51 protein-coding genes (2 of these 51 cut by a window edge) are annotated in these 57,671 nt (G+C 56.1%); 26 read left to right on the top strand and 25 right to left on the bottom strand.

What is annotated here, in order from left to right; translation table 11 throughout:
* Both V8L71_RS11615 and gltA read right to left on the bottom strand, forming a co-directional pair.
* The gene (locus tag V8L71_RS11615) for an IS3 family transposase (RefSeq protein ID WP_336274203.1) occupies positions 1-16 on the bottom strand (it extends 1,204 nt beyond the left edge of the window). Within the gene, positions 1-16 belong to an annotated coding region that runs on past the window's edge; the region does not span the whole gene.
* A gap of 107 nt (positions 17-123) precedes the next feature.
* Entirely contained in the window at positions 124-1,410 is a 1,287-nt protein-coding gene (gene gltA / locus V8L71_RS11610; RefSeq protein ID WP_336274202.1) for a citrate synthase, read from the bottom strand.
* Positions 1,411-1,921: 511 nt separating this feature from the next.
* Here gltA and sdhC point away from each other — a divergent pair.
* The 9 genes from sdhC to sucD all read left to right on the top strand — a co-directional run bounded on the left by sdhC (position 1,922) and on the right by sucD (position 13,762).
* Positions 1,922-2,299 (top strand): succinate dehydrogenase, cytochrome b556 subunit, encoded by a 378-nt coding sequence (sdhC, locus tag V8L71_RS11605; protein ID WP_336274201.1) that lies wholly within the window; start codon positions 1,922-1,924, stop codon positions 2,297-2,299.
* Positions 2,293-2,640, top strand: a complete 348-nt coding sequence (gene sdhD / locus V8L71_RS11600) for a succinate dehydrogenase, hydrophobic membrane anchor protein (RefSeq protein ID WP_336274200.1) — start codon at positions 2,293-2,295, stop codon at positions 2,638-2,640. Before sdhC ends, sdhD begins: the two co-directional genes overlap by 7 nt.
* A 4-nt stretch (positions 2,641-2,644) precedes the next feature.
* Positions 2,645-4,417, top strand: a complete 1,773-nt coding sequence (sdhA, locus tag V8L71_RS11595) for a succinate dehydrogenase flavoprotein subunit (RefSeq protein ID WP_336274199.1) — start codon at positions 2,645-2,647, stop codon at positions 4,415-4,417.
* 27 nt (positions 4,418-4,444) lie between these two features.
* A complete protein-coding gene (locus V8L71_RS11590; protein WP_290696527.1) occupies positions 4,445-5,155 on the top strand; it encodes a succinate dehydrogenase iron-sulfur subunit in 711 nt (236 codons plus the stop codon).
* A 365-nt stretch (positions 5,156-5,520) separates the two neighbouring features.
* Positions 5,521-8,355, top strand: coding sequence for a 2-oxoglutarate dehydrogenase E1 component (locus V8L71_RS11585; protein WP_336274212.1), 2,835 nt, complete (start codon positions 5,521-5,523; stop codon positions 8,353-8,355).
* Positions 8,356-8,393: 38 nt separating this feature from the next.
* Complete coding sequence (gene odhB, locus V8L71_RS11580) at positions 8,394-9,977, top strand: 2-oxoglutarate dehydrogenase complex dihydrolipoyllysine-residue succinyltransferase (protein WP_336274198.1); 1,584 nt, start codon at positions 8,394-8,396, stop codon at positions 9,975-9,977.
* Positions 9,978-10,103: 126 nt separating this feature from the next.
* Complete coding sequence (gene lpdA, locus V8L71_RS11575) at positions 10,104-11,543, top strand: dihydrolipoyl dehydrogenase (protein ID WP_336274197.1); 1,440 nt, start codon at positions 10,104-10,106, stop codon at positions 11,541-11,543.
* 180 nt (positions 11,544-11,723) lie between these two features.
* The gene (sucC, locus tag V8L71_RS11570) at positions 11,724-12,890 is read left to right on the top strand and encodes an ADP-forming succinate--CoA ligase subunit beta (protein ID WP_008958560.1); all 1,167 of its coding nucleotides are present in this window, start codon (positions 11,724-11,726) and stop codon (positions 12,888-12,890) included.
* Complete coding sequence (sucD, locus tag V8L71_RS11565) at positions 12,890-13,762, top strand: succinate--CoA ligase subunit alpha (protein WP_064233850.1); 873 nt, start codon at positions 12,890-12,892, stop codon at positions 13,760-13,762. Before sucC ends, sucD begins: the two co-directional genes overlap by 1 nt.
* 82 nt (positions 13,763-13,844) lie before the next feature.
* Here the strand turns inward: sucD and gpgF are convergent, their stop codons facing one another.
* Together gpgF and gpgS are read right to left on the bottom strand one after the other, a co-directional pair.
* Complete coding sequence (gene gpgF / locus V8L71_RS11560; protein ID WP_336274196.1) at positions 13,845-14,870, bottom strand: glucosaminyl phosphatidylglycerol flippase; 1,026 nt, start codon at positions 14,868-14,870, stop codon at positions 13,845-13,847.
* The gene (gene gpgS, locus V8L71_RS11555) at positions 14,848-15,966 is read right to left on the bottom strand and encodes an N-acetylglucosaminyl phosphatidylglycerol synthase (RefSeq protein WP_336274195.1); all 1,119 of its coding nucleotides are present in this window, start codon (positions 15,964-15,966) and stop codon (positions 14,848-14,850) included. The genes gpgF and gpgS overlap by 23 nt, the downstream gene beginning before the upstream one ends.
* Before the next feature lie 315 nt (positions 15,967-16,281).
* Between gpgS and V8L71_RS11550 the strand changes: the two genes are divergently transcribed.
* The 3 genes from V8L71_RS11550 (at position 16,282) to V8L71_RS11540 (ending at position 19,783) form a co-directional block, all read left to right on the top strand.
* Complete coding sequence (locus tag V8L71_RS11550) at positions 16,282-16,698, top strand: CopG family transcriptional regulator (protein ID WP_336274194.1); 417 nt, start codon at positions 16,282-16,284, stop codon at positions 16,696-16,698.
* A 59-nt stretch (positions 16,699-16,757) separates the two neighbouring features.
* Positions 16,758-17,975 (top strand): extracellular catalytic domain type 1 short-chain-length polyhydroxyalkanoate depolymerase, encoded by a 1,218-nt coding sequence (locus V8L71_RS11545; protein WP_336274193.1) that lies wholly within the window; start codon positions 16,758-16,760, stop codon positions 17,973-17,975.
* Positions 17,976-18,157: 182 nt separating this feature from the next.
* Positions 18,158-19,783 (top strand): methyl-accepting chemotaxis protein, encoded by a 1,626-nt coding sequence (locus V8L71_RS11540; RefSeq protein WP_336274192.1) that lies wholly within the window; start codon positions 18,158-18,160, stop codon positions 19,781-19,783.
* 130 nt (positions 19,784-19,913) lie between these two features.
* Here the strand turns inward: V8L71_RS11540 and V8L71_RS11535 are convergent, their stop codons facing one another.
* The gene (locus V8L71_RS11535; RefSeq protein ID WP_336274191.1) at positions 19,914-21,854 is read right to left on the bottom strand and encodes an exoribonuclease II; all 1,941 of its coding nucleotides are present in this window, start codon (positions 21,852-21,854) and stop codon (positions 19,914-19,916) included.
* Between the two features lie 173 nt (positions 21,855-22,027).
* On the opposite strand from V8L71_RS11535, the gene V8L71_RS11530 reads away from it, so the two are divergent.
* The 7 genes from V8L71_RS11530 (at position 22,028) to V8L71_RS11500 (ending at position 29,783) form a co-directional block, all read left to right on the top strand.
* Positions 22,028-22,825: an HAD family hydrolase gene (locus V8L71_RS11530; protein ID WP_101146073.1), complete on the top strand. Its 798-nt coding sequence runs from the start codon at positions 22,028-22,030 to the stop codon at positions 22,823-22,825.
* Positions 22,826-22,943: 118 nt separating this feature from the next.
* Entirely contained in the window at positions 22,944-23,669 is a 726-nt protein-coding gene (locus V8L71_RS11525) for a response regulator (protein ID WP_336274190.1), read from the top strand.
* Positions 23,666-25,177 carry an ATP-binding protein gene (locus V8L71_RS11520; RefSeq protein WP_336274189.1) on the top strand — a complete coding sequence of 504 codons (1,512 nt, stop codon included), beginning with the start codon at positions 23,666-23,668 and terminating at the stop codon, positions 25,175-25,177. Before V8L71_RS11525 ends, V8L71_RS11520 begins: the two co-directional genes overlap by 4 nt.
* A gap of 111 nt (positions 25,178-25,288) precedes the next feature.
* The gene (locus tag V8L71_RS11515) at positions 25,289-26,548 is read left to right on the top strand and encodes an ABC transporter substrate-binding protein (RefSeq protein ID WP_336274188.1); all 1,260 of its coding nucleotides are present in this window, start codon (positions 25,289-25,291) and stop codon (positions 26,546-26,548) included.
* Positions 26,549-26,682: 134 nt separating this feature from the next.
* Positions 26,683-27,609 carry a carbohydrate ABC transporter permease gene (locus tag V8L71_RS11510; RefSeq protein WP_101146077.1) on the top strand — a complete coding sequence of 309 codons (927 nt, stop codon included), beginning with the start codon at positions 26,683-26,685 and terminating at the stop codon, positions 27,607-27,609.
* Complete coding sequence (locus V8L71_RS11505) at positions 27,602-28,480, top strand: carbohydrate ABC transporter permease (RefSeq protein WP_335597456.1); 879 nt, start codon at positions 27,602-27,604, stop codon at positions 28,478-28,480. The genes V8L71_RS11510 and V8L71_RS11505 overlap by 8 nt, the downstream gene beginning before the upstream one ends.
* Before the next feature lie 181 nt (positions 28,481-28,661).
* Positions 28,662-29,783, top strand: coding sequence for an ABC transporter ATP-binding protein (locus tag V8L71_RS11500; RefSeq protein ID WP_101146079.1), 1,122 nt, complete (start codon positions 28,662-28,664; stop codon positions 29,781-29,783).
* A gap of 97 nt (positions 29,784-29,880) precedes the next feature.
* Here the strand turns inward: V8L71_RS11500 and V8L71_RS11495 are convergent, their stop codons facing one another.
* The 5 genes from V8L71_RS11495 to V8L71_RS11475 form a co-directional block, all read right to left on the bottom strand.
* Entirely contained in the window at positions 29,881-31,521 is a 1,641-nt protein-coding gene (locus V8L71_RS11495) for a BCCT family transporter (protein ID WP_101146080.1), read from the bottom strand.
* A 104-nt stretch (positions 31,522-31,625) separates the two neighbouring features.
* Complete coding sequence (locus tag V8L71_RS11490; protein WP_101146081.1) at positions 31,626-32,666, bottom strand: YcjF family protein; 1,041 nt, start codon at positions 32,664-32,666, stop codon at positions 31,626-31,628.
* Entirely contained in the window at positions 32,663-34,066 is a 1,404-nt protein-coding gene (locus V8L71_RS11485; RefSeq protein WP_101146082.1) for a YcjX family GTP-binding protein, read from the bottom strand. The genes V8L71_RS11490 and V8L71_RS11485 overlap by 4 nt, the downstream gene beginning before the upstream one ends.
* 77 nt (positions 34,067-34,143) lie before the next feature.
* Entirely contained in the window at positions 34,144-34,335 is a 192-nt protein-coding gene (locus tag V8L71_RS11480) for a hypothetical protein (RefSeq protein ID WP_008958538.1), read from the bottom strand.
* A gap of 61 nt (positions 34,336-34,396) precedes the next feature.
* A complete protein-coding gene (locus V8L71_RS11475) occupies positions 34,397-35,266 on the bottom strand; it encodes a D-hexose-6-phosphate mutarotase (protein ID WP_336274187.1) in 870 nt (289 codons plus the stop codon).
* Positions 35,267-35,442: 176 nt separating this feature from the next.
* Here V8L71_RS11475 and V8L71_RS11470 point away from each other — a divergent pair, with 176 nt between their 5' ends.
* From V8L71_RS11470 to V8L71_RS11455, 4 genes are all read left to right on the top strand, one after another.
* Positions 35,443-35,685, top strand: coding sequence for a GlsB/YeaQ/YmgE family stress response membrane protein (locus tag V8L71_RS11470; protein ID WP_101146084.1), 243 nt, complete (start codon positions 35,443-35,445; stop codon positions 35,683-35,685).
* Positions 35,686-35,862: 177 nt separating this feature from the next.
* The gene (locus V8L71_RS11465) at positions 35,863-38,328 is read left to right on the top strand and encodes a DUF1266 domain-containing protein (RefSeq protein WP_336274186.1); all 2,466 of its coding nucleotides are present in this window, start codon (positions 35,863-35,865) and stop codon (positions 38,326-38,328) included.
* Between the two features lie 200 nt (positions 38,329-38,528).
* Positions 38,529-39,053 carry a C40 family peptidase gene (locus V8L71_RS11460; RefSeq protein ID WP_336274185.1) on the top strand — a complete coding sequence of 175 codons (525 nt, stop codon included), beginning with the start codon at positions 38,529-38,531 and terminating at the stop codon, positions 39,051-39,053.
* A gap of 34 nt (positions 39,054-39,087) precedes the next feature.
* Complete coding sequence (locus tag V8L71_RS11455) at positions 39,088-40,278, top strand: MFS transporter (protein WP_336274184.1); 1,191 nt, start codon at positions 39,088-39,090, stop codon at positions 40,276-40,278.
* A gap of 9 nt (positions 40,279-40,287) precedes the next feature.
* Here V8L71_RS11455 and V8L71_RS11450 read toward each other — a convergent pair whose 3' ends face one another.
* Genes V8L71_RS11450 through V8L71_RS11430 form a run of 5 tightly spaced genes read right to left on the bottom strand, consistent with a single transcriptional unit; the run spans position 40,288 to position 45,156 of the window.
* Entirely contained in the window at positions 40,288-40,902 is a 615-nt protein-coding gene (locus tag V8L71_RS11450) for an ABC transporter ATP-binding protein (protein WP_336274183.1), read from the bottom strand.
* Positions 40,895-41,728 (bottom strand): ATP-binding cassette domain-containing protein, encoded by an 834-nt coding sequence (locus tag V8L71_RS11445; protein ID WP_336274182.1) that lies wholly within the window; start codon positions 41,726-41,728, stop codon positions 40,895-40,897. The genes V8L71_RS11450 and V8L71_RS11445 overlap by 8 nt, the downstream gene beginning before the upstream one ends.
* 34 nt (positions 41,729-41,762) lie before the next feature.
* Positions 41,763-42,599: an ABC transporter permease gene (locus V8L71_RS11440; RefSeq protein WP_336274181.1), complete on the bottom strand. Its 837-nt coding sequence runs from the start codon at positions 42,597-42,599 to the stop codon at positions 41,763-41,765.
* Positions 42,596-43,576 carry an ABC transporter permease gene (locus tag V8L71_RS11435; RefSeq protein WP_336274180.1) on the bottom strand — a complete coding sequence of 327 codons (981 nt, stop codon included), beginning with the start codon at positions 43,574-43,576 and terminating at the stop codon, positions 42,596-42,598. The genes V8L71_RS11440 and V8L71_RS11435 overlap by 4 nt, the downstream gene beginning before the upstream one ends.
* A complete protein-coding gene (locus tag V8L71_RS11430; RefSeq protein WP_336274179.1) occupies positions 43,567-45,156 on the bottom strand; it encodes an ABC transporter substrate-binding protein in 1,590 nt (529 codons plus the stop codon). The genes V8L71_RS11435 and V8L71_RS11430 overlap by 10 nt, the downstream gene beginning before the upstream one ends.
* Positions 45,157-45,257: 101 nt before the next feature.
* On the opposite strand from V8L71_RS11430, the gene nikR reads away from it, so the two are divergent.
* A complete protein-coding gene (gene nikR / locus V8L71_RS11425; RefSeq protein ID WP_336274178.1) occupies positions 45,258-45,659 on the top strand; it encodes a nickel-responsive transcriptional regulator NikR in 402 nt (133 codons plus the stop codon).
* Positions 45,660-45,728: 69 nt separating this feature from the next.
* On the opposite strand, the gene V8L71_RS11420 is transcribed toward nikR, so the two are convergent.
* On the bottom strand, positions 45,729-46,211 hold the full coding sequence (locus V8L71_RS11420) for an FKBP-type peptidyl-prolyl cis-trans isomerase (RefSeq protein WP_071695751.1): 483 nt from the start codon (positions 46,209-46,211) through the stop codon (positions 45,729-45,731).
* Between the two features lie 175 nt (positions 46,212-46,386).
* On the opposite strand from V8L71_RS11420, the gene V8L71_RS11415 reads away from it, so the two are divergent.
* Positions 46,387-46,668 (top strand): hypothetical protein, encoded by a 282-nt coding sequence (locus V8L71_RS11415; protein WP_176302688.1) that lies wholly within the window; start codon positions 46,387-46,389, stop codon positions 46,666-46,668.
* A 102-nt stretch (positions 46,669-46,770) separates the two neighbouring features.
* Here V8L71_RS11415 and V8L71_RS11410 read toward each other — a convergent pair whose 3' ends face one another.
* The 9 genes from V8L71_RS11410 to V8L71_RS11370 form a co-directional block, all read right to left on the bottom strand.
* Positions 46,771-47,241, bottom strand: a complete 471-nt coding sequence (locus V8L71_RS11410; protein ID WP_176302689.1) for an outer membrane lipoprotein — start codon at positions 47,239-47,241, stop codon at positions 46,771-46,773.
* A gap of 304 nt (positions 47,242-47,545) precedes the next feature.
* Positions 47,546-49,144, bottom strand: a complete 1,599-nt coding sequence (locus V8L71_RS11405; protein ID WP_101146095.1) for an isocitrate lyase — start codon at positions 49,142-49,144, stop codon at positions 47,546-47,548.
* A 421-nt stretch (positions 49,145-49,565) separates the two neighbouring features.
* Entirely contained in the window at positions 49,566-49,991 is a 426-nt protein-coding gene (locus V8L71_RS11400) for a GNAT family N-acetyltransferase (RefSeq protein ID WP_101146096.1), read from the bottom strand.
* Positions 49,991-51,181, bottom strand: coding sequence for a cupin domain-containing protein (locus V8L71_RS11395; protein WP_101146097.1), 1,191 nt, complete (start codon positions 51,179-51,181; stop codon positions 49,991-49,993). Before V8L71_RS11395 ends, V8L71_RS11400 begins: the two co-directional genes overlap by 1 nt.
* Positions 51,182-51,258: 77 nt before the next feature.
* Positions 51,259-52,644 (bottom strand): adenylosuccinate lyase, encoded by a 1,386-nt coding sequence (gene purB / locus V8L71_RS11390; protein ID WP_101146098.1) that lies wholly within the window; start codon positions 52,642-52,644, stop codon positions 51,259-51,261.
* Between the two features lie 81 nt (positions 52,645-52,725).
* On the bottom strand, positions 52,726-53,367 hold the full coding sequence (gene hflD, locus V8L71_RS11385) for a high frequency lysogenization protein HflD (protein WP_008958438.1): 642 nt from the start codon (positions 53,365-53,367) through the stop codon (positions 52,726-52,728).
* On the bottom strand, positions 53,364-54,530 hold the full coding sequence (gene mnmA / locus V8L71_RS11380) for a tRNA 2-thiouridine(34) synthase MnmA (protein WP_431313178.1): 1,167 nt from the start codon (positions 54,528-54,530) through the stop codon (positions 53,364-53,366). The genes hflD and mnmA overlap by 4 nt, the downstream gene beginning before the upstream one ends.
* An 88-nt stretch (positions 54,531-54,618) precedes the next feature.
* Positions 54,619-55,059 carry an NUDIX domain-containing protein gene (locus V8L71_RS11375; protein ID WP_101146100.1) on the bottom strand — a complete coding sequence of 147 codons (441 nt, stop codon included), beginning with the start codon at positions 55,057-55,059 and terminating at the stop codon, positions 54,619-54,621.
* Positions 55,056-55,691 carry a pseudouridine synthase gene (locus V8L71_RS11370; RefSeq protein ID WP_101146101.1) on the bottom strand — a complete coding sequence of 212 codons (636 nt, stop codon included), beginning with the start codon at positions 55,689-55,691 and terminating at the stop codon, positions 55,056-55,058. Before V8L71_RS11370 ends, V8L71_RS11375 begins: the two co-directional genes overlap by 4 nt.
* 213 nt (positions 55,692-55,904) lie before the next feature.
* On the opposite strand from V8L71_RS11370, the gene V8L71_RS11365 reads away from it, so the two are divergent.
* Positions 55,905-57,671: the 5' portion of an NADP-dependent isocitrate dehydrogenase gene (locus V8L71_RS11365; RefSeq protein ID WP_101146102.1), read on the top strand. Its footprint extends 468 nt past the window's final position; only the first 1,767 of its 2,235 coding nucleotides appear in the window; it begins with the start codon at positions 55,905-55,907; the stop codon falls past the right edge of the window.

Here is a 57,671-nt window from a genome sequence, read left to right as displayed (position 1 = left end):
TAACTCGTTGACTCATCACGCTCTCCCAAAATAAGGACGGGAACGTGTCAACTCTATTCAGGACGGGTCAGTCATACGCAAAAGGCCACCCGAAGGTGGCCTTTGATCAAGCGGGGTGCTGATTTATTTTTTCGGGTAGTCGCGCTGGTCGTGACCAATATAGAGCTGACGCGGACGGCCGATTTTGTAGCTTTCGCTGAGCATTTCGTTCCAATGGGAAATCCAGCCAATGGTACGCGATACTGCAAAAATCACGGTGAACATATTGGTGGGAATGCCCATCGCTTTCAGAATGATGCCTGAATAGAAATCAACGTTCGGGTACAGCTTACGCTCGATGAAGTATTCGTCTTCCAGGGCGATCTGCTCAAGACGCTTGGCAATTTTAAGCTGCGGGTCGTCGGCCATGCCGAGCTCTGCGAGTACTTCGTCGCAGGTCTCTTTCATTACCTTGGCGCGCGGATCAAAGTTGCGATAAACGCGGTGGCCGAAGCCCATCAGCTTGAACGGGTCGTCTTTATCCTTGGCTTTATCAACAAAGCGCTGGATGTTCTCTTCGGAGTCTTCGCCGATTTCGTCAAGCATGGCCAGCACGGCTTCGTTAGCACCGCCGTGAGCGGGGCCCCAAAGTGCCGCGATACCTGCGCTGATACAGGCGAACGGGTTAGCGCCCGTGGAGCCTGCCAGGCGTACCGTAGAGGTAGAAGCGTTCTGCTCATGATCCGCATGTAGCATAAAGATGCGGTCCATGGCTTTCGCGTATACCGGGTTGATTTTGTACTCTTCGCACGGGTTGCTGAACATCATGTAGAGGAAGTTCTCTGCATAGCTCAGGTCGTTGCGCGGATAGTTGAACGGCTGACCCACATTATACTTGTGCGACATTGCTGCCAGCGTCGGCATTTTAGCAATCAAACGGATCGCGCTGATGATGCGATCTTCTTCTTGAGTGATGTCCATATGGTCGTGATAGAAAGCGGCTAGGCCACCTACTACGCCACACAGGATAGACATCGGGTGCGCGTCGCGGCGGAACCCTTTAAAGAAGTTATTGATTTGGTCGTGAACCATGGTGTGGTTACGAATGCGCGACTCAAAATCTGCGTATTGTTCGTCGTTAGGTAATTCACCAAACAGCAGGGTGTAGCACACTTCTACGAAGTTGGACTCTTTGGCCAGTTGGTCAATGGGGTAGCCGCGGTGGAGCAGCACGCCCTTGCCGCCATCAATATAGGTGATGGCAGACTGGCAGGAAGAGGTGGCCATAAAGCCGGGGTCGTAGGTGAACAGGCCTTCAGCGCCTAAGCCGCGTACGTCAATGACGTCGGGGCCAAGTGTGCCGGAATACATGGGTAGTTCGATCGGTTTATCAAGACCGTCTACCGTCAATGTCGCTTTCCTGTCAGCCATGCTGGCCTCCTTTCGAATTCGGGTTGGGACGTAAAGTCGTTGCTGCGCATACCGCGCCGGCGAAAAGGCTTGCCCACTATAGAAGTGTGCGACATTTTGTCAATTAGCCTAAGCGCTAGCTGCATATTGTACGAAAATTGTTATTATGATGAGGTTTGTATAAGAATTAAAAGTCTACAATATGACAAAGCGTTAAAATTCCGGCGATATTTTAACAATAGTTTAACATGAGATGTTAACAGGCTTATCAAATTGCTACTCTATCGTCACTATAGCGATGCTGCAGCGCAAAATCGACTCACAATGATGGCAATTTTCTTGCACCATAGTCGAGTTAAGCTTGAGTTCGGTTTGTAAGCGAGGGCGAAGGTTCTTATAATCCACGGCGCGCGACCGGCAGGTAGGTGGTCGTGCCCGACTTGGCAACGGCCGAGCCCCTTCCAGCAACCACCGCCCGCTCGGGCCATGCCCGACCTGTCGCAGAGCGGGCCAAGAGAGTGTGTACAAAGCCGTGAATAGCAAACGACCCGTAAACCTAGACCTTACTACGATCCACTTCCCACTGCCGGCCCTGACGTCGATCACCCACCGTATTACGGGTGTCATTCTGTTCGTTGGCCTGATTTTCGCTTTTTGGGCGCTGGGTAAATCCTTGTCATCTCCGGCGGGTTTTGACGCCGTTAGCGATGCGCTGGCCAATAACTTTTTGGCTAAGTTCATTGCTTGGGGGCTGCTGTCCGCCTTGGCATTCCACTTTGTCGCAGGCATTAAGCACCTGCTGATGGATGCCGATATTGGGGTGACCCTTGAAGGTGGCGTACAAAAAGCGCAGATCACCGTTGTGGTCAGTGCCGTTCTGATTATTCTGGCAGGAGTTTGGGTATGGTAACCAACATCACAAGTTTTGGCCGTAGTGGGCTTTCTGATTGGCTGATGCAGCGCGTTTCCGCGGTGATCCTGGCCCTCTATACGGTCTTTATCGTTGCCTTCCTGCTGTTTAATCCAGGCCTCGATTATTACGCGTGGAGCGGCCTGTTCAATCAGACGTGGATGCGGATTTTCTCGCTACTGGCATTTGTTGCCTTAGCGGCACACGCCTGGATCGGCCTGTGGACCGTCACCACCGACTATCTCAAGTCCACTCGCCTGCGCGTGGGTGCCCAAGCTGTCATCATTCTGGGCATTTTCGTGTACTTGGTGTGGGGCATTCAAATTTTGTGGGGAGCTTGATTACATGTCTAATCTGCGTAGCCTGACGTTTGACGCCATCATTATTGGTGGCGGTGGCTCTGGCCTGCGAGCCGCTCTAGAACTGGCGAAGTCCGGTAAAAAGACGGCCGTGTTATCGAAAGTTTTCCCGACCCGTTCTCACACCGTTTCTGCCCAGGGTGGCATTACCTGTGCGATCGCGTCCGACGATCCGAACGATGATTGGCGCTGGCACATGTATGACACCGTTAAAGGCGGCGACTATATCGCTGACCAGGACGCGGCTGAATATATGTGTTCCGAAGGCCCGAAAGCGGTATTTGAGCTCGAGCACATGGGGTTGCCGTTCTCGCGTTTAGATAACGGTCGTATCTATCAGCGCCCGTTCGGTGGTCAGTCGAAGAACTTTGGTGAAGGCGGTCAGGCGGCACGTACCTGTGCAGCCGCCGACCGTACCGGCCACGCACTGTTGCACACGCTTTATCAGAACAACTTGAAGAACGACACCGTGTTCCTCAACGAGTGGTACGCGGTGGATCTGGTCAAGAACGCCAGCGGTGATGTGGTTGGCTGTATCGCCATGTGCATCGAGACGGGTGAAGTGGTTCACGTTAAATCCAAGGCCACGGTACTCGCGACCGGTGGTGCAGGCCGTATTTATGCTTCTACTACTAACGCCTTGATCAATACCGGCGACGGTATCGGCATGGCGCTGCGCGCTGGCTTCCCGATGCAGGACATGGAAATGTGGCAGTTCCACCCGACCGGTATTTACGGTGCGGGCACGCTGGTCACAGAAGGTTGCCGTGGTGAAGGTGGCTACCTGATCAATAAAGACGGCGAGCGGTTCATGGAACGCTACGCGCCGAACGCCAAAGATTTGGCCGGCCGTGACGTTGTGGCTCGTTCGATGGTCATGGAAATCCTCGAAGGTCGTGGCTGCGGCGAGAAGGGCGATCACGTCTTCTTGAAGCTTGATCACCTGGGTGAAGAAGTGCTTGGTAAGCGTCTGCCCGGTATCGTTGAGCTTTCTAAGACCTTTGCTCACGTCGACCCGGCAAAAGACCCGATCCCGGTCGTCCCGACCTGCCACTATATGATGGGCGGTATTCCGACCAACATTCATGGTCAGGCGATTACCATGGACGAAAGCGGTAACGATCATATCGTTAACGGCTTGTTTGCCTGTGGCGAAGCGGCGTGTGTATCGGTCCACGGTGCTAACCGTCTGGGCGGGAACTCACTGCTGGATCTGGTGGTCTTTGGGCGTGCCGCTGGCATGTTTATCGAAGGCGCACTTAACGAAGGCATCGAGTACCTGGACGCTTCCGAGTCGGATATCGAATTCGCCATGAAGCGGATCACGCGCTGGAACGAGTCTGAAGGCGGCGAAAGCATTCCTGAGCTGAAAGCTGAGCTTCAGGAAATCATGCAGACCTCCTTCGGCGTATTCCGCGAAGAGAAAAACATGCTGGAAGGCGTCGATAAGCTGGCGAAACTGCGCGAGCGTATCGCCAATGCCCACCTGCCTGACAAGTCCAACGCGTTCAACACTGCCCGTGTAGAAGCGCTGGAACTCGATAACTTGATGGAAGTGGCAGAAGCGACGGCGATCGCTGCCCTTGAGCGTAAAGAGAGCCGTGGCGCCCACTCGCGCTATGACTATCCAGACCGTGATGATGTCAACTGGCTGAAGCACTCGCTTTTCTTCCCAGCGACCAAAGAGCTGAAGAAGCGCGACGTCAACTTCAAACCGAAAACGGTTGATACCTTCGAGCCTAAGGTTCGTACCTACTAAACGCCGCATTGACGAGAGGGAGTCAAAATGTCCAATCTTCAGGTATCCGTATACCGTTACAATCCGGAAACCGACTCCGCACCTTACATGCAGGAGTTTCAGGTCGATACCAAAGGCCGCGATGTAATGGTGCTGGATGTTCTTCATATGATGAAAGAACAAGACAGTGGTTTGGCGTTTCGTCGCAGCTGCCGCGAAGGGGTGTGCGGTTCCGACGGCATGAACATGAACGGCAAAAACGGCTTGGCGTGTATTACGCCGCTTTCAGACGTTGTGAAAAACAACAAGCTGGTGCTGCGTCCACTGCCAGGTTTGCCGGTGATTCGCGATATGGTTGTCGACATGGGGCTGTTCTATAAGCAGTACGAGCGTATCCAGCCGTACCTGCAAAATGACACGCCTGCCCCGGCTATCGAGCGCCTGCAATCGCCAGAAGATCGCGACAAGCTCGATGGGCTGTATGAGTGTATTCTATGCGCCTGCTGCTCAACGTCTTGCCCGTCGTTCTGGTGGAACCCTGAGAAGTTCGTGGGCCCGGCAGGTCTGCTGCAATCTTACCGTTTCCTGGCGGATTCCCGTGATACCGCTACGCGTGAACGCTTAAGCGATTTGGAAGATCCGTTTTCGGTCTTCCGCTGCCGTGGCATCATGAACTGTGTGGCGGTTTGCCCAAAAGGCCTAAATCCCACTCGGGCGATTGGTAAAATTCGCGAAATGCTTCTTGCAGATGCTACCTAAGTCTATGACATTTGAGTAAAAAAGCGTGTGCCACTTAAGTTGGGTAATAATGCCACTTAAATCATGGCGCTTCGCTTGTTATCATAGGGTTTGTCACGCGGTGCGGCGTCACGTCGCACCGCTGGTCAGACAAGTTTGAAAGCCGGTGCCTTGGGTACCGGCTTTCGAGCATGAACTGAAGACGAAACACCGTATGACGCGTTAGATGATGAATAGCTTGATGATGTATAGCTAGATGAACAGGGTTTCCGGCCGTTGGCCGGCGCCGCCGGCAAATGTCCCGCCCCGCCGGCAGGGCAATAGCGATGTCGCCGCACGTTTGCGACGATACCGATACCACCCCATCAGTGCAGGGTGACCGAGAGATGCAACAAGGCATAATGGAGTTGATGTGGCGTTCCTCTCACGTTAGTGGCGGCAATGTTCACTACGTGGAAGCGCTTTACGAGCAGTACCTCGCCGATCCTGAGTCTGTCCCTGACGAATGGCGCAGCTATTTTGATGAGTTGCCGCGTCCCGAGGGCAGTGCCTCCCACGATGTTCCACTAAGCCCAGTCCGTGATCAGTTCTACCAGCTGGGGCGCGAAAGTCGTCCGGGCCGTGTAGTTGCCGCTGCCGATAGCGGTGAAAACAAAAAGCAGGTAAAAGTCCTGCAGCTGATTAACGCTTACCGCTTCCGTGGCCATCAAAAGGCCAATATCGACCCGCTAGGACTGCGTAATCCCACCCCCGTCCCCGATCTCGACCTGTCCTTTCATCAGCTCTCAAAAGCTGATTTGGACACCGAGTTCCAAACCGGTTCTTTCTTTTTAGGTATCGACAAAGCGCCATTGCGTGACATCGTTGATGCGTTGGAGCGCACGTATTGCCGCTCCATCGGCTGCGAGATCATGCATATCGTCGATACGGAAGAGAAACGTTGGTTACAGCGACGTTTCGAGTCGGTACGCAGTGCGCCTGATTTCAGTGCTGATGTGCGTAAGCACGTACTGGAGCGTTTGACGGCCGCCGAAGGCTTGGAGAATTACCTGGCATCCAAGTATCCAGGTACCAAGCGTTTTGGTCTTGAAGGCGGTGAATCGTTTGTACCAATGATGGATGAACTCATCCAGCGTGCCGGCGGTTATGGCACCAAGGAAGTGGTCATCGGTATGGCGCACCGTGGTCGACTTAACCTGTTGGTCAATATTTTGGGTAAAAACCCAGCTGACTTGATCGATGAGTTCGATGGCAAAAAAGTCATCGAGCGTGGTTCAGGTGATGTGAAGTACCACCAGGGCTTCAGTTCGAACGTCATGTCCCCGGGCGGCGAAGTCCATTTGGCGATGTCGTTCAACCCGTCGCACCTGGAAATCGTGGCCCCCGTAGTAGAAGGCTCGGTGCGTGCTCGTCAGGACCGTCGTAACGACGAAGAGGGTAGCAAAGTGCTGCCGATCAACGTCCACGGCGATGCTGCGTTTGCCGGTCAAGGCGTGGTAATGGAGACATTCCAGATGTCCCAGACCCGTGCTTATAAAACCGGTGGCACGATCCACATTGTGATTAACAACCAAGTGGGCTTCACCACCTCGCATCCGCTGGATGCACGCTCTACCGAATACTGCACTGATATTGCCAAGATGGTTCAAGCGCCTATTTTTCACGTCAATGGCGATGACCCGGACGCAGTGCTGCATGCTACTCAAGTCGCTCTCGACTATCGCCAGCAGTTCAAAAAGGACGTGGTGATCGATCTCGTTTGCTACCGTCGTCGTGGCCACAACGAAGCTGACGAGCCGTCAGGCACGCAGCCGATGATGTATGCCAAGATCAAAGATCACCCCTCTGCGCGCTCGCTTTATGCCAAGCGCCTAGTTGATCAGGGTGTGCTCTCTGAAGAGGCCGCCAAAGCGATGGTTGAAACCTATCGTGATGACTTGGTGGCGGGTAACCACGTAGCCAATGCGTTGGTGCAAGAGCCCAATGCCTCTCTATTCGTTGACTGGGCGCCTTACCTGGGTCACGAGTGGACCGGCGATGCAGACACAACGATTGATATGAAGCGTCTGCAGCAGTTGGCTGCCCGTATGTGCGAGGTGCCGGATGGCGTCGATGTGCAGCGTCAAGTGGCCAAGATTTATGAAGACCGTCGTAAAATGCAGGCCGGTGGGCTGGGGCTTAACTGGGGCTTTGCTGAAACGCTGGCCTACGCCACCCTGCTGGATCAGGGGCATCCGATTCGGATTACCGGGCAAGATGTCGGGCGCGGTACGTTCTCCCACCGTCATGCGGTGGTGCATAACCAGAAAGACGGTTCCACCTATGTGCCGCTGCAGAACATGGCCGATGGTCAGCCGCGTTTCACCATTCATGACTCCTTCCTTTCGGAAGAAGCGGTACTGGCATTTGAGTATGGCTACTCAACCACAGCGCCGAATGATTTGGTGATCTGGGAAGCCCAGTTTGGTGACTTCTTTAACGGTGCCCAGGTGGTCGTTGACCAGTTCATCTCTTCAGGTGAAACGAAGTGGGGCCGGGTGTGTGGTCTAACCATGCTGTTACCCCACGGATATGAAGGCCAGGGTCCCGAGCACTCTTCGGCGCGCTTGGAGCGTTTCCTGCAAATGTGTGCTGAGCACAATATGCAGGTATGCGTACCGACGACTCCCGCACAGATTTATCATCTATTGCGTCGTCAGGTGATTCGTCCGCTGCGTAAGCCGCTCATCGTAATGACGCCTAAATCGCTGCTGCGTCATAAAGAAGCGACGTCGAGCCTTGAAGATCTGGCCCATGGCAAGTTCCATATGGTGCTCGCTGATCAAGCCGATCTTGCGCCTGAGAAGGTCTCCCGCGTTGTGCTTTGTGCTGGCAAGGTCTACTACGACTTAGCCGCTTGGCGCGCCGAGAATGAGCGTCATGACACGGCAATCTTACGTCTTGAACAGCTTTATCCCTTCCCGAAAGAAGAGCTTCTGGAAGCGCTACAAGGCTATACCAACGTAGAAGACATTGTGTGGTGCCAGGAAGAGCCTCTAAATCAGGGTGCTTGGTACTCTAGTCAGCACAATATGCGTGCAGTGGCCGATATGCTGAAAGATGGCTTCGGACGCGAGTTGAAATTTGCAGGACGTCCTGCCTCTGCTGCACCAGCAGCTGGCTATATGTCCGTCCACACTGAACAGCAGCGCCAGCTGGTGGAAGACGCTTTTAATTTATAAGCGGCCACCGGATTTAGAGAACACATAAGGGAAACGACATGGCTACTGAGATCAAAGCGCCAACCTTTCCGGAATCCGTTGCCGAAGGCACAGTGGCGGCGTGGCATAAAAAGCCGGGTGACAGCGTTGAGCGTGACGAGCTGATTGTTGAAATCGAAACCGACAAAGTAGTACTCGAAGTTGTCGCACCGGAAGCGGGTACCCTGACCGACGTAATGGCCGAAGAGGGCGATACCGTTCAGTCAGAGCAGGTATTAGGAAAAATTGGTGAAGGCAGTGCTTCTGGCGACAGCGGCAAGAAAGAAGAAAGTGCTTCTGAAGCGCCGAAAGAAGAAGCAGACAGCAAACCATCCGAAGACAAGCCGGCCAGCAGCGGTAGCGGTGGCGGCAAAAAGCATGATGTCAAAGCGCCCAGCTTCCCTGAGTCTATCCAGGAAGGCACCGTAGCGACCTGGCACAAAAAAGTCGGCGAAGCGGTGAAGCGCGATGACGTGCTGGCCGATATCGAAACCGACAAAGTCGTGCTGGAAGTGGTTGCTCCGGCAGATGGCGCCCTGGCTGAAATTAAAGCCGAAGAGGGTAGCCAGGTAGAATCCGAAGCGATTCTTGCCGTATTTACCGAAGGTGCTGGTGGCGACAGCAGTGGCAGCGAAAGCGGCGGCGATTCAGCGCCTGCTAAAGCTGACACCAGCAGCGACGACGATGGCGCCGATGAGAAAGTCGGTGACAAGATCCTCGCTCCGGCTGCCCGTAAAATGGTGGCTGAGCACGACCTCGACGTTGCCAAGATTAAGGGCACCGGAAAAGGTGGCCGCATCCTGAAAGAAGACGTACAGAAAGCGGTCAACGACGGTTCCGCCAAGAAAGCAGCGAAATCGGCTGCACCGGCGAAAGCTGCCGCTGCACCGGCTGCCGAAGGTGAGCGCATCGAGAAGCGCGTGCCGATGAGCCGCCTGCGTCAGACCATCGCCAAGCGCTTGGTTCAGGCGCAGCAAACTGCTGCGATGCTGACGACCTACAACGAAGTGGACATGACCGAGATCATGGCCCTGCGTGCGCAGTACAAAGAGACGTTCTTAAAAGCTCACGATATTAAGCTGGGCTTTATGGGCTTCTTTGTAAAAGCCGCTTCAGAAGCGCTCAAGCGGTTCCCGGACGTTAACGCCTCTATCGACGGCACCGATATCGTTTATCACGGTTATCAGGATATCGGCGTTGCTGTCTCCACCGATCGTGGTTTGGTCGTGCCGGTACTGCGTGACACGGACAGCATGAAAATTGCTGACGTCGAGCGTAAAATTGTCGATTTCGGTAAGCGTGGTCGTGACGGTAAGCTGGGCATGGACGACATGATCGGCGGCACCTTTACCATCACCAACGGCGGTACCTTTGGCTCGTTGATGTCGACCCCGATTATCAACCCGCCGCAAACCGCCATTCTGGGCATGCACAAGATTCAAGATCGTCCGATGGCAGTCAACGGCAAGGTCGAGATTCGCCCGATGATGTATCTGGCGCTCTCTTATGACCACCGCATGATCGACGGCAAAGACGCCGTTCAATTCTTGGTTACTTTAAAAGAATTGCTGGAAGACCCCGCACGTTTGCTGCTGGACGTCTAAAAAGAGCATAAGCGTCATATTGACTGAGTACGCTACTGCTTAACCAGGATTTATCTGCAATCGTACACAGCCTCCCGCCTGCTTCGAGTTTAAGCGGGGGGAGGCAAGCAAGCTAAAGGAGCCAACATGGCTGATAAGTTTGATGTGATCGTTATCGGTGCCGGCCCTGGTGGTTACGTTGCCGCCATTCGTGCCGCACAGATGGGCCTGAAAGCGGCCTGTGTTGAAAAATGGGTTGGTAAAGAAGGCAATGTTGTTCACGGCGGCACCTGCTTGAACGTAGGCTGCATCCCGTCTAAAGCATTGCTTGAAGCGTCGCACAAGTTCGTCGAAGCCAAGCACGATTTCGATGACATGGGTATTCAGGCTGGCGACGTTTCGATGGACGTTACCAAAATGATGGCGCGCAAGGACAAGATCGTTAAGAACTTGACCGGCGGCATCTCTGGCTTGTTCAAAGCCAACGGCGTAACGGCGATCGAAGGTACCGGTAAAGTGGTTTCCGGTAAGCAGGTTGAAGTCACTGATACCGATGGCAAGACCACCACTTACGATGCCGATAATATTGTTATCGCAGCGGGTTCAGTGCCGGTAGAAATTCCGCCGACGCCGCTGACCGAAGGTCTGATTGTTGATTCAACCGGCGCGCTTGAGTTCACTGAAACACCCAAGCGTTTGGGTGTGATTGGTGCCGGTATCATCGGGCTTGAGCTGGGCAGTGTATGGAACCGTTTGGGCTCAGAAGTCACCGTGCTTGAAGCCATGGACTCTTTCCTGCCGATGGTGGATGCCACCGTTGCCAAAGAGACTCAGAAGCTGCTTAAGAAGCAGGGTCTGGATATCAAACTGGGCGCTCGCGTGACCGGTTCTGAGGTCAAAGGCGACGAAGTCGTTGTGAAGTACAGCGATGGCAACGGCGAACAAGAGATGACGTTTGATAAACTCATCGTTTGTGTCGGCCGTCGTCCGTACACCAAAAGCGTAATTGCCGACGGTGTTAGCGTTGAGCTGGATGAGCGTGGCTTTATCTTTGTTGACGACCAGTGCCGTACCAACGTCCCGGGCGTTTACGCCATTGGTGACTGTGTACGCGGCCCAATGCTGGCGCACAAAGCCTCTGAAGAGGGCATTATGGTGGCGGATATCATCGCTGGCCATAAAGCCGAGATGAACTACGACACCATTCCTAGCGTTATCTACACCTACCCAGAAGTTGCATGGGTAGGTATGACTGAGCAAGACGCCAAAGCGAAAGGTATCGAAGTCAAAACCGGTACCTTCCCGTTCGCGGCAAGCGGCCGCGCGATGGCTAACAATGCCACCGAAGGCAGCGCCAAAATTATCGCCGATGCGGAAACTGACCGTATTCTCGGTATGCACATCGTGGGTCAACACGCTGGCGAGATGATCGCCCAGGGCGTGATTGCCATGGAATTCGGCTCTAGCGCCGAAGACCTGGCTCTGACCTGCTACGCGCACCCGACCATGTCGGAAGCTGTTCACGAAGCAGCGCTTGCGGTGGAAGGCCACGCAATTCATATGGCCAATCGCAAGAAGCGTAAGTAATTCAGTAAGCAACAACGAAGCGCCACCTTATTATGGGTGGCGCAAACTTTCGGCTTTGTCTTAATCCGCAAAGATCGAAAGAACGGGGATGACCAGTTCTTTTAAGACCGTTCTTGTAAGACTGCTCTTAAAAGAAAACTGATCATCGTTCGAGTCACATGCAACCAATGGCATGAATCGATGAATCTTCACGAGTATCAAGGTAAACAGCTGTTTGCCGATTATGGTCTACCAGTGTCTAAAGGCTTTGCAGTCGACACTCCCGAAGAAGCGGAAGAGGCTTGCAAAAAAATCGGTGGTGACATGTGGGTGGTTAAAGCCCAGGTGCACGCCGGTGGCCGTGGTAAAGCGGGTGGCGTTAAGCTGATCAAAGATCCTGCTGAAGCCAAAGCCTTTGCTGAAAAGTGGCTGGGCAAGAACTTGGTCACCTTCCAGACTGACGAAAAAGGTCAGCCGGTTGCCAAGATTTTGGTTGAAACCTGCACTGACATCGCCGACGAGCTCTATCTCGGTGCCGTTGTCGACCGTACTACCCGTCGTGTGGTCTTCATGGCCTCTACCGAAGGTGGTGTAGAGATCGAGACGGTTGCAGAAGAGACGCCGGAAAAGATTCTCAAAGCTGAAATCGATCCGCTGGTCGGCGCACAGCCTTACCAAGCGCGTGAGCTAGCCTTTGCGCTGGGCCTGAAAGGCGACCAGATCAAGCAGTTCACCAAGATTTTCTTAGGCCTGTCTCAGTTGTTCCACGACAAAGACCTGGCCCTGTTGGAAATTAACCCGCTGGTCGTCACTGAAGAAGGCAATCTGCACTGCCTCGACGCCAAACTGGGTCTGGATAGCAACGCGCTATACCGCCACCCTGACCTGCAGGCTATGCGTGATCCTTCGCAAGAAGATCAGCGTGAAGCCGATGCGGCGAAGTGGGAACTTAACTACGTAGCGCTTGATGGCAATATCGGCTGCATGGTTAACGGCGCAGGTTTGGCCATGGGTACCATGGACATCGTCAACCTGAGCGGCGGCAAGCCCGCTAACTTCTTGGACGTTGGCGGCGGCGCCACCAAGGAGCGCGTGGCAGAAGCGTTCAAAATCATCCTGTCGGATGACAATGTTAAAGCCGTACTGGTTAACATTTTCGGCGGTATCGTACGTTGCGACATGATTGCTGAAGGCATTATCGGTGCCGTTGAGCAAGTGGGCGTCAATGTACCGGTTGTCGTACGTCTGGAAGGTAACAACGCCGAACTGGGTGCTGAAAAACTAGCATCTAGCGGTTTGAACATCATCGCGGCTACTAGTCTGACCGACGCGGCTCAGCAGGTCGTTAAAGCGGCGGAGGGCAAGTAATGAGCATCCTGATCGATAAGAACACCAAGGTCATCTGCCAGGGCTTTACCGGTGGCCAGGGCACGTTCCACTCCGAGCAGGCGATTGCCTATGGCACGAAAATGGTCGGTGGTGTTACACCGGGCAAAGGCGGCCAAGAGCACCTAGGTCTGCCCGTTTTCAACACCGTGAAAGAAGCGGTAGCGAAAACCGGCGCGGAAGCCAGCGTTATCTACGTACCGGCGCCGTTCTGTAAAGACTCAATCCTTGAAGCGGCCAACGCCGGTATCAAGCTGATTGTGTGCATCACTGAAGGCATCGCTACGCTAGACATGCTCGAAGCGAAAGTGAAGTGCGACGAGCTGGGCGTACGCCTGATCGGTCCAAACTGCCCCGGTGTTATCACCCCAGGCGAATGCAAAATCGGCATCATGCCGGGTCACATTCACCAGCCGGGCCGCGTAGGTATCGTATCTCGTTCTGGTACCTTGACCTATGAAGCCGTTAAGCAGACCACTGATCACGGTTTTGGTCAGTCTACCTGTGTTGGTATCGGCGGCGACCCGATTCCGGGTTCTAACTTCATCGACATCCTTGAGATGTTCGAGAAAGACCCGAAAACCGAAGCCATCGTGATGATCGGTGAAATCGGCGGTACGGCTGAAGAAGAAGCCGCGGCTTACATCAAAGCCAACGTTTCCAAGCCAGTGGTTTCCTACATTGCCGGTGTGACTGCACCTCCTGGCAAGCGTATGGGCCACGCGGGCGCAATCATCTCTGGCGGTAAAGGCACCGCTGACGAGAAGTTTGCTGCGCTAGAAGACGCCGGTGTTAAAACCGTACGCTCTTTGGCTGAAATCGGTGATGCGCTGAAAGAAGTGACTGGCTGGTAAGCCATGAACGTTTAGCTGCACGCTATAAGGGCGCCCCTCGGGGGCGCCCTTATTTATTTCTGTGTGCTATTAAATAATACTGTTATGGTGCCGGTGAGCGACGCAGCATGCGATAGCTATACAGCACAAACAGCGGTGCGCCTGCCGCCAAATAAAGATGGTAGCTGACCAACCGCCACACCAATACCGCTGCGGCGGCCTGTTCGCGCTCCATTAGCGGCAGCAACAGACCACCCACGCCCACCTCGGCAGCGCCCGCGCCGCCAGGCAGAAAGCTCAACTGACTCGCGGCCATCGCCAGCATTTGAGTCAGGAAGGTCCACATCCAATCTGCGTGGCCGCCTACTCCTAGTACCGCCAAATAAAGCAAGCTGTAGCGCATCAACCAATGGGCGGTGGTCAACAGCATCATCGCGAGAAGCGTCGTGCGCGGCAGCTCTAGCGTCACCTTGAGTGCATGCCGACAACGCAATAGGCGCCGTGCGATCCAGCGCCGCCGATATTGGCTTGGCCATGGCGTGTTCACGCCGGGTGAGCGCAGTAGTCTTGGCAGATAGCGCATGACCACACTCACCAGTGTCGCCATGAACGCTAACCCCACCAGCGCCCACTGTACGAGCGATTGGTGTGGCCACTGGGCGTCGCTGAACACCGAAAAGAGCACCAGGCCGCTCAACATGGCCAAGAAGAACAGTAAGTCACAGCCTTGATCAATCAGAAACACTGCCGCGCCTTTGGCCGGTGGAAAGCCGCGCCGTGCAAGCAGCAACAACAGGGTCGCTGGGCCACCGCTGCCGCCTGGGGTGGCACACAACGCAAACTTAGACGCCAATTCAATCCCTAGCGCGCCGCGCTGGCCGAGCCTGCCGGCACGGCCGCCCAGCATCAGTCGAAGCCTTGCTGCATTTAGGTTCCAGCACAGAAAGGCCATCACCAGCATCAGTAGCAGCAACCCAAGCGGAAAGTGTTTGACGCGCTGAAGCGCCTCGGCTCCACCCAGCCAGGCGGTGAGCACCAGTGGCGCAATCAGCGCCAAGGCAATCATCACGCCGTGGATAGGCCGCCACTTCAGTAGCTGGCGACGGCTAGTGGTGTTGGTGGAGTGCATAGGGTTGGCTGCCGTGGCAAAGCTGCTGATAGTGCTCAAGCAGAGAGTGCATAACGCCATCCCAGTTGAAATGGCGCTCGACATGGCGGCGCGCATAGCGCCCGCTAGCAGCGACATCATTACTAAACAGCGCTACACAGGCTTCAGCCATGGCAGTGGGGTCAAGCGGTTTGCATAAAATACCCGCTCCCAGTGGCACGTTTTCGGCCAGGGCCCCGGCCCTGGCTGCCACCACCGGAATGCCGCAGGCCATGGCTTCCTGGGCAATTAAGCCGAAGGTTTCGCGGGTGCCTGCGTGCAATAGTGCATCGCTACTGGCTAGTGCTGTCGCAACTTCGTGGGCGCCACAGCAGCGATCCACAATGGTGACGTTGCTGGGTACGTGATGCGGCATGCCGGGCCCCATCAGCAGCAAATGGTAATCGCAGCCTAGCTGGCGCATCGTTGAAAGCAGCACATCGATATTTTTCTCGCGTGAGTTACGTCCCACAAAGATCAGCAGCTTTTTATCGCTGGGTATGCCCATGGTCTGTCGGAACGTCGGGTCACGCTGCTGAGGATTAAATTGCGCTAAATCGACCCCCAACGGCTGCACGCGGACATTATCGACGCCCCAGTCGCACAGCCGATCTGCCATCGCGTTACAGGGCGCTAATACGCTATCGAAACGACTATAAAGGTCCGCTACATAGCGGGTTAAGCGCTTCTCAACGTAGCGCCCTAAGCGATCACCCATCAAACGTGGCAGATCAGAGTGATAGAAGCCCACCACCGGCACGCCGAGTCGCTGCCCCGCGGCTAACGCCGCCCATGCCGTTACGTACGGGTCGCCAGCCTCGATGAGGTCAGGCTTTAGATCAACCAGGGCATCCCGCCAGGGGGAGGAGCGTAATGGAAAACGATAGCCCTGGCCTAAAGGCAAGTGTAGCGCTGGTAAGGTGTGGTGATCGCCCAAACTATCGCGCTCCGCCCCCGGCACCAGCAGGCTGGTGCGCAGTTGGGGGATACGCGAAAAAACACGGTGTTTGGCCTGTAAATAGGTACGCACACCGCCGCTGGCGGGTGCATGGAACATCGTCACATCGGCAATGTGCAAGCTAACCTCCAACCATAAAGATTGTCATCGTTTCACCATAAAGGAGAAATAAGTCAGTTCAGCGACAGTTGAGCCGAGGCTCTTCTTTCCTGTTAATCCCTTTCAACGCCTCCTTCCTTCGCTTCTATTCCGGCCACCTCCTTGGGATTTATGTGCCGTTCTCTTTTGCTTATTAGTTGACTCTTAGCAGAGTTGGACTAATATACCATCCATATAGATGGTATATGGAATCCATCTGGATGTCTTTAAGGTCTGTCTAGATGTTTTAAGACTCAGCTAAAAGTCCCTGATACTAAGCACAGCGAGGAACGACACATGAGCGTGCATGAAATGCGCCGCAAGGGCGGTGATTCCAGTGAGAAAATCACTATCAACCTGGGGGTGGTCGACCTGGGGCAGATTGATCTGTTGGTTCAGGAAGGTTTTTACTCCAACCGGACCGATCTGATTCGCACCGCTATCCGTAACCAGTTGTTGACCCATGCCGAGGTCGTTAAGGAAACCGTGACCCGTAAGGCGTTTGTATTGGGTCTTGAGCATTACAGCCGTACGGATCTTGAGGCCCTGCAGGCAGCCGGGGAGAAACTCCAGATCCAGGTGCTGGGCATGGCCAGCATTGCCGACGACGTAACGCCTGAGCTTGCCCTCGCCACCATTGAATCCGTCGTGGTCCTGGGAGCCTTGAACGCCAGTAAAGCGGTTAAGGCTGCTCTGGCAGATCGCATCCACTGAAGAGCTCAGGCTCACTCAATAAACACTGACTAAGTAATCATTGAATAAGGATATTGAAAATGATCGATGCCACGATGACGAAGCGAATGGAAGAAGCGACGCGGCTAACCCGTGCGGGAAAACTGCAAGAGGCGATGGCTATTCTCCAGGGCAGCGCACCTGAATCGAGCGGCGCTGAAATGCCGAATACCTCTTACCAGGAAGGCAATATCTTCGACGGGACCTGCGAGGTCATTGACGAAGAAGCCACTGAATCTAAGCCAGAGCCTACTAAGTCGCCAGCCGGCGCATTCACGCCCGGCGATATTAAGGTGCCTGCTGCGTGGCGCGACAAGTGGATGAAGTTTCGTGCTGGCATGGCGCAACCCGAGCAAGCAACGCCTGAGCATGCACGGAGCGAGGAACCACAGCCCGGGGCGTTTACTGCCGGTCGGTTTACCAACCACGTGGGCTCGCGTGATTACAAACTGTACATCCCTAGCGGTTATACCGGTCAGGCGTTGCCGCTGGTAGTGATGCTGCATGGCTGCACACAGAACCCTGATGACTTCGCTGCCGGAACCGAGATGAACCGGCTGGCCGAAGAGCAGCTGTGTTGCGTGCTCTATCCGGCTCAGCCGATGACCGCCAATAGCTCGAAATGCTGGAACTGGTTTAAAGCCGAAGACCAGCAGCGGGAGGGCGGTGAACCCGCGATTATTGCTGGTATGACGCGCCAGATCATTGAGACCCATGGCCTTGATGGTTCCCGCGTCTATGTCGCAGGCCTGTCGGCAGGTGCCGCCATGGCGACCACTCTGGCGATGACCTACCCGGATCTGTTTGCGGCGGTGGGCGTGCACTCCGGACTACCCCACGGCGTGGCCCAAAGTCTTCCCGACGCCTTGGGCGCAATGCAGGGTGGCACGGGGCCTCTTGGCGGTGGTAAAGCGAAAGGGGCCGGTTGGGCATCGGAAGTGCCCGCGATTATCTTTCATGGCGATCGTGACACTACCGTGCACCCCAGCAATGCGGATCGGGTGGCCGCCCAGTACAGCACATCACGCCAAGCGGGGGCGAAGGTAGTGCAGGGAAAGGTGGCTAATGGCCATGCCTATACGCTTACCACACACCACAATGCGAAGGGCGAACCACACATGGAGCAGTGGCGCATTCATGGAGCTGGCCACGCCTGGTCAGGGGGTAGCACCCAAGGCAGCTATACCGACCCGAAAGGCCCCGATGCTACCAAGGAAATGCTGCGTTTCTTCTTTCAGCATCAGCAGGCTGGCTCTTAGATCTAAAAATCAGGAGCAGAAGCTATATTCGGTCTATAAGTAATCCTAGCGCTGTATGAGAGTCGTCCTGGAAATTAGCACAAGCTAGTTAAATATATATTAGTGATATTTGTATATATAGAACTAAAGTTTAAGGTCTTTATGCCGACAATTATTCTTCTCTTTCTAATTAGGAAGTTTCCATGCTTTCACGGTTCAAGATCGGTACACGGCTCGCACTGGCTTTTGGCCTGGTATCGCTATTTCTTTTGGGCACTTTAATAGCGGGAGTTATGGGTATCACCTTTACCAAGGATACTGCCCAAAAAACCTTGGACACGGATGTCGCGCTAGCAAGCAATGCAGCGGAAATTCAGCGCCTTTCGCTGCAAGCGCGACGCTTTGAAAAAGATATCTTTATCAACATCAACAGTCCCGAGCGGGTAGCGAACTATCAGCAGCGTTGGGTGGCGACCATCGAGAAAATTCAGGCTGCCTTCCAAGCGGGAAGCCAAATTGCCGATAAAGATAGCCTCAATGTGTTGTACCAGCAGGCAGAAAGCGCCCTCCAGGGGTATGAAGAAGGGTTTATGACGGTCTATCGTCAAATTGAACAGAGCGCTATTACCGAAACCTCTCAAGCCAATCTAGCTTTCGGTGAGCATAAAGATAGTATCTACCAGCTTGAGGAATTGGCTGATGAAATTAGCCTAGTGGCTGACGCGGGAGTAAAGGTTGCTAATGAGGCAATAGATGCCGAGTATCGTTTAGCTATTTGGCAGCTTTGTATCTTCGCGGGGGCGGCGTTATTGATGGCGCTGGCGCTGGCCATTGCTATTACGAGCAGCATCGTACTGCCTTTGCGGCGGGCCGTTGAGGTTGCCCAGCGCGTAGCGGAAGGAGATCTGCGACACGATATCGTAGCAACAGGGCGTGATGAAACGGCTCAATTATTAACCTCCATGGCCGAAATGAGTAAAGCGCTCACTACCTTGGTCGCCTCACTACGTGACTCAAGCGAAAATGTCTTGCATGGCGCCAATGAGATTGCCCAAGGCGGCCAGGAACTCGCCTCTCGTACTGAGCAGCAAGCAGCTGCCTTGCAGGAAACGGCTTCAAGTATGGAAGAAATGACGGCAACGGTTCGCCAGAACAGCGATGCAACCAAAGAGGCTGATACGCTGGCCCATGCTTCATCACAGCAGATGCACAATGGCGGTGAAGAAGTGACACGCAGCGTGGAGTTGATGCGTGAAGTGACGGCGGCCTCACTCAGTATGAACAAGATCGTCGAAGCCATCGATGCGATTGCCTTTCAAACCAATATTCTGGCCCTGAACGCCTCCGTGGAAGCGGCGCGTGCTGGTGAGAAAGGCCGTGGGTTTGCGGTAGTGGCTACCGAAGTTCGTTCGCTGGCAAGCCGCAGTGCCGCGTCAGCCAGCGAAATTCGCGGCATGCTGGATGATACACGCAACAAAATAAAGCTGTGTTCTGATCAAGCGGAGCGAGGAGCAACGACTATAGGAGAAACGGAAACGATGATCCAACGTCTTGCCCTGCTGATGGCTGAGGTGTCCTCTGCTACGCGTGAGCAAAGTAGTGGTATCGAGCAGATTAATACAGCGATCACTGAAATGGACTCAACGACTCAGCAAAATAGTGTGCTGGTCCAACAGTCGACGACAGCAGCATTTTCTCTGGAGGAACAGGCTGGGCGGCTTCGCGAGCTAGTAGCGGCGTTTCAAATTGACGATGCGAAGCTGAACAAACTATCAGCACGCACGCCTGCCATGGCTTTACCTTCGAGAGCCACACAGGCAGCGTTTTAATAAGCTAATGCGTTTGCGTATTCCTGTGGGAAGTAAATCTACAAGCTATTCAAAATACTGCCAGAACGATAGAAACAACAACGGCGCCCTAGGGCGCCGTTGTCGGTTATTGCGGTTGAACACGCGCGGTTTATGCAGCGGGTTTAGCTACCAGCGAGCGGGTCTCTTCGCGAGCTTCGGTCAAGATAACGCGAAGCGGGTCGCCAAGCTTGTAGCGCTCTTCGCCTTCGATCTGGATACGTCCCTCTTTATCATCAATCACCACTTTGCTGCGGTCACTGTGCATTAAAGGGGCGGGAACAAAGGCGGTCGCGCCATTTTCCAGCAGGCGAACGCGCATACCGCCACGGTTGATGGCCATGATTTCGGCCTCAAACGTAATCTGGTTCTGTGCGGCAGGCGTTAGGTAGCGCACGTAGAGCCAGTCTTTCACGTCGCGCTCGGCCATACGGTTCAGGCGGCGACGCTCCGTCAACTGCTCGGTGAGCTGCTGGGTAGCTTCGGCGGGCGCCTGTTCACCTTTCAGCACGCGCTTGATCAGGCGGTGGTTGACCATATCGCCATACTTACGAATCGGCGAGGTCCAGGTTGCGTAGGCGGCAAGACCGAGGCCAAAGTGCGGGCCGGGCTGTGCGGACATCATGGTGAAGCCCTGGAAGCGGCGCAGGCGCGCATCCAGCCAAGCGTCGTCGCGACTTTCCAGTGCACGCTTCAGCTCGGTGTAGCGGGCAAGCTCAGTCAGCGCTTCACGTTCGACCACGATTTCCTGACCTGCCAGGAATTCCTGAGCGGCCTCGGCTTTCTCGGGTTCGAAGGCACGGTGCACGTTAAAGATACCGTGGCCGATATGCTGGGCCAGGAAGTCCGCGCAGCAGGCGTTAGCCACAATCATCGACTCTTCGATCATGCGGTTGGCAATGCGGCGCTCTTCGGTGCGCACGGCCAATACGTTGCCAGCAGGATCGAGATCAAACACGTAGTCGGGGCGGTCTTTAAACACCAGCGCGTGTTCGTTGCGCCAAGCGGTACGCGCTTCGGTCAAATCACGCAGCGCGGTGAGCTGCTCGGCAATATCATCCGCCGGGGCCCAATCGCCTTGGCCTTCGATCCAGTCGGAGACATTGTCGTAAACTAGCTTGGCGTGAGATTTAACGTTAGCCGCAAAAAAGCGATACTCACCCAGGCTGCCGTCGGCATTGATATCCAGCGTGCAGGCCAGCGCGGGGCGCTCTTTATCTTCCCACAGCGAGCAGAGGTCATCCGCTAGCTGCTCTGGCAGCATAGTGACGTTCTGACCGGGCAGGTAAACGGTGAAAGCGCGGGTGCGGGCTTCTAAATCAGCCGCATGGCCCTCTTCCACATACGCGGTGGGGTCGGCAATCGCGACACTCAACTGCCAGCCGCCTTCAGCGCGAGGTGCGATGTGCAGCGCATCGTCCATATCGCGGGTCTTCTCACCATCGATGGTGAAGAAGGGTGTGGCGGTTAAGTCTTCGCGAGTCAGGCCTTCATCCATCAGCGGCCAATCGGTACCCGCATCGGGGCACTCTTGCTCCAGCGCATGGCGAGCAAGCGTGACGCGCCACGGCACTGCCGGATCATCGCTTTTAGCGACCAGCTCATCAATCTGGGCAAAGAAAGCGCGGTCATCAGCTTTTAGCGGATGACGCACCAAGCGCGCAACGACCCAATCGCCGTCAGCAATGGTGTCTTCATCAAGGCTGTTCTTAATCCGCGCCTTGATAATATTTTTAATCGACGGATGGTCGGGCACCACGGAGAGCCGGCCTTCGCGCTTCTGTACACGGGCGACAAATCGATCAAGCCCAGCTTCAATCAGCTTTTCCGGCTCAATGGATTTTTTATCACCGTTCTCGTGAATCACGCCTTCCACGCGATCACCGTGAATCACCTGCTTCATGGCGGGTGGTGGCACGAAATAGGATTCACCGTCGTCGGTTTCGAGAAAGCCGAAACCTTTGTCGGTGGCTTTGATCACCCCTTCAGCACGGGGGGTGGTTTGACGAATCTGTTGCTTGAGCTGGGCAAGCATGGCGTTATTCTGAAGCATGAGCTCAATCAGTTGGCGAGAGTTAGGGTGCCACTATACGGATTCCCGCTTGCCACGCCAATTGCCGCCGAGTGAAGTCGGCCCGGATGTTCGCTTGAGTGACGGCGCGTCAAAGGCTTACATGCGCTCAAAAGAATCGGTTAAGCTAAACGCCCATGCATATGGAGCGCGTTATGACACCCCGCCTGATTGTTTCTGACCTGGATGGAACCCTTTTAGGAAGCGACCACACCCTGCACGAAAGCACGGTTGAAGTGCTGCGGGCGCTGGTGAAGCAAGGCCACCATGTCGCGCTTGCTTCGGGGCGCCACTATCACGATATGAAGGTATTTCGCGATCAGTTGGATATACCAGCGCACTTGATCAGTACCAACGGCGCCTATGTGCACGACCCACAAGGCACCTTGCTGGCCGCTACCCATGTCGACCCTGAGCATGCACAAACGTTGATTAATCTCCCGCGTCCGCCTCAGGTGCGTTTGAACCTCTACCGTGAAAGCGGCTGGCATATTGATGCCGAAGCCCCACATCTATTATCTCTTCACGCCTCTACCGGGTTTGGTTATGAGGTCGTGCCGACTGATCAGATGGACATTAACGGCGTGGGTAAAGTGCTCTATCTAGGCGACCCGGAGGCGCTGAAACAGCTGGAAGAGCAGGCTCATGAAGCCCATGGAGATTCACTTCATATCACCTACTCGACGATTGATTCCCTGGAAATCATGGCGGGCGGCGTTAACAAAGGCGTTGCGTTAGCCTCACTGCTTGAACGCTTAGCATTAACTCCAGCCGAATGTATGGCGTTTGGTGACAACCTCAACGACACCGAAATGCTTGTGTTAGCCGGGGAAGCCCAGGTAATGGCCAACGCCCACCTTGATCTCTTTGGCCGTATAGAAGGCGCCGAGCGTATCGGCCACCATGGTGAAGCGGCTGTTGCCGAATGGTTAAAAAAGCGCTTTGAGCTTTAACTGATACTGGTAAACACTAATGCAACCTTGGTCGTAACGGTATTGCTACTGCGTACCCCCTCGACCATCATCAGGCCCCGATATAATGACAACAACGTAGGGCTGAACCCGCTGCGATATGACGACAACCCCTGCTACTTTGATTGTGGTCGACGATGACCCGGAAATTTGTGAACTGCTCGCGGACTACCTGGGGCGGCACGGTTACCGGGTATTTACGGCGGATGGTGCCCAAGCGCTGCATTCGCTGCGCGCTGAACATACCCCCGACTTGCTGATAGTCGATTTAATGCTCCCCGGTGACGACGGCTTTACCATCTGCCGCGACGTCCGAAAGCACAGCGATGTGCCGATTATCATGTTGACCGCCAGTGCCGATGAGACCGACCGTATTCTAGGCCTTGAACTGGGTGCGGATGACTACTTGGGCAAGCCGTTTAATCCCCGCGAACTGCTGGCGCGCATCAAAGCGGTGCTCCGCCGTACCCGCAGTGCTCCGCCAGCGTTGCCCGCCGGGCAGGCGCGCTGGGTCACTTTCGGCAATTGGCAACTCGACCGTATGACTCGCGAGCTGATTGACCTGGAGGGCGAGCGCGCCGCGCTGTCTGGGGCTGATTTTCAGCTATTGCAGGTGTTTTTAGAGCACCCGGCCAAGGTACTCACCCGGGATGATCTCTACGCGCTTACCCGGGGACGGGATGCACCGCCGCTTGATCGCTCCATTGATGTCCACGTTTGCCGCTTGCGCCAACGGCTGGGGGAAGACGCCCAACACTCGCAGCTGATTCGTACGGTGCGTGGCGCGGGCTACGTATTAACCGCCCAGGTCGATGCATTAACGTGAAACAAGTGGGCTGGGCCGAGACCAGGCGGCGTTTATCCAGACGAGTAGCCCGCTGGCTGCCGGCGTCGCTGCGCGGGCGCTTTGTGATCATCATGATCGCCGGAGTGCTGGTCGCCCAAGGGGCCAGCTACGCGATCTGGACTTCTCAGGTGCGCTCCAGCCACTTGGCTCAGTTGGATGAGCTGTCCACCAATATGGCGTTTAGCATCGCCTCCACCATTAAGTTTTTCCGCTCACTGCCCGTTGACTACCGCCACATCGTGCTGGATCAGCTGCGTAATATGGGCGGCACGCGTTTTTTCGTCAGCGTTAACGAGCGCAGGCTCACCATCGACGATATCGGTTCGGGCCCGGAGAAAGAGGTGGTAGTGAACAACGTGCGCTCGGTGCTCACCCAGCAGCTCAATATCGATGATGTGGTTGTCGAGTTCTCCCGCCCGGAAAACCTGCGGGTGCTGAATAATGAAGTGCTGCTCTATGATCTGCCGCCGCGCTGGGGGCAGCACAGCCTGCTGATGGAACCGCTTTCGCCGCCGATTCTGGTCGTTCAACTGGAGCTTGCCCCGGACACCTGGTTGTATGTCGCCACGCTGCTGGGCGTACCGGATATTTTCAGCGGCTATCGCTGGCTCTCCGAAGAGCGTTTGCTGGTCGGGTTACTGGTGCTGCTGAGTGTGCTGGCGCTTTCGCTATTGGGCATAACCAGCGTGACCCGGCCCCTTGCGCGACTTTCGCGGGCAGCCAATCAGTTGGGGGATGATTTGGATATGCCGCCGCTCAAAGAGAGCGGCCCCAAAGAAGTCGCTGCCACCGCCGTGGCGTTCAACCGGATGCAGCGGCGCATCCGCGAGCAGATTGAGGAGCGTGAGCGGCTCTTCTCGGCGATTTCCCATGATTTAAAAACGCCGTTAACCCGGATGCGCCTGCGCGCCGAAATGCTCGAGGATGATTACCAGCGAGAGCGCTTTTGCGCTTCATTGGATGAGCTGGATAGCCTCGTTAAAGGCGCTTTGGCCTCGGTAAAAGGCTTGGACCTGCACGAAGAGCCCGCATCGGTTGATCTTACGCACATGGTCGAAGAGCTAGCCGAAGAGCTTAGCCTGCAGGGCGGTAAGGTCACTATCGAGATTAAAAGCGGTCACCCTATTGCACCGCTGGTTGCCAAACCGCTGGCGCTTAAGCGCTGTCTGGCGAATCTGCTTGAGAATGCCGTGTTCTATGGTAAGCAGGCCGAGGTAGAACTGGTTGATCACGGTAACGTTGTCACTCTGCACATTCGCGATCACGGCCCCGGCATCCCAGAAGAGCAGTTGGGGCGGGTGTTTTCGCCCTTTGTGCGCCTGGAGCCCTCGCGCAGCCGACATACTGGCGGAAGTGGCCTGGGGCTAGGAATCGCTAGGCACATTGCCCGCGCCCACGGCGGCGATATCACCCTTTCTAACCATGCCGAGGGTGGGCTGGTGGTAACGCTCACGCTACCCCGCCAGAAAACTATTACAGGTTTGTAATAAACCGCCAATACTTTGCAGTACTCGGTAACTCCCGTTGACGCAGCCCTTGGCGTAATCTCATGGAGGTCGCATGTCCGAGAGGACAATAACAATATAAGGAGTGACTCCATGTCGACGTTTCAGAAGACGACCCTCGCGCTTGCTCTGGCAGGTGCTACGCTCGCCACCACCGCTCAAGCGAATGAAGTCGAAGTGCTGCACTGGTGGACGTCCGGCGGCGAAGCTCGCGCTGCCAACGTGCTTAAAGAATTAATGGAAGCCGAAGGCTACGGCTGGCAGGATTTTGCGGTAGCCGGTGGCGGCGGTGAAACCGCCATGACGGTGCTCAAATCCCGCGCCATGTCGGGCAACCCGCCTTCAGCAGCCCAAATCAAAGGCCCCGAGATTCAGGAGTGGGGCGAGTTGGGCCTGCTGGGTGACTTGAACAGCGTTGCCGACGCGGAAGGCTGGGATGAACTGCTGCCGGAAGTCGTGGCCGACATCATGCGTTATGACGGCCAATACGTAGCGGTGCCCGTCAACGTGCATCGGGTAAACTGGCTGTGGGCCAACCCGGACGTACTGGAAGCGGCAGGGGTAGAGATGCCCACTTCGCTGGATGAACTATTCGAGGCAGGCGAGGCGATCCGCGAAGCGGGCTTCGTACCGCTGGCTCACGGCGGTCAGGCTTGGCAGGACGCGACCGTATTTGAAAGCGTGCTGCTGGGCGGCCAAGGCAGCGAGTTTTACCAGCAGGCATTGGTAGATTTGGATCCTGAAGCCCTGGGTGGTGAACAAATGATCGATGCCCTTGAAGACTTCAAGCGTATGCGCGAACTGATGGATGAGGGTATGTCCGGTCGCGACTGGAATATTGCCACTGCGATGGTGATTGAGGGAGTGGCCGGCTTTCAACTGATGGGCGATTGGGCAAAAGGTGAGTTTACTGCCGCAGGTCTGACCGCCGGCGAAGATTATCTTTGTGCCGCGGCGCCGGGCACCGAAGATGCATTCACCTTCAACATCGATAGCCTGGCCATGTTCCGTGTGACCGACGACGAAGAGCTGGAAGCGCAACAGGCGCTTGCCCGCTTGGTACTTGAACCTACTTTCCAGGAAGCGTTTAACCTTGCCAAGGGTTCAATCCCGGCGCGGCCTGATCTGGATATGAGCGAATTCGATAGCTGTGCCCAGCAGTCATTGGCCGATTTTCAGCGGACCGCCGAAGAGGGTGGCCTAGTGCCGAGTATGGCTCACGGAATGGCCGTACGTGCGGACGTACAGGGCGCCATTTTCGATGTGGTCACTAACTACTTCAATGACGCCGATATGCCCGCTGAAGAAGCAGCAGAACGTATGGTGAGCGCCGCCGAAGCGGCCTCTTTCTAGATTTTCTAGCGCTTGCGTTCTCCAGGCGTCGCCGCAACGGCGGCGCCTATTCTGCTTAGCAAGAACACTATTTTGCTTAGTAAGAACATTATGCTGCTTGGCAAGGACACTTCTCCATGAGAGATCCCCTCCCCATGAAAAATACTTCTGCGACGCCTTTAGGGGCTGGCGCTAAGCGGTCGACGCCCTCCGGTGGTTTGCAGGCGTGGCTGCCGCGCCTGGTGCTGGCACCGTCGGTGGCCATTTCGCTGTTCTTTGTTTACGGCTTCATGCTGTGGACGTTCGTGCTCTCGCTAACCAGCTCGCGCATGCTGCCCAGCTACGACTTTGTCGGCTTTGGCCAGTATTCACGCCTGATGGCCAATGAGCGCTGGTGGGTCGCCTCGACCAACCTGATGATTTTTGGCGTGTTGTTCGTGGTGATATGCCTGGTGATTGGTTCGCTGCTGGCCATTCTGCTCGACCAGAAAATTCGACAGGAAGGCGCGCTGCGCACGATTTACCTCTACCCCATGGCGCTGTCGTTTATCGTGACCGGGGTGGTGTGGAAGTGGCTACTTAATCCGCAGTTGGGTATCCAGGCCATGGTCCAGAGTTGGGGCTTTGAATCGTTTCGTTTTGACTGGATCACTGACCCGGATATGGCGATTTATACCCTGGTGATTGCCGCCGTATGGCAGGCGTCAGGCTTTGTGATGGCGCTCTTTTTAGCCGGCCTGCGGGGCATCGACGACAGTATTGTGAAAGCAGCCCAGTTGGACGGTGCCAGCCTGCCGAGGATTTATTGGCGCGTAGTGATGCCTTGCCTGCGCCCCGTGGTGTTCAGCGCGGTGATGATACTGGCCCATATTGCCATCAAGAGTTTTGACCTGGTCGTCGCGCTCACTGGTGGCGGGCCTGGCTACGCCACCGATCTACCCGCCACCTTTATGTACGCCCACGCCTTTACCCGGGCGCAAATAGGCTTGGGCTCTGCCAGCGCCATGCTGATGTTGGGCGGCGTGCTGGCGATTTTGATTCCTTACCTCTACTCCGAATTAAGGAGCCGCAAGCATGGCTAATGTGATTCGTCGTCAGACGCCCGCTGCGCGGCTGGCCCGTGGTCTGCTTTACGGCGTGCTGATACTCGCCGCGCTGTTCTATATTCTACCGCTGGTGGTCATGCTGATGACCTCGGTGAAGCCGCTGAGTGAAATCAGCGCCGGATCGCTGCTCTCATTTCCGCAAAATCCCACTTTCGCGCCGTGGACAAAAGCCTGGGGCGAAGCCTGCACAGGGATGCGTTGCGAGGGGGTGGGCGGCTACTTCTGGAACTCCTTTGCGATTGTGATTCCAGCGGTGCTGATCTCAACCACCATTGGCGCTCTCAACGGCTACGCGCTAACTAAGTGGCGCTTCAAAGGCTCTGAATTAGTCTTCGCGCTAATGCTGTTTGGCTGTTTTATTCCCTTCCAGGTGGTGCTGTTACCCATGGCACAAACCCTCGGCTGGCTGGGTATCTCCAGCTCCCGCGCCGGTTTGATTCTGGTTCACGTGGTATTTGGCATCGCCTTCACCACGCTGTTTTTCCGCAATTTCTACGTGGGTATCCCTAACGAGCTGGTATCGGCGGCGAAGTTGGATGGCGCGGGCTTTTTCCGCATCTTCTGGCGCATTCTACTGCCGGTTTCTGCACCGATTATCGTGGTGTCGGTGATCTGGCAGTTCACCCAAATCTGGAATGACTTCCTGTTTGGCGTGGCGTTTTCAGCCCACAACACCCAGCCCGTTACCGTGGCGCTAAACAATCTGGTGAATACCTCCACCGGCGTGCGCGAGTACAACGTGGATATGGCAGCGGCCATGATTGCCGCATTGCCCACCCTGGTGGTGTACGTGCTGGCGGGAAAATACTTCGTGCGCGGGCTGACAGCCGGTTCCGTTAAAGGCTAATAACAACTAGGTGAGTGGCAAACATATCTAGAAGGTCAGAAGCAGCCCGTAGCGGGGGTCTTTCGCCAGGGATGGCGAAAGTAGCGCCCAGGGATGGGTTCACAGCGCCCCCGCGTAGGGCTGCTTCTGACCAACCCAGATGAATAGAGTTTGTCAGTCGCTTTACAATAGGATTTTCATTATGGCAGCGTTAGAAATCCACAATGTACGCAAAGAGTTCGGCAGCGAGCGGGTGCTCAAAGATGTCAGCATTTCGATCGATTCTGGCGAGTTCCTGATTCTGGTTGGCCCCTCGGGCTGCGGCAAGTCCACGCTGATGAACGCCATTGCGGGGCTAGAGCCGGTGACGTCCGGCAATATCTATATCGATGGCGAAGACGTCACCTGGCGCACCCCCGCGGATCGGGACATCGCCATGGTGTTTCAGTCCTACGCGCTTTACCCCAGCATGACCGTACGCCAGAACATCAGCTTCGGGCTGGAAATGCGCAAGGTGCCCAAACCTGAGCGGGAAGCCGCCGTGGAGCGGGTGGCCGATCTACTGCAGATCACCCATCTGCTGGATCGCAAGCCTGCACAGCTCTCTGGCGGGCAGCGTCAGCGGGTGGCAATGGGGCGAGCCCTGGCCCGGGAGCCCAAGGTCTACCTGTTTGACGAGCCGCTCTCTAATCTGGATGCCAAGCTGCGCGTGGATATGCGCACCGAGATCAAAAAGCTCCACCAGCGCCTGGGCACCACCATTGTTTACGTCACCCATGACCAGGTCGAAGCCATGACCCTGGCGGACTGCATTGCAGTGATGCGCGACGGGCATATCCTGCAGCTCGGCACGCCGGACGAGGTCTACAACAACCCGGTGGATATGTTCGTGGCGGGCTTTATGGGCTCGCCGTCGATGAACTTCATCCGCGCCACGCTGGAGGATGGCAACGGTGGCTATCAACTGCGCATTGCCACACCGGGGGAGGCGGAGTTGGTTCTGCCATGGCCGGAAGCGCGTATCGGCGCAGACATGGCTGAACGGCTTAATGAGCCGGTCATCCTGGGCCTGCGGCCGGAGCACTTCAGCGAAGAGGACGAGCGGTTAACGTCCCAAGCTGAGGGAACACTATTGAGTGCCAATGTGGCGGTGGTAGAGCCTACCGGGGCAGATATCCTGCTGCGTTTACCGCTGGGCGAGCAGGAAGTGACGGCTCGTGTTGGGCCTAAATGTGCGGTAGCCGCCGGGGAGCGCTTGTCGCTGCGTGTCGATATGGGGCGGGCGATTCTATTTGATGCCGAGACCGAGCAGCGTATTGCGTAAACGACGTGGTTCGAACCTGTTGTGAAATAGTAAGGCCCTCTGCTGTAACCAGCAGAGGGCCTTTTTTACAGTTGCCTAAAGGTTTTAGCTGCAGTTATCACTTTCGGATAAGCCGCAACTCGCCATTGAGCGCCTTGATGATCGAGTAGCACAATAGCAACATCACAATCGAGAACGGAATAGCGGTGGCGGTGACCCCTGCCTGAAGCGCGGTCAGACCACCACCGATAAGCAGCACAATCGCGATGAGGCCTTCGATGACTGCCCAGAACATACGCTGTGGCCGCGGAGCGTCGATTTTACCACCGGCGGTGATGGTATCGATAACCAGGGAGCCGGAATCCGAGGAGGTGACAAAGAAGATCAGCGCCAGGACGATACCCAGGGTCGACATTAGGCCCGTCAACGGTAGCTCGTTCAGCATGCCGAACAGCGAAAGCTCGGGTCTGTAGTTGTCGATGACATACTCTTTCACCAGGCTGCCCGCCGGGTCAGCGTAGAGCTGTTCAAGGGCGGTCGAGCCAAAGACGCCCATCCAGATAAAGATAAACATACTGGGAACGAGCAAAACGCAGAGGATAAACTCACGCACCGTGCGCCCCCGGGAAACACGAGCAATAAACATCCCCACGAAAGGTGCCCAGCTAATCCACCACGCCCAGTAGAAAATCGTCCAGGACTGGCGGTAGGCATCGTCTTCACGACCGAAGGGCGCGGAGAGGGGAATAAAGTCCGTCACATAGGTAGTAAGCCCCGACCAGAAGCCGCTTAGTGCCAAAAGCGTGGGGCCAGCGAAGAGCACGAAAAAGAAGAACAGAACGGCCAGGATCATGTTGATCTCGGAGAGCTTCTTCAAACCACCCTCAAGGCCGCGCCAAACCGACACCAGCGCCACCGCCGTTACCAGAATGATGACGATGACCTGGGTTAAGGTGCTGACTTCCAGACCGAAGACAAAGTTCATCCCCGCATTGGCCTGCTGGGCGCCGAGCCCGAGGGACGTTGCCAGCCCGAAGAGGGTGGAAAACACCGCCAGGATATCGATCACATGGCCCCACCAGCCCCAGACACGCTCACCGAGGATAGGAAAGAACGCCGAGCGAATCGAGAACGGTAGGCCCTTGTTATAGGTAAACAGGCCAAGCGCTAGCGCCATGACGATATACACCGCCCAGCCATGGATACCCCAGTGGAGATAGGTGCCGGCAAGCCCTAAGGCACTGGCGTCAGCAATCGCCGCTGGGTTTAGCTCACCATCAGCACCAAACGGGGACTCGACGCCCAAGGGCAGCGAGACATTGGCGTGGTAAACCGGCTCGAGTACGCCGAAGAACAGCAGGCCGATGCCGATGCCTGCGGTGAACAGCATGGCGAACCAGGAGAGGTAGCTGTGATCTGGTCGGGCATCGGCCCCGCCCAGCCTGACGGAGCCATAAGGCAGAACAACCAGTGCTAAGCAGAACAGAATGAAGAAATCGACCAGGATCATGAAATACCAGTCCAGCGTTCCCGTAGAGAAGGCGACAATGGACTGGAAGACGCTTTCCGCACGCTCTGGAAACAGCAGGGTGAGGACGATGAAAATGGCCGAAGCAATCGCGGATACCACAAACACGCGGTTGTGGATGTCGAAACCGATGGGGCCAAGCTGCCCCTTTATATTATCCTGCCCGACGACATAGTCGGTTTGCATGTCGCTCGCTTCTGAAGGCGACTCAGGATTGTTGGGATTGTTCATGAACTACGTCTCCTCATTGGAGGATGCTATGTTAAACATCCATCATGAGGATAAATAGCGTTGATTCCCATTTTGTGGCCAAAAACATGGGTGTTGTGGTTACTTCATTGGCTGCTCTGCGGAACCGTTTCTTTATCCAGCCGTTTGATCTGCCGCCAAAGGTCTTGGCGAAGGTCGGCGATCTTGGGTTGCTCATCGGGGGTGAAAGGCACAGGGCGGCAGAGGCGCTGGGCACGCAATCCCAGCCTTGCGCTTAGAAGCCCGGTGGCCAGGCCCTGACCGGCGCGAGCGGAAAGGCGGCTGGCTAAATCCAGCGAGAGCATATCCATGCTGGCGTCGGTGGCCAGTTCGCTAGCCCCAGCAAAGGCCATGTTGTGCAGCACGTTACGAAATAGCCGCAGGCGGCTGGCGTAGCCCAGCTCAAGGCCATACAGGCGGCAGAGCCTGTCTACCATCGCCAAACTCCGCCAGGCCACCAGCGCCATATCCACCAGCGTTAGCGGGCTGATGGCCACCATAATCGCGGTTTCCCCGGACATTCGGGTAATCAGGCGCTGGGCTTCACGGTCGCGTGGTGCCAGCAGGTGGTAGCGCAGCAGCGTTTGGATCTCTTCCCCGCTATGGTGCGGCTGACTGGCGCGTTGAAACGCCAGCCAATGCGGATCGTCATCGGCAAGTTTAAGCTGACGTCTCAACTGCTCGGCCATGGCCCGCGCCTGTTTGGGTGAGCGCAGCGGCAGCTCGGCTAAATCAACGCGCAGTTTGTCGTGGCGCTTAAGGCGCCGTAAACGGCCCAGCTCTTTGAGCAGAGACATCGCGCCTAATCCAATCAAGCTGATGCCGAACAGTTGCCAAGCGATGGCGAGCCACTGGGATTGAGCCAGGGCGTCGGGGATACCGGTAACCAGCTCTGCAGTACCTAGCCCGGCACCACCCACTAGAGCGAATAGCAGTCCCCAGCGGCGTTTGCGCGGCGCACCTAAACTGGCTGCAGGTAAGGCTTTATCTTCTGGAAGGGGCGCCAAGGGATGGTGCTCGCTGGTGCCAGCAAAGGCTTCACGCTGGCGCAAACTCGAAGCCGCTTCGGCAGCCTCTTCTGGCATGTCATCCAGCGTAAAGTGACGCCGTGGCTGTGGGGTGGTCATGTCAGTTTGTCTCCAATCAGCCAGTCAATGGCGGCGTCCATGCGAATATGATCCAGCGCTTCCGAGGTGTTTTGCATCGGGCGAAAGCCGGGAAAGTCGAAGCCCTGCTGCTGCCAAAAATCGGCAGTGGGAAGCCGGGCGGGCACATCGCCGGGGTAAACCAGTACGTCCTCCCCCTCCAGGGTCGTGCCGCGTAGAGCTGGTGAGCGCTTACCTTCGTGGGTGACTTCGCGGGCCTCGGTGGCGCGAATGGAGGCCAGAGAAAACGCTTTGACCGGGACATTGGCAAAGCGCAGGTCTTTCAATGGTTCCGCCAGCAAGGCCTCTAGCAGCTGTACCACATGGCCGTGTTGGTCGGGAGTGACATGGTCGGCCTTGGTGGCCGCAATCGCCAGCCGGTCAATTTTAGGCGCGAACAGGCGCGTGAGCAGGCTGCGCTTGCCGTAGTCGAAGCTGTGCATTAACTGGCGCAGGGCGCGGGAAAGATCTTCAAACCGTTCAGGCCCGGCATTGAGCGCGCCAAGCACATCCACCAGTACGATCTGGCGGTCAAAGCGGCGGAAGTGATCGCGATAAAAGGGTTTCACCACCTGCTGCTGGTAGTAGCGAAAGCGCGCCGCCAGGGTAGCGTAAAGGCTGTTGGCGGGCAGTGCTTCCAGCGCTTCTCTGGAGGTATTGAGTTGAGTTGAATTAAGCTGCGGTAGCGGGAAAAACTGCAGTACAGGCGCCCCTTGCAGCTCACCCGGCAGCAAAAAACGCCCTGGCTGCAGGTCGGAGAAACCGGCCTTTTTGGCACGGCGCAGGCCCTGGGCGTACTCTTCGGCCAGAGCGGCAAGCTGAGCCTCATCCGCCTCGCTTGCCGGGTCGAGCTGTTCGACCGCTGCCAGCCACTCACTGAAAAGGCCTCGGCGCTGTTCGCCTGCGTATAGCGCCTGAGCCTGGCTCCAGCTGTAAAAGTCATGCTGCAACAGCGGTAAATCGAGCAACCACTCGCCGGGGTAGTCGAATAGATCCAGGGTAAGGTGGGCAATTTCAGGGGTTAGCCAGCCGCTGCGGGCAGGGCGGTAACGCAGTTGCAAGCGCAGTTCACTGATCCCGCGTGTGGGCTCCGGCCAGCGGGGCGGTGTATCGCGTAGGGCAGCCATGCCCGGGTCGTAAGGAAAGCGTGGGACGCCCAAATCGGGCTGGTTGAGCCGCTGGGCACCCAGCAGGCGGCCTTCACGGGCAGCGGGCAGTAAATCGAGACGCGCTTCTACGCCGGCATGGCGCAGTTGATTGACCAGCGAGGTCAAAAAAGCGGTTTTGCCTGCTTGCGAGAGGCCCGTTACCGCTAAGCGCAACTGGCGATCCCGGCCTCGCTCTAACAAATTGCTCAGTTCGCGACTTAACGGCTGACGCATCCTTTCGATCCCTTTATGGCTCTTGCCAACTTAACGCTATCCCGGCTCTCTTTAAAACAAGCCGGACTGCATGACCATTACTGGCGAAACATTAATAGTAGCTGTGAAAGCATCGGTAGGGTGGCAATCAAAAAGCCGACCCCCGCCAGCGTGTAGCCCGGCCAGCGGCGAGTCATTTTTTGCGCCAAGGTAAGACCCACTAAACACACCACCATGCCGATTAAATTAAAGGCTAGCGTAGCGGCCTCAAGCCATTGCTGCGGATCCATCGGATCTCCCTAGCTCAAATGAAAGTGAGCGCATGATAGCAAAATATTGATGAACCGAAGGTTAACCGCGGCTTAGGGTAGTACCTAATAAGTGTTGCGCACCGGGTACCAACCAAACCGGGTCTAGGCGCGTATTGGCAGCTTCAACGCAGATAAAATGGCGTGCCGCGTCAGCGGGTGTATCGCCAGGAAGGTCGTTGTTGGGGTGCCACACCACGGTGGAGTCGCTGGACTGCTTGCCGATGCGCAGGCTGCGCTCGCCATCGTTGAGCAGCACGGCTTCATTGGTATGGTAAATGCGGTCAATGGCACCTTGAACGGCCAGCGTACCTTGCTGTTCACTTTCGGCAAAGTCGCGCAGTTTGTCGAGATAGCGGGCGCCGGAAAGACCTTCCAGGCGGCACTGATGAATATCGGCAACGGCGAGGTAGGTGTGCAGTGCGCCGCTGGTTTTAACGGGCGTCTCGCCGATGTTTTCGCTGATCAACTCAACGTTAAGCCGCTGTGCATTGGCTTGCACCACCAAACGTGCCGTGAGCTGAGTATGCAGGCGCTGCTCGGGAGAGAGATGGACTTCAATGCCTTCGGCATGCTCATCGACAGCATCCAGACGCCAGGCCGCGTGACGGGCGAGGCCATGAAACGGGCCGTCGCGATTGGGGCTCTCATCGGCATAGCGCTCGTCAGCAAACCACGGCCAGCAGAGCGGAATACCGCCGCGGATAGCCCCTGGCAGCGCTTGTGGGGTCGGTGTCAGCCATAGCCAATCGGTGTCGCCCTGTGGGCAGAAATGCAGCACCTGAGCACCCTGTAGGCTAATCGCTAACTCTCCCCAAGGCATGTTGAAAAGCACTACGTCGCGGCCTTCCCATTTGGCCGTTTGCTGACCATCTGTGCTTTTAAGCAGTTGTTTGAGCGAGTCGGGGATCATGAATTTTCCTTTAAGAGTTGCCAAGCATCTACACCGATAGACGCCGAACAGTAACGCTGTGTGCTATGGTAGAACAAGCACGACTGATAGGTAAAACGCGTACTAACATACGTAACTAATGTACGTAGCTAAAACCCGTAAATGAAATCCCGTAAATGAAATAGTAAGGAGACTATATGGGCTTTATTGCATGGTTAATCATTGGTGGCCTGGCTGGTTGGATTGCCGGCAACATCATGCGCGGTGGCGGTTTCGGCATCCTGGGTAATATTGGTGTGGGCATCGTTGGTGCGCTTGTGGGTGGTTTCTTGTTCAGCCTTTTAGGCCTCTCTTCCGGTGGTTTTATCGGTTCGCTGGTCACTGCAACGGTAGGGGCCGTGGTGCTCTTGTGGGTGATTAGTAAGGTCAAAAAAGCGTAGCTGTTTAGCTGTGACCCGTTTGACGACCGCCCGGCCTTGTGCCGGGCGGTGTCGTTTATACAGATGCTATCGGTGTTCGGGCCACTTTCCGTTACACTAGGCGGCTTTATTCCGGCGCTTTGCTGGTAGCGACCCTGTGTTAGTTGGTGGTGATACTATGCTTTTTCGAGGTGCCTCTTGATCGACGCGTTAAATGCCTGGTGGGCCCAACAGCTTGTGCTGTGTGATTGGGCGTTTACTCCTCATCCGCTGGCGGTCGATGCAGGTGCTGCTGAGCAGCGTTTGCTGCAACTGGGAATTACCGATCGGGGGGAGCTGGCCGAGCAACTGTTCCACGGCCTGGGTGCCCCTGCAGGTCGTGCCGATCGGCTATTGGGCGCGCTCGAGTGGGCTGCGCTTGCTGGCGCGGCGGGCTGGTTAGAAGCAGATCAGTCACGCGCCTGGGCGCACCATTTAACGCGGCGTATTACCCGCGATTACAGCGATCTGCGCGCATGGCTCGCCGATCTGCGTCGCGCCCTGGGCGTAAGAGGTTGGGAAGGTGGCGCTGATGACCGCTTTATCGATGCCTGCCAGGCGCTGGCCAATCTCGAAACCGATGGCGAAGGTGTTACTTGGGAAACACTTGAACATGCCCTGACGAAACTGCCTGCCCCTTCTTCTCTATGGCCGCAACAGCCAGCGGCTCAGAGCTGGCGACTATGCGCGCTGTTTCGGCCGATCATCGTCTACCCTGCAAGCCAAACCGACTGGCCCGACGCCGCTGAGTGGCTGGCCCACGTGTGGGATGTCCATGACCGCGATGCGCTGCTGGGGGTAATGTTGTGGCTAGGCGCCCAAGGCGAGCGCCAGCGCTGGGATATAGAAGCCCGCGAACTATTGAGTATGGACGGCGCTCAGCGTATGGAGTGGCAGCGCAGCGTGGTGGAGGAGTCGCCCTATGCGCCGGTGCTGAATAAATTTGTTAGCCAGGGTGAGCCGCTGGAGTGGGCTGCCTGGGATTGGCTACGGCTTGTCGAGCTTGCCTGGGCAGGCGCCTGCTGTGGTTGGCTCAGCCAAGAGGAAGCCGATGACTTGGCGGGACATGCCGCCGATTTGATCAGCCGCCGCTATCATGACTGGTACGCGGTTCTTAACGCTTACGGTCGGGGACAGAGTCTGTTTGATGGTATTGACCGCCGAGGGAAAACACCCAGCGAGCGGCATCAGCTACTGCTGCACAGCGCTTATAGCCCCTGGAAACGTCCGCCGGGGGAACTGTTGGATGAGCCCACGCGGAAGGCCTCTCAAGCGCGCATTCGCCAATGGCGTAATACGCCCCATCACTGGCTGCTGGCGCTGGCCAGCGTGCGTGAACCGGATGTGATGCTGCGCCAAATAGACCCGTCAGCCGCACTACCGGAAGAGCAGCGAGCCGATGCGGCGCTTTATTTGCAGGAGTCATTGGGTCTGCACGCCGACGAAGGTGCCCATGCATTGGCGCGCTACTGGTTACCCGCTCAGGCGCATCATCTTAATCAACTGGCAGCCGACGCGGTGCATGGCGTTTTGCCACCCTCACAAAGCTGGTTCGGCCAGCCGACTCCGGAAGAGCTTAAGCAGCGTAATGCCGTCAAGGGTGTGAGCCGTCACGCGGCGACTATCCATATGGCTGAGAAGTTCGCCTTCTATCTGCATATGTCCCTTGATAGCGGCTTATTGGATCGCGGGCCATTGATGGAGTATGCCAGTGCGCTGCGCAGCTGCCTGTGTCGATTTTACCCCAATGCCAAGCGCTTGTTAGACGCCTGGTTTGCGTGGGAGAGCTGCCTGCCTGAGCCCGAGCATGCATCGTTAATTAACGAAATTATTTGGCATATTGAAGACCCAGGCAGCCTGTTCCACTGGTTGGATTGGCGCCACGACGCCTGGCGTGAGCCGGGCAGTCGGCCCACCTTAAGCCACTTCACGGCCATGTCGCTGGTCGGGCCTTTAAACAGTGCCGTATGGAGTGAACCACAGCCCGAAAGCGCCCGTGAGTGCGCTGAAATTCGCGAGTGGGTAGAGAGCCATTACCACTTGAGCAGTGCTGGGGATATGCAGGAATTTTTGACCTACATGCTCGAGGCGGGGGATCGCCAGGAGTATCAGATTAACTACGCTCCTTACACCCTCAATACCGAACGTTTAAGCGCTGAAATCGCCATTCTTGAATCTGGCGACTGTGCTGAAGACGAGCGCCACCATCTGCTTCGTTTACGTCGGGTACGCGACAACGAAGATGGCTGTAATGACGTCGATATGGCGGCCTGGGATATTGCCCAACTGGTCGATCTGGCGATTGCCGCACGGCAGCTTGGTTGGCTAGATAGCGCTGCGTTTGCCACCTTATTGGATCGCGCTTATCAGCTTGCGGCGGATCACTACGCCGGGTGGCAAGAGTATGCCATGGGCATGTACGCTGGCTTCTCATTTTTTATGGGCGAAACCCCAGAGCGAGAGAGCTTTTTAGCCGGTTTTCGTCAGGCGTTGGTGGCCTGGGTATGCGGTGCGCCGGTGCTAGCTGGGCCGTGGGTGAGCCTGGATTTTCCCGGCAATAAACCGCGCCATTTTGCGCCGTTGCATATAGATACATTGCCTGGTGATCAGCGCACCTTACATTGAGGCTCGCCAAGCATAGGATAACTAGCTTATAGTCGTGCGAGGAAAAATGATTTTTGTCATACCATCCCTTTATTCTATGTGTCGAGGTTAATCGCATGGTTGCGTTGCCACGCCCCGCTGTGACCGCTGTACGTGTTGTAAGTGTTTGTTTTATAGTGACATTGGTGGCTGGTTGCGCAGGCTCGACACGACAGAGCAACATGCAGGCCCCAGAGAATTACTTTTCGATGACGCTACCGGGAATGGGCGCTAACCCGCAAATGTCACCGGTTGATCCCATCGATGCGCAATTGCGCAGTATGCAAGTCCCGCCGCCAACAGTGATTCGTGAGGCGCTGCTGGCCCAGCACCAGCGCTGGGCAGGAACGCCTTACCGGATTGGCGGCACGACAGAAAGAGGGATTGACTGTTCGGCGCTGGTTCGCAATGTTTACCGTGACACCTTTAATTTAGAGTTACCGCGCTCCACTAGGGGGCAAATACACGAGGGACGCCCGATCGACCGCCAAGAGCTGCAGGCGGGCGATCTGGTGTTCTTCAGCCCCCCAGGTCGATATAACCATGTCGGCATTTATGTCGGTAATGGCTATTTTCTGCATGCCTCGACCTCGAAAGGGGTGATTATTTCCAGCTTGGATAATAGTTACTGGCGACGTTACTACTGGCAGGCGCGTCGTGCCCTGGAGCCAACGCATTTGGCCCAGCTAAGCGGAAGTGTTTTCTAGCCGTCAGGCCTCTCACTTTTTAGTTAGGAACGGCATGATTGAAGCCAAAACGCGCGCCTGGTGGCGCGCCACCTTGGCGCTTTGCCTCGGCTCATTTCTTGTTTTTATTAATCTCTATGCACCGCAGCCGCTGTTGCCTGGGTTAAAGGAGACGTACGATGTCTCGACCCTGGGCGTCAGCCTGCTCATGTCCGTATCGACCCTCTCTCTCGCCTTGGCACTGCTGGTATTCGGTCCCCTTTCGGATGCCATCGGTCGCGAAGGTATCATGCGTATAACCTTGCTGCTGGCAGGGGGCTGCTCCATTGCTTTGGCCTTCGCGCCCACCTTTGAAAGCTTGTTACTGCTTCGACTGGTGCAGGGCTTTGTGCTGGGTGGACTGCCAGCAGTGGCGATCGCCTGGATGGGCGATGAGTTTGAGAAGCCAGCGCTATTAAGTGCAGTAGGGCTCTATATTGGCGCGAATTCGCTCGGCGGGATCAGTGGGCGTATTGTCGGTGGGGCCGCTGCCGAAATAGGAGGCCCCACTGCGGCATTTTTAGCGGTAGGTATCATGACGCTAATCGGCTGCATCGTCTTTTGGCGGTTGTTACCCAATAGTCGCGCCTTTACTCCCCAGCGCTTTGAGCTGCGTAAAGCGGCAAGCGATTTAGTCAGTCATCTGCGCAACCCGGTGCTGCTTGCCGCGTACTGCTTGGGTGGCATTAATTTCCTGATATTTATCAACCAATACAGTTACATCACCTTCCGGTTAGCGGCGGCCCCCTATCAACTGGCGGCCAGCGGTTTGGGGCTGATTTTCTTAACCTATCTAGGCGGCACTTTTGGGTCGATGATTTCCGGTCGATTGGCAGGACGTCTTTCGCCAGCGGCATGCATGATGATGGGGGTGGTGATTTTAATGCTGGGCACGGCAATCACCTTACCTGAGTCGCTAGTACTGATTATTGTCGGCTTGAGCATCAATGCCTTCGGCTTTTTCCTGGCGCACTCGTTGGCTTCCAGTTGGGTGGGGCGTTATGCTCAGGGCGCCCGGGGCAGCGCCTCGGCGCTCTATCTGGTGTTCTACTACGTGGGTGCCAGTTTGGGTGGCTTCTGGCTGGAGCCGTTCTGGCGCTGGGCCGGCTGGGCGGGGGTGAGCATTGGCTCGTGGTTACTGCTAAGCATTACGCTAATGATCGCCTTTGGCCTCTGGCGCTTTGAACGTCGCCAAGCGGTTAGCTAACTTTTTCAACTACCATGGCTTCAGTTGACTACCGCTTAAGTGCAAGCGCTGTGGGCAAAGCCGTTCCAGTAGTGCGTTGTCGTGACTAATCACCAGCACGCCAAGCTGGCGTTGTTCCGCTTCCTGTTTTAGCGCCTGCCACAGTTCAAGTTGAGTGATGGGGTCGAGCATCGTTGAGATTTCATCGGCGATTAGAAAGCGTACCTCTGGTGCAAGGGCGCGCAATACACATACCCGCTGTAGCTCTCCCCCTGATAACGATTGTGGAAAGCGAGATAGCCAGCTTGGCTGCACGCCAAACGCCTGGCACTGGGTTTCAGTAGGCGTCCACGCTTCGCGTAAAATCTTGCCGACTCGCCATCGGGGGTTTACCGCCAGCTCCGGCGATTGCGGCAGCCATTGAACGGGCTGTATACCGCTTTTCGGCAGAGCCTTACCATCTAAGCTTACCTCTCCTTCAAACGGAGCTAAGTAGCCTGCCAGTAGTTTGCCCAACGTCGATTTGCCTGCCCCCGAGTCACCGCTCAATCCTACCCACTGGCCCGCGTTCAGCCTGAGTGAAACGGAATCAAACAAAGGCGCATCAGGTGAGAAATGAAAGCTAAGCTGGCGCGCTTCAAGCAACGGTGGCCTCCTGTTCCGTCTGTTGTGTTTGGCATGCCGCGTGGCTCGAAAAGTCATTGTCGGGTAGTGCTAACCACAATGCCTGGGAATAAGCATTGGCAAGCGAAGCGCCGCTGCCTTTAAAGGCGTCGGCCGGGGCCGTTTCGACCTGCTGGCCGTCGCGCATAATGGTAACGAGATCAGCAATCGGCAGGGCGTGGCGCAGGTCGTGGGTAATTAATATTACTGTTTTTCCTCGGTCAGCCAGTCCGCGCAGCGCATCCAAAACACGCTGGCGCTGGAGAGGGTCAAGGCCCACGGTGGGCTCATCAGCAATCACCAGTTGGGCCTGGCTGACATGGGCCATCGCCGTCAATACACGGCGGGCCATCCCGCCGGAAAGCTCGTGGGCGTAGGCCTGCTGGGCGCGAGCATCTAGCTGGTAGTGGTCTAAGGCTTGTTGGGCGGAGTGTCGAGCGTGACGCGACAATTGTCCGGCGCGCTGGGCCGCCCAGGTCACTTGGCGCTGGGTGCGCACCAGTGGGTCGAGTGCGTTAAGCGACTGAGGAATAAGCGCCAGCTCCCGGCCGCGAAGCTGGCGCTGGCGAGCTTCGTCGAGCGGTGTTCCTTGGTAGGCAAGCTGGCCATTCAAACGCGCAGATGAGGGTAGTAGGCCCATAATCGCATAGGCCAACAGACTTTTTCCGGCGCCGGAGGCGCCCACCACTGCATGTACCTCCCCAGAGCAAAACGTTAGCGAAAATTCATTCAGGCAGGTGGCCCATTCACGCTTCCACCTGGAGGCATATAGCGGTAGCTGTAGCGACAGCCGATCAATCGTTAACACGGTAAACTTCCCATCAGTAATCTCCTTGAAAGCGCTAAAGGGCTCGGCGTAGATGAGTGGAAAGGCGCTCGAATCCCAGCACCATCAACAGCAGCCCCAGGCCCGGAAATACCCCCAGCCACCAGTAACCGCCGCTTAAATAGCGCATGGCATCGGCCAGCAGTACGCCAATAGCGGGCTGGCTGGGGCTCAAGCCAAAGCCCAAAAAGGTCAATGCCGCTTCGTGGAGAATGGCATGAGGGAACAGCAGTAGGGCGCCGACCAAACAGTGGGGAATCAGGTGGGGTAACAGGTGGCCGTGGAGCACAAACCAGCGTGATTTACCTAGCGCCTGGGAAATTCGCACATAGGGGGCCTGGCGCAATTGCCAAAGCTCCGCGCGCAGCACTCGGGCAAGGCTTGGCCAGTGGGTCACCGCCACGGCAATAATCACCGCCTGGGTGCCGCCGCCCAGCGCAAAGGCAATTAGTATTAATAAAATGAGATGCGGTACGCTAAGCAGCGTATCAATCAGCAAACTTACCAGTGTATCCAGCCGAGACGAAAGCGTGGCTAGGGCGGCCAAGCTCAGCGCAATCAGCGTACTCAGTAGAGCGGCCAGGCAGCCCACCCAAAAGCTAAGTGCCAGCCCCGCCAGCGTGCGCGCCCAGAGCTCCCGGCCCAACGCGTCAGTGCCGAGCCAGTGATCAACGCTGGGCGGCGCTAGTCGAGCATCAAACTGCATCTGCTGGGGCGAATCGCCCAGCAGCCACTGGCTAGCGATTAACCCCAACACCAGCAGGGTGGTAACGACCAGGCTGAGTGCGGCACGAAGTCGTGGCTGTGAATAGAGATTGGGTGGTGGATAGCTGGGTGGTTGGCCTGAGTTCATAGGCCACCTGACGTCATGCGCGGGTCGATAGCGCTATACAGGCTATCGGCGATCATATTACCGACACTAACAAATAGCGCGGTAAAGAGCGCAATACCCAGCAGTAGGGGAACGTCGCTACGCAAGCCCGCTGCTACGGTGGCTTGCCCTAAACCGGGGTAAGCAAAGACTTGCTCGATTAGAATCGAGCCGCCAAAGAGCTCCCCCAGCGAAGCAAATGCAAGCGTAATCGCCGGTAAGCTGGCGTGACGGACGCCGTGCCGCCAAGCGATATCAAACCGGCTAGCGCCCTGGGCGAAGGCGTGGGTCGCTACCTCAGAGCGCATTAACTCCAGCATGCGTGTGCGAGTATGCAGGGTAATATTGGCGATGCCCAGCAGTGCCAGCGTGATGGCCGGCAGCAGCAGATGATGCAATCGGGAGGCAAGGGTGACATCTTGATTCAAAACTCCAGTGGGGCCTGCGCAGCAGGGGGGTGTCCAACCCAGGGTCACCGAAAATAGCAGCACGGCGACTATTGCCAGCCAAAAAGCAGGCGTGGAGGCGGTAATATAGGCGTAGCTACTAATGAGGTTATCCAGCGTGGAGCCCTCTTTAGCGCCTGCCGCAACGCCGAGACTAAACCCCAGCAGCGCTGCGAGTAGCCATGCGCTGCCCAGCAGCATGATTGAGCGTTGAAATCGCTGGCCGATAACCTCGCTGACTGGCTGGTTATAAACATGACTCCAGCCTAAATCACCGCTTACCAACTGGCGCAACCAATGCCCAAATTGAACGGCGGGTGGCGCATCGAATCCCCAGCGTTCGGCAATCAGGGCACGCTGTTCCGGGCTTACCTGCGCCATCTGTGGCCCAAGGTAGGCATCCACGGGGTCGACGGGCGAGACCATCATCAGACCAAATGACACCAGGGCTACGCACAGCAGCACTAGCGTCAGGCGGCCAAGACGCCTTGCGATACGCGGGATTAATTGCATGCCCAGCGCCATTCAAGCAGATTAGCGGTGATGGGCCAGCCGTGGCCGTGGGGCGCAATGCCAAGCTCGCCAACGTCTAAACAGGTGTTGGCGAAGTAAGCGTGTTCAAGGTTAACCAGCCACGCCCAGCTGCTATCGCCGCGTACGCCATAGCCAGTGGTGCCATCCCATTGGGCAGCGCGCCAGTACTGGTTAGCTTCTTCAATACTCTTCGCAGCCTGGGCGGCATCTAAGTATGTATCCACTTCAGCGTTGGCGTAGAGGCCGCTGTTATAAAAACCGTTACCGGCATGCTGACTGTGGAAAAGGTAGTAGACCTCCTGGGGGCTGCGACTGCCAAAACCGAATAGGATGGCGTCCTGATGAAGCGCTTCACGCTGGATTTCATCCCAGTGGCGGCCTGTTGGCTGCATCTCGATGCCCAATGGTCGAACCATCTCGGCACTCACTTCCGCAAGCAGTTGACGGGTGGTATCGCTTGAGGGGTAGGTAAGCCGAAAGCGAGCGGGTAGGCCATCTTTATAGCGCAGGCCGTCGTCGCGCAGGTTCCAGCCTGCTGCGTCGAGAAGCTTCTCAGCGCGGGCAATATTAGGTGCTTCAACTCGCTCGTCTTCACTGCTCCAAGGGAGCCCATCGGCAGGGCCGTAAGCGGGGCGGCCGTAGCCATGCAACGCCACCTCTACCAATGTCTTTCTGTCCACGGCGAGGTTAATCGCCTGACGAATCGCAAGATCCGCGGTCACGTCGTTGCCAATCGGTGCGCCGGAAGCGGCGTGTTCGCCATTTGCAGGCTGCATGGGGAAAAGAATGCCGCGATTATCGACGCTCTCCATGGTGACCCGTTGCATATGCCCAGGCACATTGGCCGCCAACGCCGGTGGAATGGATGCGATATCGACTTGGCCTGCATGGGCCGCACTGAGCGTGGCGTCTTCATTGGTAAACAGAAATATCAGGCGATCGAAGGCGGGGGCAGGGCCGTAAAAATAGGGATTTCGTTCAACTATCAGCTGTTCGCCTTCCTGCCACTCCATCAGTTGATAGGGGCCAGAGCCTAAGGGATGTCGGCCGTATTGCTCGCTATAGCCGTTATCCCGCTCGGCGTGGGGCACAATGCCCAGCGTCATCAGTTGGTCTATAAAGGTAATTCGCGGGGCATGAAGGTGAAGGGCGACGGTCTGATCATCAACGGCATTGGCCTCTTCGAGCGCGCTTAAGTCTGCCCGCCCACCTGCTTCTGCCGCAGTATTAAAAGTGTAGGCCACATCTTCGGCAGTCAACGGTGTGCCGTCGGCAAAGCGGGCATCTTTACGTAGCGTTAGCGTCCAGGTGAGGCGATCTTCAGAGAGCGACCACTGAGTGGCAAGTTCTGGCTGCGGCGTAAGATGCTTGCCCCGCGAGAGTAGCGTCGACTGAAACAGCGGAGTACCGTACTGTCCCCAACCCAAAAGTGGATCGAAGCCCTGTTCGGGTTCGCCACCAATAGCCAGAATTAACTGCTCTTTTGCCTCGGCGGTGCTGATGGCAGCTAAACAACTTAGCGCAATACCCAGTAAGATAGGCCGAGTTGGTGGAGCCATCGCTTTATCCTTTACGCTATTTAGTATGATGTTTTTACAATAACATCATACTAACGGTGGCGGCAGCACATGGAAAGCAGGTCTTATAAGAGGAGGCGTGAATGCAGCGTGTAACGGTAACGCTTGATGAGGAACTGGTGGCAGAAGTAGATGCGTTGATGCACGAGCGCGGCTACCAAAACCGCTCAGAAGCGATTCGTGATTTAACCCGCAGTGGCTTAAAACAATTGAGAGAAGAGGCTGCACCGGATTCGCCCTGCATGGGCGCGCTGGTGTATGTTTACGACCATGCCGCTCGCGAGCTATCTAAGCGCTTGACCCGTCATTCCCATGACCATCATGAACTCACGCTTTCGACCCTGCACGTGCATATCAATCATGACAGTTGCCTGGAAGTAGCGCTGCTCAAAGGTCAGGGGCGTGTGCTTAAGCAGTTCGCCGCTGAAGTTACCTCGTCGCGAAGCGTGCGCCACGGCCAGCTAGTGCTGATACCCGATGAATAAGCAAATTTTTCGTTAGCCACAAAAAAGGTGACCCGCAGGTCACCTTTTTCTATCGGTAGCGGGAGCGTCTTAGTGCTCAACGCCGCCTTCGCCGTGCACGTGGCCATGCTCGACTTCTTCAGCACTGGCTTCACGTACTTCCGCGATCTCAACGTCAAAGTTGAGCTGCTGGCCTGCCAGCGGGTGGTTGCCATCAACAACGACCGTATCGCCTTCAACTTTCTTAACAGTAACCATCAGCGGGCCACCTTGAGTCTGGGCTTGGAACTGCATGCCCGGCTCAATGCTTTCAACGCCCTGGAACGCATCGCGCGGTACTTCCTGCATTAGCTGCTCTTGCAGTTCGCCATAACCTTCTTCAGGTGAAACGCTAACGTTCAGCTTTTCGCCAGCAGCACGGCCTTCCAGCTCTTTCTCAAGGCCCGGAATAATGTTACCGGCGCCATGGAGGTAGGTAAGCGGCTCACGGCCTTCAGAACTGTCTAGCACTTCACCTGCATCGTTAGTCAGGGTGTAGTGAAACGCGACAACCGAGTTTTGCGCAATTTGCATGGAATAACCTTTCGGTGAGTGCATGTTCCAACATGGTAACGCGTGTAGGCTGACTTGTCAGGGGGTAAGGGCGCTTTTTCCTACCCACCACTTTCGACGGTATTGCGCGCTAGGGTGACCAGGGATACCCTACGGCCATCACTTTTTTCTTTGCCCTATCATTTTGGAGCATGCAATGACGATCTTGATTATTTGGCTTGTCGCCTTTTGCCTGATTGCTTATTTTGTCAATGACCGCTGGAATAAGGGCGTTAGCCAAGGGTTGGATAAGATGTTGCCCAGTGTGCTGAAGAGCCATGGCAACAATCGCTACTTATGGGTGATTTCGCTGGCAGTACTGGGAGCCACCACTCTGATCCAGCCCGTAGAGATGCTGTTGGTGGTCATTCTGCTAGCCCTTATTGGTTGGGCCATCATGGCACTGGCTAATTGGGCAAGTAACAAGACCCATCATTAAGTTAACCGCCATAAAAAGTCAGTTGCCATAAAAAAGCCCGGCCATCTAATAAGATGGCCGGGCTTTTTTGATAACAAAATACTATTGATCGACAGCAATCAATTAGTAAGGTGCAACACTTATGCTAGCGCCGCTACCGATTAAGCGTACACGCTGACCAGCTTGGAACTGGCGGTCTGCACGCTGAACGACAACAATATCGGTACCGTCGTCACGACGAATTTCCATTTCAAGGGCGTCAACGCGGTTAGTCGCGTCTTCAGCTGCCGTACCCGCGACGGCACCGCCGAGTGCGCCTGCCACGGTTGCCAATTGACGGCCTGAACCACCGCCCACTTGGTTGCCCAGAAGGCCGCCGATAATGGCGCCACCACCGCTGCCTAAAAGGCCTCCAGCGCGGCTGTCGGCTTGAATCTGTACAGGGCGAACCGCCACGATAGTGCCGTAGGTAACGCTTTGGCCGGTTTTTGCTTGGTTGCCGCGATAAACATCACCCGAGTATCCCGAGGTGTTGGCACATCCAGCCAACGTGAGAATACTTAAAGCTACAGCCGGTAGAAGAAGACGTTTCATTAAAACCTCCAGAGTGTCAATTGAATTAACTGTCGCCTACACCGCCATCTTTAAACGGCAAAGTGAAGAGCAATCGTAGTTATAAAACGGTGTTCGTTAAAGGTAGCTGATGTAAACCGTTTTGACCAGCAATCGATGGAAAAGGTCAAAGCTGACAGCACAGTAGTCACGAAACATCATAACGGCGATCATAGCGGAAAGTGTAACAGCGTATTAAGAAAACAGTGTGCAAATACCCAGAATGAACCAAAACAGGAGGCCGTTAGGCCTCCTGTGCAGGGATCAAAAAGTAACGTGGTGATTATTACCCAAATTGATTCATGGTGTTGTCTTTGCCACCGGCTTTGAGCGCGGCATCACCGTGGAAGAATTCTTTATGATCATCACCGATATTGGAGCCTGCCATATCCTGGTGGCGAACCGTGGCGATGCCCTGACGAATTTCCTGGCGCTGTACGCCTTTCACGTAAGCCAGCATACCTTCATCGCCAAAGTAGCCTTTCGCCAGGTTGTCGGTGGAGAGGGCGGCCGTGTGGTAAGTCGGCAGCGTAATTAAGTGGTGGAAGATGCCTGCTTCGCGAGACGAGTCACGCTGGAAATTACGTGTCCACTCATCGGCCAGCTGACCCAGTTCGGTGTCGTCGTACTCGGCGCTCATTAACTTGTCACGCTGGTAGGCAGAAACATCCTTACCTTCTTCCTGCCACGCATCGAACACCTGCTGGCGGAAGTTCAGCGTCCAGTTGAACGACGGCGAGTTGTTGTAGACCAGTTTGGCATCCGGCACGACATCGCGAATCCGGTTTACCATGCTGGCGATCTGGCCCACGTGGGGCTTTTCGGTTTCGATCCAAAGCAGGTCGGCGCCGTTTTGCAGGCTGGTGATGCAGTCAAGAATGACGCGATCTTCGCCAGTGCCTGCCTTGAACTGGTAAAGGCCAGAGGCGAGGCGCTTGGGCTTAACCAGCTTACCGTTTTGCTTGATGACAACGTCGCCGTTATTGATGTCGGCGGCGTTTTCGATCACATCCCCGTCGAGGAAGCTGTTGTACTGATCGCCGAGATCGCCTGGCTCATTGGTGACGGCAATTTTTTGCGTCAAGCCTGCGCCGAGTGAGTCGGTACGTGCCACGATCACGCCATCTTCAATACCGAGTTCGAGGAAGGCGTAACGCACGGCGTTAATTTTAGCCAGGAAGTCTTCGTGGGGCACGGTGACTTTACCGTCCTGGTGACCGCACTGCTTCTCATCGGAAACCTGGTTTTCCAGCTGAATGCAGCAGGCGCCCGCTTGAATAAACTTCTTGGCGAGCAGGTAGGTGGCTTCTGCATTACCAAAGCCCGCGTCGATATCCGCAATGATCGGAACGATATGGGTTTCGTAGTTATCGATTTTGCTGATTAGTTCCTGTTCTTTGCCGCTGTCACCAGCCTCTTTGGCTTCATCCAGGGCGCGGAACAGGTGGTTAAGCTCCCACGCATCGGCTTGTTTCAGGAAGGTGTAGAGCTCTTCGATGAGATTCGCGACAGAGGTCTTTTCGTGCATTGACTGGTCGGGAAGCGGGCCAAACTCAGAGCGCAGCGCGGCAACCATCCAGCCGGAAAGGTAGAGGTAGCTACGCTTGGTGGTGCCAAAGTGCTTTTTGATCGAGATCAGCTTCTGCTGACCAATAAAGCCGTGCCAGCAACCCAACGACTGGGTGTACTTTGAGGTATCAGCGTCATAGGCAGCCATATCCTCGCGCATGATTTTGGCGGTGTATCGAGCGATGTCCAGGCCTGTGTGGAAGCGGTTTTGTGCACGCATACGGGCGGCGTATTCCGGTTTGATGGCGTCCCATTTGCCGCCTTGCGCTTCGCGTAACTGGGCCATTGCTTTGATATCGTCGAGCAGTCCTGTCATGAGCTTATCCTCTTCGGGCTGGATAGTGTTTCGCAAATCAGCTTTTGCTTATGCTGCACCTGCGAAGTTGTATTTAGCATTATTGAATTTCGTGATTGTGTCTCTAGGTCAATCGTCTCTCAGCCAATCGTCTCTCATGCAAACGTCTTGAAAGCTAGAAGCAGCAGCGCTAGAGACTTCAGCTACAGCGTTGAGCGCGGGCTTGATGGCTTGATCAAATCGGCTTAACGCTGCAATGCAATAACTATCCACGAGGATGGCTCACTCAACAATTGACACTTCGGGGCACAGGGGGTTGTAGCCCGACGACAACGGGGTAGAGGAAGGGAGGGTTTGTGTAGTCGTTTTTCGTCAAGATGGCGGCAAGAGCGCACAAAAAAGCACTGCCGAGGCAGTGCTAGAGATCAATCAAGAGAGCTTATTAATCAAGCGAAAGTGTCATTTCTCGATGGGGAATGCCCGCATCCAGAAATTCATCGCCATGAGCGACGAAGCCCAGCCGCTCATAAAACGCTAGAGCATGGACCTGAGCGCTGAGGACCACCTGGAGGTGGCCCGCATGACGTGCCGCCTCAATCGCAGCCTGCATCAGCAGTACGCCAATGCCGGTGCCGCGGGCATTAGCGAGTACCGCGACACGGCCAATGTGCGCATCGGGTAGCAAGCGTGCGGTGCCCACTGGCTGGCCGTCAAGCATAGCGAGAAAGTGCTGGCACGCGGGGTCCAGTCCATCCCACTCCTCTTCCTGAGGCACGTTCTGCTCATCGATAAACACCTTGCGGCGGATCTCGCTAGCTGCCGGGCCAAGTGTCTCCCAGTCACCAGTACTAATGTGGGTAATGGCCATTAATACGCCTCGTCGTCCTCACCCTCATCGCTCATAAAGCCCAAGCTGCCGGTGTTGACCAACTGGGTAATAAGCGCTGCGGCACCGTCAAGCTCAAGGTCTTCGGCGTAGAGTGGGGTGGTATCGGCTAGGCGTTTGGCTAATTCAGTTGAACAGGCGTGGCCGTCACCATCCACAAATAGCGTGGTACCGCTGGCATCGCGGCGCCAGGCAAAGCGTGAGCCGGGCATATGGTAGAGCGGCTCGCCCTCTTGTAGTTGAGCAACAAGCGCCGCTTCGGTTAGCGGCGTTTCAAGCGGCACTACTTGATCCACATACTTGGGCTGGGTCATTACCCGGCCAAACCACTGGGCAATCTGAGTGGGGTTGTCGAGCGTTGACATGATCAACTGGCGCATACGTTCAACGGCGGCGTCGTCCAGCTCACCGACCTGCTCGGCAGGCGCCATGCCCGCATCACTATAACGCTGTGAGGCAGGAAGCTGCTCGCCCAAATAATCCGCATAGGAGGTAATTGCCTCATCGGCGGAGGGCGCGCGGAAGCCAATCGAGATCGTCATGCAATCATCGCTTTGGCTCACACCGTGATGTGCCCAGCCAGGGGGTAGATAGAGCATGTCGCCGGGGTCAAGCACCCAATCCGAATCTGGTTCTACGGTGAATTCTTTCAAAATGCGAAGATCAATGCCTTGGATGATCGGCGCATCTTCCGTGAGCTTGCCGCCCAGCTGCCAGCGGCGGTGGCCGCTGGCTTGGAGTAAAAAGACATCGTATTGATCGATATGCGCGCCCACATTGCCGCCAGGAGGCGCGTAGCTGATCATCACGTCATCGAGCCGCCAGCGTGGCAGGAAGTCAAACTCGTCCATTAGCGCGGCGACCGCAGGCACGTAATGGTCAACGGCCTGCACGAGAAGGCTCCAGTTGTTCTCTGGCAGCCGTTCAAAGGTGGCTTCGTCAAAGGGGCCGTGGGAGACCTGCCAAGGCCCATCGGGGCCTTCTTCTTCTACCAGGCGTGCCTCTACGCCAGGCTCGCAGGCGAGTCCCGCCAGCTCATCGGCTTCAATCGGGCTAATGAAATCGGGCATTGCGCCACGAATCAGCAGCGGCTTTTGCTGCCAATAATTGGCCAGAAAGTCTGCGGCGGTAAGATCGCCCAGCAGTGTTAGCGGCTTATCGTGATGGTTCATGGCGTGTCCTGGTGTAGTGGTCGCAGCAACGTTGGTCACAGCAAGTTGGTCACAACAAATGGGTTACAGCAAATGGGTTACAGCGAGTTTAGCTGATGTGTCAGTGCTTCGGCTTGTGCCTGGGCATTACCAATATAGTTGGCCGGTGAAAGCGCCTTCAATTCGGTTTTGACGTCGCTGGGTAGTTCAAGGGTATCAATAAACGCCGCAAAGCCTGCTTGGTCAATACGTTTGCCACGGGTCAGCTGCTTGAGTTTTTCGTAGGGCTTCTCAATGCCGTAGCGGCGCATTACCGTTTGGATGGGCTCGGCAAGCACTTCCCAACTGTTATCCAGATCAGCGTCTAAACGCTCAGGGTTGGCTTCAAGCTTGCTGATGCCTTTTAGGCTGGCGTGGTAAGCAATCAGCCCATACGCCAAGCCTACGCCAAGGTTACGTAACACGGTGGAGTCAGTCAGGTCGCGCTGCCAGCGGGAGATCGGCAGCTTTTGCGCTAGGTGGCTAAGCACCGCATTGGCTAGGCCCAGGTTGCCCTCGGAGTTCTCAAAATCGATCGGGTTAACTTTATGCGGCATGGTGGATGAGCCAATTTCGCCCTCGACCGTGCGCTGCTTAAAGTAGCCCAGTGAGATGTAACCCCATACGTCGCGATCGAAGTCGATCAGGATCGTATTGAAGCGGCAAATGGCATCAAACAGTTCGGCGATATAGTCGTGGGGCTCAATCTGAGTGGTGTAGGGGTTGAACGTTAGCCCCAAACCTTCCACGAAGGTGCGCGCATTGGCTTCCCAGTCGATCTCTGGGTAAGTCGTCAGGTGGGCATTGTAGTTGCCCACGGCGCCATTGATTTTGCCAAGCACTTCCACCGCTTCAATTTGCTTAAGCTGGCGCTTAAGGCGGTAGGCGACGTTGGCCATCTCTTTGCCTAACGTGGTCGGGGTGGCGGTTTGACCATGAGTACGCGACAGCATTGGCTGGGCGGCATGGGCAATTGCCAGCTTGGCGATTTCGTCAGCCACTTCGTGCATGGTGGGCAGCATGGCTTTTAAGCCGTCGCTGAGCATCACACCGTAAGAGAGGTTGTTGATATCTTCGCTGGTGCAGGCAAAGTGAATGAACTCGGTGACTGCGTGGAGCTCGGCCTGACCGGCGATCTTCTCTTTCAGGAAGTACTCAACCGCTTTGACGTCGTGATTGGTGGTGCGCTCAATCTCTTTGATCCGCTCGGCATCGGCAATCGAAAACTCACGAATCAACTGCTCAAGAAACGCCGTCGCTTCAGCGGAGAGGGGCGGCACTTCAACGATTTTCGTGTGCTCGGCCAAGCGCTGCAACCAGCGAACTTCCACAATCACACGGGCGCGGATCAGGCCGAATTCGCTGAAGTGTTCGCGCAGGGCGGCGGCTTTAGAGGCGTAGCGGCCGTCAACGGGGGAGAGGGCGGTCAAAGCTGAGAGTTGCATGGCATGGTTTCCAGGAAGTTCGAAAAAAAATTAGTCGAGAGCAGATTAATCGAGAACAAGTCGGTCAAATAGATCGGCGGACTAGTTGAGGCTGTCCAGTGCACGGCGTAGCGCTTTGCGCTGAAACACGAGCTTCCAGCGCCGACCGCCTTGCTGGTGCCACAGTAGTCCAAAGCGAATGCCGGCCATTAAGCAGGCGCGAACGCGTTCAGGCATCATGCGGCTTTGCAGCAGGGATGGGTCGCCTTGCACCACAATGCGGGTTTTAAAGGTGGAGATCGTCTCTTGGTACGCCTCCCCTAGGCTGGCGACCACGTTTTCATGGGTGGGACCGAAGTGCTCGGCCTGACCCTGGATACGGGTAAGCTTTTGGCCCAGGGAGTCCATCATGCCGGTATTGGTGCGCAGCTTATTCATCAGCATGAGCAGTGAAAAACCGTAACGCAGTACCACCGGGTTCGCCTGCTTGCGACCTACCAGAGCTTCCAGCGTGTCCAGGCCGCGGCGCAAGTTGTTGGGGTGGCCGCCATAGATGGCTTCGAAGCTTGCCGGATTGGTATCCACGGTGGCTTCAATCAACGTTTCCCAGGCGCGCGGGTCTACCTGACCGGTGCGGGCGAGTTCGTCCACCAGACTGGCGGCTTGAAACACACCGGCCAGCGCCAGCGCTTGGCGAGCTGCGGGGGAATCAGGCGCGCGATGAATCGGCGTAGTGGGGTTCATGCAGCAGCCTCCGCGGCTTTCTTCCAGGTGGCACGAATAACGCCGCCGCCCAAGCAAATGTCGCCATCGTAAAGCACCAGCGACTGGCCAGGCGTGACCGCCCACTGCGGATCATCGAAGGTGACCTCTACGCCGCCGTCGGGCAGTACGCGTATTTCACAGCCGCAGTCACTTTGCCGGTAACGCGTTTTGGCGGTAAAGCGGCCCTGCTGAACCGGCGGCTCGCCTGCCACCCAGTCCATCGACTCGGTGGCCAAGGTGTCGGAGTAAAGCAGTTGATCGTGCTTACCCTGCACCGCGATCAGTACGTTGCGATCCAAGTCTTTCGCCGCCACGTACCAGGGCTCTTCTGAGTAGTTGGCAAGCCCACCAATGCCTAGCCCCTGGCGCTGGCCAAGGGTGTAGTACATCAGCCCCATATGTTTGCCGATGACATCGCCATCCGGCGTTTCAATGGTGCCAGGCTGGGCGGGTAGATACTGCTGAAGGAAGTCGCGAAAGCGCCGCTCGCCGATAAAGCAGATACCGGTAGAATCTTTTTTCTTGGCGGTAATCAGTCCATGCTCTTCTGCCAGCGCACGCACGGCGGGCTTTTCCAGTTCGCCCACGGGGAACAGGGTGCGGGCAATGGCGGCTTCCGGCACCGCATGCAGGAAATAGCTTTGGTCTTTATTACCGTCGAGCCCTTTCAATAGGCGCGGTCTGCCTTCACGAACGCCTTGGCGAACATAGTGGCCGGTAGCGATTTTGTCGGCCCCGAGCATTTCGGCGTACTCAAGAAACACCTTAAACTTGATTTCCCGGTTACACAGAATATCCGGGTTGGGCGTGCGGCCCGCTTTGTATTCGGCTAAAAAGTGCTCAAATACGTTATCCCAGTACTCGGCGGCAAAATTAGCGGTATGCAGCTTAATACCCAGCTTTTCGCAGACAGCCTCGGCGTCGGCGAGATCCTCTTTGGCCGTGCAGTATTCAGTGCCGTCGTCTTCATCCCAGTTCTTCATAAACAGGCCTTCTACCTCATAGCCTTGCTGCATGAGAAGAAGGGCAGAAACGGACGAGTCAACGCCGCCGGACATACCGACAATCACTTTTCCATTAACGGCTGTGGCGGATGACACAGTAGTGGATGAGCTTGGTGTAGTTGGGTCAGTGGATGACATGGGCATCCTCAGTTGAAGTAGGGTGCAAATATGCAATGCGCAATTGGGCGAGGATTATACACGATGGGGAGTGACTGCTTCGAGTGCTTCACTCGCGAATCACCGCCAGCGGGTAACACGGCCCGCTGAGTGCATCTTCAATACGTTTGAGTACCAGTGGGCTGCGAAGGCGTGACTGCTGTTCCAAGGCGCGTATTTGTTCCAGCGTTAGCCAATGGGTGGCGGTAATGTCAGGGTCCAGGGCGAGGTCGAGCTGATGCAGAGGCGCGGCAATAAAACCGTGGCTATGAAACGTTCGCCCGTCATCGGTATGAAAAATATATAGCCCAAGATAACCGGTAAGCGACACGCGCCAGGCGGTCTCTTCCTGTACCTCGCGCAGAATGGCTGTGATGGGCCCCTCACCGGGCTCGATATGTCCGGCGGGCTGGTTGAATACGCTATGCGGCCCGCCGCGCTGCTCTTCCACCATTAAGAAATGCTCGCCTCGCTGTATAACACAGGCCGCCGTGCTGTGAATAAGGCTCATGATGGCTTCCTGCGTTTAGCGGCGGGTCGCGCTCGCTGGTCTTGTTTCTGGGCTGTTCGCTTGTTTGCAGCTGTTTTCGCCGGTCGGGGCGCGTGTAGGGTCTCTTTACGCCACTCGCCTGGCGCTAATCCTTCCAATGTCCAGGGCCCAATGGAGGTGCGAATCAAGCGCAGCGTGGGAAAGCCTACGTGAGCAGTCATGCGGCGGACTTGGCGATTACGCCCTTCGCTAATGGTTAGCTCCAGCCAGCTAGTCGATGGGTGGCGCTTGGGGTCGATAGGTGATTGGCGCAAGGCGGTGGTGGGAGGTTCCATCCGGCGAGCTTTGGCTGGCTGGGTCGGCCCATCTTTAAGGGTAATGCCCTGACGCAGCGCCTTGAGGGCCGTGTCATCTATTTGCCCTTCGACCTGCGCCCAGTAGGTTTTGGGCTGTTTGTGGCGTGGATGAGAGATGCGATGAATCAACTCGCCGTCGTCGCTGAGCAGCAGCAGGCCTTCAGAGTCGTAGTCAAGCCGCCCAGCGGGGTAAATGTCTTTGACATCAATATATTGAGCCAGTGTTTGGCGTCCTTCGCGGTCGCTGAACTGGCTTAATACTTGAAACGGCTTATGCAATAAATAGAGGTGGCTCATGACATCTCGTTACTCTTTTTACTTCCTTTGCACACTCGGGACGGAACATGTCGACAATGCGCGCGGCGGGCAGCGCTGGTATACTCCGGCCTAGCTGCTGGGGCGCGCTGGGGGCGTCATCGTGACAAACAGGCTAGAGACCCGGCCATTAGTGAATTCGCGCTCCGCCTAAGATTTCTTGCAATCGTAGTGACAAGAGAGGTTAACGCAAAAATGACCAAAACGCCGAAGATCATCTATACGCTCACCGACGAAGCCCCCGCGCTCGCGACGTACTCCCTGTTGCCGATTATCGATGCCTTTACCGATTCTGCAGGTATTCAGGTAGAGACGCGCGATATTTCGCTGGCCGCTCGGATTATCTCTCAGTTTCCTGATTACCTGAGCGAAGAGCAACAGATCGGCGATCACCTGGCCGAGCTTGGCGAACTGACCAAGACCCCAGAAGCTAATATCATCAAGTTGCCCAATATCAGTGCTTCGCTACCGCAGTTGAAGGCGGTGATTAAAGAGCTGCAGCAGCAGGGCTACAAGCTCCCTGATTACCCGGAAGCCCCCCAGTCTGACGAAGAGAAAGACATCCAAGCGCGCTACGACAAAACCAAAGGCAGTGCCGTTAACCCGGTATTGCGTGAAGGTAACTCTGACCGCCGCGCACCGCTGTCAGTCAAAAATTACGCGCGTAAATACCCGCACCGCATGGGCGAGTGGAGCAGTGACTCCAAGTCCCACGTGGCTCACATGAGTGAAGGCGATTTTTACGACAGTGAGAAGTCGGCGCTGATTGAAAAAGCCACAGACCTCAAAATTGAACTGGTCGCTAACGACGGAAGCACTAACGTACTCAAGCAGAAAACGTCAGTCCTCGAAAACGAAGTCGTTGATGGTGCGGTGATGAGCCGTAATGCGCTACGTCGTTTCGTGGCGGAAGAAGTGGCCGACGCCAAAGCCAAAGACGTACTGTTCTCGCTACATCTTAAAGCGACCATGATGAAGGTCTCTGACCCGATTATGTTCGGCATGGTGGTCAGCGAATTTTATCAGGACGTGCTGAGCAAGCACGCGGATGAGCTCAAGCAGGCGGGTTTTGATCCCAATAACGGTATTGGCGATCTCTACTCGGCGATTAAGTCGCTGCCTGAACAGCGTCAAAGCGAGATTGAAAGTGAAATCCAGGCGCTGTATGCCGAACGCCCGCGTCTGGCGATGGTGAACTCGCATAAAGGTATCACCAACCTGCACGTGCCCAGCGACGTGATCATTGATGCTTCCATGCCGGCCATGATTCGTGACTCAGGCAAGATGTGGGGCGCCGATGACCAACTGCACGACGTCAAAGCGGTGATTCCGGATCGTTGCTACGCCGGCATCTACCAAACCGTGATCGAAGACTGCAAGCAGCACGGCGCTTTTGATCCGACCACCATGGGCAGCGTACCCAACGTTGGCTTAATGGCACAGAAAGCCGAAGAGTACGGCTCTCACGACAAGACCTTCCAGATTCCTAGCGACGGCACCGTGCGCGTCACCGACACCGACGGCAAAGTAGTGCTTGAGCACCGCGTTGAGCAGGGCGACATCTGGCGTATGTGCCAGACCAAAGATGCCCCGATTCGCGACTGGGTGAAGCTGGCGGTGAACCGTGCCCGCGAAAGCAGCACTCCCGCTATCTTCTGGCTGGACGCCCAGCGCGCCCACGATGCCCAGTTGATCAAGAAAGTAGAAAGCTACCTGAAAGAGCACGATACCACTGGCCTGGATATTCGTATTATGGCGCCAGAAGAGGCGATGCGCTTCTCGCTTGAGCGGATTCGCAAAGGTGAAGACACCATCTCCGTCACCGGTAACGTACTGCGCGATTACCTGACCGACCTGTTCCCGATCATGGAGCTGGGCACCAGCGCCAAGATGCTGTCGATCGTACCGTTAATGAACGGCGGTGGCCTGTTCGAGACCGGCGCGGGTGGCTCTGCACCCAAG

The organism is Vreelandella indica, from assembly GCF_037070225.1.
In the GTDB taxonomy this organism is placed as follows: Bacteria; Pseudomonadota; Gammaproteobacteria; order Pseudomonadales; family Halomonadaceae; genus Vreelandella; species Vreelandella arctica.
Note: the sequence above shows the minus strand (reverse complement) of the source record. Positions and strands in the feature narration are given on the sequence as shown.

Coding starts and splice junctions, on each gene's coding strand:
- gltA (WP_336274202.1), bottom strand. CDS start 1,410: ATGGCTGACAGGAAAGCGACATTGACGGTAGACGGTCTTGATAAACCG.
- sdhD (WP_336274200.1), top strand. CDS start 2,293: ATGGTAACCAACATCACAAGTTTTGGCCGTAGTGGGCTTTCTGATTGG.
- sdhA (WP_336274199.1), top strand. CDS start 2,645: ATGTCTAATCTGCGTAGCCTGACGTTTGACGCCATCATTATTGGTGGC.
- V8L71_RS11590 (WP_290696527.1), top strand. CDS start 4,445: ATGTCCAATCTTCAGGTATCCGTATACCGTTACAATCCGGAAACCGAC.
- V8L71_RS11585 (WP_336274212.1), top strand. CDS start 5,521: ATGCAACAAGGCATAATGGAGTTGATGTGGCGTTCCTCTCACGTTAGT.
- odhB (WP_336274198.1), top strand. CDS start 8,394: ATGGCTACTGAGATCAAAGCGCCAACCTTTCCGGAATCCGTTGCCGAA.
- lpdA (WP_336274197.1), top strand. CDS start 10,104: ATGGCTGATAAGTTTGATGTGATCGTTATCGGTGCCGGCCCTGGTGGT.
- sucC (WP_008958560.1), top strand. CDS start 11,724: ATGAATCTTCACGAGTATCAAGGTAAACAGCTGTTTGCCGATTATGGT.
- sucD (WP_064233850.1), top strand. CDS start 12,890: ATGAGCATCCTGATCGATAAGAACACCAAGGTCATCTGCCAGGGCTTT.
- gpgF (WP_336274196.1), bottom strand. CDS start 14,870: ATGCACTCCACCAACACCACTAGCCGTCGCCAGCTACTGAAGTGGCGG.
- V8L71_RS11550 (WP_336274194.1), top strand. CDS start 16,282: ATGAGCGTGCATGAAATGCGCCGCAAGGGCGGTGATTCCAGTGAGAAA.
- V8L71_RS11545 (WP_336274193.1), top strand. CDS start 16,758: ATGATCGATGCCACGATGACGAAGCGAATGGAAGAAGCGACGCGGCTA.
- V8L71_RS11540 (WP_336274192.1), top strand. CDS start 18,158: ATGCTTTCACGGTTCAAGATCGGTACACGGCTCGCACTGGCTTTTGGC.
- V8L71_RS11535 (WP_336274191.1), bottom strand. CDS start 21,854: ATGCTTCAGAATAACGCCATGCTTGCCCAGCTCAAGCAACAGATTCGT.
- V8L71_RS11530 (WP_101146073.1), top strand. CDS start 22,028: ATGACACCCCGCCTGATTGTTTCTGACCTGGATGGAACCCTTTTAGGA.
- V8L71_RS11525 (WP_336274190.1), top strand. CDS start 22,944: ATGACGACAACCCCTGCTACTTTGATTGTGGTCGACGATGACCCGGAA.
- V8L71_RS11515 (WP_336274188.1), top strand. CDS start 25,289: ATGTCGACGTTTCAGAAGACGACCCTCGCGCTTGCTCTGGCAGGTGCT.
- V8L71_RS11510 (WP_101146077.1), top strand. CDS start 26,683: ATGAAAAATACTTCTGCGACGCCTTTAGGGGCTGGCGCTAAGCGGTCG.
- V8L71_RS11505 (WP_335597456.1), top strand. CDS start 27,602: ATGGCTAATGTGATTCGTCGTCAGACGCCCGCTGCGCGGCTGGCCCGT.
- V8L71_RS11500 (WP_101146079.1), top strand. CDS start 28,662: ATGGCAGCGTTAGAAATCCACAATGTACGCAAAGAGTTCGGCAGCGAG.
- V8L71_RS11495 (WP_101146080.1), bottom strand. CDS start 31,521: ATGAACAATCCCAACAATCCTGAGTCGCCTTCAGAAGCGAGCGACATG.
- V8L71_RS11490 (WP_101146081.1), bottom strand. CDS start 32,666: ATGACCACCCCACAGCCACGGCGTCACTTTACGCTGGATGACATGCCA.
- V8L71_RS11485 (WP_101146082.1), bottom strand. CDS start 34,066: ATGCGTCAGCCGTTAAGTCGCGAACTGAGCAATTTGTTAGAGCGAGGC.
- V8L71_RS11480 (WP_008958538.1), bottom strand. CDS start 34,335: ATGGATCCGCAGCAATGGCTTGAGGCCGCTACGCTAGCCTTTAATTTA.
- V8L71_RS11475 (WP_336274187.1), bottom strand. CDS start 35,266: ATGATCCCCGACTCGCTCAAACAACTGCTTAAAAGCACAGATGGTCAG.
- V8L71_RS11470 (WP_101146084.1), top strand. CDS start 35,443: ATGGGCTTTATTGCATGGTTAATCATTGGTGGCCTGGCTGGTTGGATT.
- V8L71_RS11460 (WP_336274185.1), top strand. CDS start 38,529: ATGCAGGCCCCAGAGAATTACTTTTCGATGACGCTACCGGGAATGGGC.
- V8L71_RS11455 (WP_336274184.1), top strand. CDS start 39,088: ATGATTGAAGCCAAAACGCGCGCCTGGTGGCGCGCCACCTTGGCGCTT.
- V8L71_RS11440 (WP_336274181.1), bottom strand. CDS start 42,599: ATGAACTCAGGCCAACCACCCAGCTATCCACCACCCAATCTCTATTCA.
- V8L71_RS11435 (WP_336274180.1), bottom strand. CDS start 43,576: ATGCAATTAATCCCGCGTATCGCAAGGCGTCTTGGCCGCCTGACGCTA.
- V8L71_RS11430 (WP_336274179.1), bottom strand. CDS start 45,156: ATGGCTCCACCAACTCGGCCTATCTTACTGGGTATTGCGCTAAGTTGT.
- nikR (WP_336274178.1), top strand. CDS start 45,258: ATGCAGCGTGTAACGGTAACGCTTGATGAGGAACTGGTGGCAGAAGTA.
- V8L71_RS11420 (WP_071695751.1), bottom strand. CDS start 46,211: ATGCAAATTGCGCAAAACTCGGTTGTCGCGTTTCACTACACCCTGACT.
- V8L71_RS11415 (WP_176302688.1), top strand. CDS start 46,387: ATGACGATCTTGATTATTTGGCTTGTCGCCTTTTGCCTGATTGCTTAT.
- V8L71_RS11410 (WP_176302689.1), bottom strand. CDS start 47,241: ATGAAACGTCTTCTTCTACCGGCTGTAGCTTTAAGTATTCTCACGTTG.
- V8L71_RS11405 (WP_101146095.1), bottom strand. CDS start 49,144: ATGACAGGACTGCTCGACGATATCAAAGCAATGGCCCAGTTACGCGAA.
- V8L71_RS11400 (WP_101146096.1), bottom strand. CDS start 49,991: ATGGCCATTACCCACATTAGTACTGGTGACTGGGAGACACTTGGCCCG.
- V8L71_RS11395 (WP_101146097.1), bottom strand. CDS start 51,181: ATGAACCATCACGATAAGCCGCTAACACTGCTGGGCGATCTTACCGCC.
- purB (WP_101146098.1), bottom strand. CDS start 52,644: ATGCAACTCTCAGCTTTGACCGCCCTCTCCCCCGTTGACGGCCGCTAC.
- hflD (WP_008958438.1), bottom strand. CDS start 53,367: ATGAACCCCACTACGCCGATTCATCGCGCGCCTGATTCCCCCGCAGCT.
- mnmA (WP_431313178.1), bottom strand. CDS start 54,530: ATGTCATCCACTGACCCAACTACACCAAGCTCATCCACTACTGTGTCA.
- V8L71_RS11375 (WP_101146100.1), bottom strand. CDS start 55,059: ATGAGCCTTATTCACAGCACGGCGGCCTGTGTTATACAGCGAGGCGAG.
- V8L71_RS11370 (WP_101146101.1), bottom strand. CDS start 55,691: ATGAGCCACCTCTATTTATTGCATAAGCCGTTTCAAGTATTAAGCCAG.